Here is a 52,905-nt window from a genome sequence, read left to right as displayed (position 1 = left end):
AGTACCGCGGGAGCGGAGTGAAATAGTACCTGAAACCGTGTGCCTACAAGCCGTGGGAGCGTCGAGATCTTCGGATCTTCGTGACTGCGTGCCTTTTGAAGAATGAGCCTGCGAGTTAGCGGTGTGTAGCGAGGTTAACCCGTGTGGGGAAGCCGTAGCGAAAGCGAGTCCGAATAGGGCGATTGAGTTGCACGCTCTAGACCCGAAGCGGAGTGATCTAGCCATGGGCAGGTTGAAGCGGAGGTAAGACTTCGTGGAGGACCGAACCCACCAGGGTTGAAAACCTGGGGGATGACCTGTGGTTAGGGGTGAAAGGCCAATCAAACTCCGTGATAGCTGGTTCTCCCCGAAATGCATTTAGGTGCAGCGTCGTGTGTTTCTTGCCGGAGGTAGAGCACTGGATAGGCGATGGGCCCTACCGGGTTACTGACCTTAGCCAAACTCCGAATGCCGGTAAGTGAGAGCACGGCAGTGAGACTGTGGGGGATAAGCTCCATGGTCGAGAGGGAAACAGCCCAGAGCATCGACTAAGGCCCCTAAGCGTACGCTAAGTGGGAAAGGATGTGGAGTCGCAGAGACAACCAGGAGGTTGGCTTAGAAGCAGCCACCCTTGAAAGAGTGCGTAATAGCTCACTGGTCAAGTGATTCCGCGCCGACAATGTAGCGGGGCTCAAGCGTACCGCCGAAGTCGTGTCATTGCAGCAATAGGGCCAACGCCTGCTGTGATGGGTAGGGGAGCGTCGTGTGCCGGGTGAAGCAGCACCGGAAGGTAGTTGTGGACGGTTCACGAGTGAGAATGCAGGCATGAGTAGCGATACAAGAGTGAGAAACTCTTGCGCCGATTGACTAAGGGTTCCTGGGTCAAGCTGATCTGCCCAGGGTAAGTCGGGACCTAAGGCGAGGCCGACAGGCGTAGTCGATGGACAACCGGTTGATATTCCGGTACCCGCTTTGAAACGCCCAATATCGAGGCGAGCGATGCTAAGTCCGTGAAGCCGCCCTGATCTCTTCGGAGTTGAGGGGAGTGGTGGAGCCGACGGACCAGACTTGTAGTAGGTAAGCGATGGGGTGACGCAGGAAGGTAGTCCAGCCCGGGCGGTGGTTGTCCCGGGGTAAGGGTGTAGGCCGAGGGGTAGGCAAATCCGTCCCTCATGAAGGTTGAGACCTGATGCCGAGCCGATTGTGGCGAAGTGGATGATCCTATGCTGTCAAGAAAAGCCTCTAGCGAGTTTCATGGCGGCCCGTACCCTAAACCGACTCAGGTGGTCAGGTAGAGAATACCGAGGCGTTCGGGTGAACTATGGTTAAGGAACTCGGCAAAATGCCCCCGTAACTTCGGGAGAAGGGGGGCCACGCTTGGTGATGAGTCTTGCACTCTGAGCTGGGGGTGGCCGCAGAGACCAGCGAGAAGCGACTGTTTACTAAAAACACAGGTCCGTGCGAAGCCGTAAGGCGATGTATACGGACTGACGCCTGCCCGGTGCTGGAACGTTAAGGGGACCGGTTAGTGACCTTTCGGGGTTGCGAAGCTGAGAACTTAAGCGCCAGTAAACGGCGGTGGTAACTATAACCATCCTAAGGTAGCGAAATTCCTTGTCGGGTAAGTTCCGACCTGCACGAATGGCGTAACGACTTCTCGACTGTCTCAACCATAGGCCCGGTGAAATTGCACTACGAGTAAAGATGCTCGTTTCGCGCAGCAGGACGGAAAGACCCCGGGACCTTTACTACAGTTTGATATTGGTGTTCGGTTCGGCTTGTGTAGGATAGGTGGGAGACTTTGAAGCAGCCACGCCAGTGGTTGTGGAGTCGCCGTTGAAATACCACTCTGGTCGTGCTGGATGTCTAACCTCGGTCCGTGATCCGGATCAGGGACAGTGTCTGATGGGTAGTTTAACTGGGGCGGTTGCCTCCCAAAGGGTAACGGAGGCGCCCAAAGGTTCCCTCAGCCTGGTTGGCAATCAGGTGTTGAGTGTAAGTGCACAAGGGAGCTTGACTGTGAGACCGACGGGTCGAGCAGGGACGAAAGTCGGGACTAGTGATCCGGCGGTGGCTTGTGGAAGCGCCGTCGCTCAACGGATAAAAGGTACCCCGGGGATAACAGGCTGATCTTCCCCAAGAGTCCATATCGACGGGATGGTTTGGCACCTCGATGTCGGCTCGTCGCATCCTGGGGCTGGAGTCGGTCCCAAGGGTTGGGCTGTTCGCCCATTAAAGCGGTACGCGAGCTGGGTTTAGAACGTCGTGAGACAGTTCGGTCCCTATCCGCTGTGCGCGTAGGAATATTGAGAAGGGCTGTCCCTAGTACGAGAGGACCGGGACGGACGAACCTCTGGTGTGCCAGTTGTCCTGCCAAGGGCATGGCTGGTTGGCTACGTTCGGGAGGGATAACCGCTGAAAGCATCTAAGCGGGAAGCCTGCTTCAAGATGAGTATTCCCACCTCCTTGAGAGGGTAAGGCTCCCAGTAGACGACTGGGTTGATAGGCCAGATGTGGAAGCCCGGTAACGGGTGGAGCTGACTGGTACTAATAGGCCGAGGGCTTGTCCTCAGTTGCTCGCGTCCACTGTGTTAGTTCTGAAGCAACGAACTCGCCATGCCGGCTTGAGTTCAACTTCATAGTGTTTCGGTGGTCATAGCGTTAGGGAAACGCCCGGTTACATTCCGAACCCGGAAGCTAAGCCTTTCAGCGCCGATGGTACTGCAGGGGGGACCCTGTGGGAGAGTAGGACGCCGCCGAACAACCCGCCCTTTTAGCTCAGTCGGTAGAGCGTCTCCATGGTAAGGAGAAGGTCAACGGTTCGATTCCGTTAAAGGGCTCCACCAAAAGGCCCCCGCCATTCGGCGGGGGCCTTTTTTGTTTGCCCGTACGGGTTGCAGGGGGCATCTGAAGGGGCGCAACTGGAGGGGCGGGGTACGCCGCGGCCACCTAGGGTGGTTGGGAAGGCGGAAGACGGTTCCGCCGGCCTGGGAGGCGTGATGACCATACCCTCCGACGCGGCACCGCAGCGGACACAGCGCGACCCCGAGGACGTTCTCCGAGAACTCGGCGGCTCGTGGCACTGGGCGCTCGGCCTCGCGCTCGCGACACTGATTCCGGGCATCCTGATCCTCGTCTGGCCCGACGAAACGCTGCACGTCCTCGCCGTCATCATAGGTCTGCAGCTCCTGGTGGCCGGCGTCCTCGGCTTCGTCAGAGCCTTCTCGCACAGCAGCGCGGGAGGCAGCAGACTGGCGAGCGTCCTGATCGCCCTCCTGTCGTTCCTGGCGGGCGTCCTGGTCCTACGGCATCCGATGCAGACGATCGGCGCACTCTCCCTCATCGTCGGCGTGTTCTGGCTCCTGACCGGAGTGCTCACCGCCTACACGGCCATCGCCGACCGCTCACTCGCGCACCGGGGCCTTCTCTTCGGCCTCGGCGCGCTCGGCGCCGTCGCCGGAATCGTCGTGCTCTGCTTCCCGGTGGAAACCGCGGTCGCCCTCACGAGACTGCTGGGGCTGTGGCTCGTCCTGCTCGGCGTGCTCGAAGTCGTGATGGCCTTCGCACTGCGCTCCTCCACGCGCCGCGCCCTGTCCCTGGGTCCGCCTCCCCCGTGAGGAGAACACGCTCCGGCTAGTCGCCCGTGCGCTGCTCCGGGACGCGGAAGGCGAGGATGGCCATGTCGTCCGAGGCCGGCTCGGCCGCGAAGCGCTCCACCGCGCGCAGGATCCGGGCCGCGACCGCGCCGGCGGTCAGGCCGGTGCAGCCCGTGAGGACCTCGGTCAGACCGTCGTCGCCGAGCATGCGGCTGCCCTCACGGCGCTCCGTCACCCCGTCGGTGACGCACAGCAGGACGTCGCCCGGGTCGAGGGTGAGCGACTGCTCGTACAGGTCCAGCTCGTCCAGGACGCCCAGCAGCGGCTGCGGGTCCGCGGCGGGGACGACCTCGCCGTCCGGGCGCAGCCGCAGCGGCAGCGGGTGGCCGGCGCAGACGACCTTCATCAGGGCGCTGCCGTCCTCCTGGGGATGGAGCTCGCCGTACAGGAGGGTGAGGAAGCGGCTGCGGGCGCCCTCGTCGAGGATGGCCGCGTTGAGGCGCTCCAGCACCGCGGGGCCGCCCAGCCCCTCGCGGGCCAGGAGGCGCAGCGCGTGCCGGGCCAGGCCGGTGACGGCGGCGGCCTCCGGGCCCGTGCCGCACACGTCGCCGATCGCGAAGCCGTACGCGCCGTCGCGGATCGGGAAGACGTCGTAGAAGTCGCCGCCCACCTCGTTGCCCTCGCCCGCGGCCCGGTAGATCACCTCGACCTCCATGCCGGGGATCGCGGGGGAGCCGGGCGGCAGCAGGCTGCGCTGCAGGGAGCGGCTGATCGCGGTGCGCTCCGAGTACAGGCGCGCGTTGTCCAGGGCGAGCGCGGCCCGGCGGGAGAGGTCCTCGGCGAGTTCGAGGATCTCCTGGCGGAAGTGCTCCTCGGAGGGCCTGCCCAGGGTCAGCATGCCGATCACCCGGTTGCGGGCCAGCAGGGGGAGGACGACCGTCTCGCCGCCGACGGCGGCCGAGGCCTCGTGCCAGGTGCGGGCGCCGGCCTCGCGGACCGGCTCGGGCGGGCTCACCCGGGAGAGCAGGTCCCGGAGGCCGTCGATGCGCTCCTCGTCCTCGTGCAGCACGTACGACAGGTACGGGTCCGAGGACTGGTCGGCGATCGTGTACACGGCGCACCAGGTGGCCAGCGTCGGCACCGTCATCTGCGCCATGAGCGCCAGGGTCTGGTCCCGGTCGAGGGTGCCGGCCAGCAGGTCGGAGGCCTCCACGAGGAAGGAGAGGGAGCCGCGGCGCAGCCGCTCCAGCTCGCCGAGGCGGGCCGACTCGACGGCCAGGGCGATCCGGTCGGCGGCGAACTGCAGGCGCAGCGCCTCCGCGTTGGAGTAGCGGCCCAGGTTCTCGGCGGCCACGCCGAGGGAGCCGGTGAGCCGGCCCTCGACCTTGAGGGGGACGGTGACCGCCGAGCGCATACCGGTGGCGTCCAGCAGGGGAACGGCGCCGGGGACGGCGGTCAGGTCGTCGTGGACGGCGGGCATGCGGGCCGAGCCGTAGCGGTTGGTGCCGGCCTCGACGGGGACGCGGGCGAACCGCTGGCGGGTGGAGGGCAGCCCGGTGGTGGCGCGGACCTCCAGCTCCGTCTCGTCGTCCGTGGCCAGCAGCAGGAAGGCGGCGTCGGCGTCGAGCATGTCGCGGGCGCGTTCGACGGTGCGCTGGAGGAGGCTGTCGAGGTCGTCCGGGGCGGGGGAGCCGATGAACACCTCGAAAGGGTCCGCGGGCCGGGCCTCGGCCAGCGGGAAGCCGTCGGAGACGGGCAGGCGGACGGGCGTCTGGAGCAGGGCGCGCTCGTCGTCGTGGACGAGGAGGCAGACGGTGGACGGCTCGCCGTGCGCATCGCGGACCCGCAGGTGGGAGGCGTACACGGGGATGACCCGGCCGTCGGCTCCGCGGATCCCGTAGCTGCCCTCCCAGCGGGACAGGCGCAGGGCCTCGGCGATGCCGGTGCCCGTGCCGGGGGTCTGCGGCCAGGCGGCCAGCTCGGCGAGCGGCCGGCCGAGGGCCTTCCCGGCGGGGTGCCCGAAGACGTGCTCGGCGTCCTCGTTCCAGGCGGAGATGCAGTCCGCGGCGTCGATCTGGACCACGGCCACGCGGACGCGGCTGTCGGCGAGCGGCAGCAGGCGGTCGGGGACGACGGGCCCGGCGGAGCGGGTGCCGACCGGGCGGTCCGGCAGGTCGAGGCGGAACCACACGTGCTTGTGCGTGGCCGTGTACTCGACGCCCCAGCGGGTGGCGAGGGCGGCGCAGAGCATGAGACCGCGGCCGTTCTCGCGGTCGGGGTCGGCGTACGGGCGGTCGCCGGGGTAGCGCAGCGGGAGTTCGCGCTCGGGATAGCGGTCGGCGACCTCGACCCGTACGCCGTCCTCGGTGCGCAGGCAGAGGACTTCGGCCCGGGTGCCGGCGTGGACCACGGCGTTCGTGACGAGTTCGCTGGTGAGCACGACGGCGTCGTCGACGATGTCGGCGAAGCCCCAGCCCTGCAGGGTGTCGCGGACGAACACCCGGGCGGCGGCGACGGAGCGCCCTTGGGGGTCGAAGCTGGCAGCCGCCCGAGCCGTGATCACAAGTCTCCTTCGACGCGGTGGGACATCGGATGCCAGGTTACTTACCTTCGCGCCCGCCATGGTGCCGTCGTCGGGGATTCCACCCGCGGGGTGCGGGCGGTGTGCGATGGTGCCGGAGTGTTATGGCCAGGTTCGGCCGGAGTGAAACACTGGGCAGGATCGGGTAGCCGGGCGGGTGACGCGCCGGTTGCCGATGGAACAGGGTCGACCCTTTCGGGAGGGACACGGTGGAGTCTGGCGCAGCGGTGCGGCGTACGGGTGCGCGCGCGAAGGGCGGGCGTCCGCGCCGGGGCGGAACGACGGAAGTCGATACCGCCGCCCTGAACCGGCTGCTCACGGCCCTGGTGTCGATGCGGGACGGGAACTTCCGCAAGCGGCTGACGGTGTCGGGCGACGGGGTGATGGCGGAGATCGCCGCCGTCTACAACGAGGTCGCCGACCGCAACCTGCACCTGACGGGGGAGCTGTCCCGGGTGCGGCGGATGGTGGGCCGTGAGGGGAAGCTGAGCGAGCGGCTCGAAACGGGTGCCTGCGAGGGCTCCTGGGCGGCCGCGATCGACGCCTCGAACCAGCTGGTGGACGATCTCGCCCGGCCGGTGTCCGAGGTGGGCCGGGTGCTGTCCGCGGTAGCGGAGGGCGACCTGGACCAGCGGATGGACCTGCGGACGCTGTCGGCGGACGGGACGGGTCATCCGCTGCGCGGGGAGTTCCTGAAGGTCGGGCGCACCGTCAACAACCTGGTCGACCAGCTGTCCGCGTTCACGGACGAAGTGACGCGCGTGGCGCTGGAGGTGGGCACCGAGGGGAAGCTCGGCGGTCAGGCCCAAGTGCGCGGAATGTCGGGTTCGTGGAAGGATCTGACCGACTCCGTCAACACCATGGCGTACCGGCTCACCGCTCAGGTGCGTGATATCGCGCTGGTGACGACGGCGGTGGCGAAGGGCGATCTGTCGCGCAAGGTCACGGTCCACGTGGCCGGCGAGATGCTCCAGCTGAAGAACACCGTCAACACGATGGTGGACCAGCTGTCCTCGTTCTCCTCGGAGGTGACGAGGGTCGCCCGCGAGGTGGGTACGGAGGGCGAGCTCGGCGGCCAGGCGAAGGTGCCCGGGGTCGCGGGCGTGTGGAAGGACCTGACCGACTCCGTCAACACGATGGCGGGCAACCTGACGGCCCAGGTGCGGGGGATCGCGCAGGTCACGACGGCCGTCGCCAACGGCGACCTGTCGCAGAAGGTACGGGTCAGCGCGCGCGGCGAGGTGGCGCAGCTGGCCGAAACGATCAATCAGATGACCGAGACCCTGCGGACGTTCGCGGACGAGGTCACCCGGGTGGCCAGCGAGGTCGGCGCCAAGGGCCTGCTGGGCGGTCAGGCGCAGGTGCCGGGGGCGGCGGGGACGTGGAAGGACCTCACCGACTCGGTGAACACGGTCTTCCGCAACCTGACCACGCAGGTGCGCGACATCGCCCAGGTGACGACGGCCGTCGCGAACGGCGACCTGTCGCAGAAGGTCACGGTCGACGTGGCCGGCGAGATGCTGGAGCTGAAGAACACCGTCAACACGATGGTGGATCAGCTGCAGTCCTTCGGTTCGGAAGTGACCCGTGTGGCCCGCGAGGTCGGGGTCGAGGGCGAGCTGGGCGGTCAGGCGCAGGTGCCGGGGGCGGCGGGGACGTGGAAGGACCTCACCGACTCGGTGAACACCGCGTTCCGGAACCTGACGGGCCAGGTCCGCAACATCGCGCAGGTGACGACGGCGGTGGCCAACGGCGACCTGTCGCAGAAGGTCACCGTGGACGTCTCCGGCGAGATGCTCCAGCTGAAGAACACCGTCAACACGATGGTGGACCAGCTGTCCTCGTTCGCCGACCAGGTGACGCGGATGGCGCGGGACGTGGGCACGGAGGGCCGGCTCGGCGGCCAGGCGCGCGTGGAGGGGGTGTCCGGCACCTGGAAGGAGCTGACCGACTCGGTCAACTTCATGGCGGGGAACCTCACCTCCCAGGTGCGCCAGATCGCCCAGGTGACCACGGCGGTGGCGCGGGGCGACCTGTCGCAGAAGATCGACGTGGATGCGCGCGGCGAGATCCTGGAGCTGAAGAACACCATCAACACGATGGTCGACCAGCTGTCGGCCTTCGCGGAGCAGGTGACCCGGGTGGCACGGGACGTGGGCACGGAGGGCCGGCTCGGCGGGCAGGCGCAGGTGCCCGGGGTGGCCGGCGTGTGGCGCGACCTCACGGACTCGGTGAACGGCATGGCCGGGAACCTGACCTCGCAGGTTCGCAACATCGCGCAGGTCGCGACGGCGGTGGCGCGGGGCGACCTGTCGCAGAAGATCGACGTGGATGCGCGCGGCGAGATCCTGGAGCTGAAGAACACCCTCAACACCATGGTCGACCAGCTCTCGAACTTCGCGGAGCAGGTGACGCGGGTGGCGCGCGAGGTGGGTACCGAGGGCATCCTGGGCGGCCAGGCGGAGGTGAAGGGCGTCTCCGGCACCTGGAAGGACCTCACGCAGTCCGTCAACTTCATGGCGAACAACCTGACCTCGCAGGTGCGCAACATCGCCGAGGTGACGACCGCGGTCGCGATGGGCGACCTCTCCAAGAAGATCACCGTCGACGCCAAGGGCGAGATCCTCGAACTCGTCACGACCGTCAACACGATGGTCGACCAGCTGTCCTCGTTCGCGGAGCAGGTGACGCGGGTGGCGCGCGAGGTGGGTACCGAGGGCATCCTCGGCGGCCAGGCCCGGGTGCGCGGGGTGACCGGCATCTGGAAGGACCTGAGCGACAACGTCAACACGATGGCCGGGAACCTGACCGCGCAGGTCCGCGGGATCGCCCAGGTCTCGGCGGCCGTCGCCAACGGCGACCTGACCAAGAAGGTCACGGTGGAGGCGCGCGGCGAGGTCGCGCAGCTGGCGGACACGGTCAACACGATGGTGAAGACGCTGTCCTCGTTCGCGGACGAGGTGACCCGGGTGGCCCGCGAGGTGGGCACGGAGGGCCGGCTGGGCGGCCAGGCGCACGTGCCGGGCGTGTCCGGGACGTGGAAGGACCTCACGGACTCGGTGAACTTCATGGCGTCCAACCTGACCGGTCAGGTGCGGCAGATCGCCATGGTCACGACGGCCATCGCCAAGGGCGACATGACCAAGAAGATCGACATCGATGCGCGCGGCGAGATCCTGGAGCTGAAGACCACGATCAACACGATGGTCGACCAGCTGTCCTCGTTCGCCGACCAGGTCACGCGGGTGGCCCGCGAGGTGGGCACCGAGGGCATCCTGGGCGGCCAGGCCCGGGTGCGGGACGTCGACGGAACCTGGCGCGACCTCACCGAGTCGGTGAACGAGATGGCCGGGAACCTGACCCGGCAGGTCCGTGCGATCGCCGCCGTGGCCACGGCGGTGACCCGCGGCGACCTCAACCTCAAGATCGACGTGGACGCGGCGGGCGAGATCCAGGTCCTCCAGGACAACATCAACACGATGATCGCGAACCTGCGCGACACCACCCTGGCCAACGAGGAGCAGGACTGGCTGAAGAGCAACCTCGCCCGGATCTCGGCCCTGATGCAGGGCCGCCGCGACCTGGACGACGTGGCCTCGCTGATCATGAGCGAGCTGACCCCGGTGGTCTCGGCGCAGCACGGGGCGTTCTTCCTGGCCGTGCCGTCCGGCGGGACCACCGAGGTCGGGACCGAAGGGGGCCCCGACGGCTCGTACGAGCTGCGGATGCGCGGGAACTACGGGTACGCCGGCAGCCAGATGCCGACCATGTTCCGGCCCGGTGAGGGGCTGATCGGGACCGTCGCCGAGGAGAAGCGGACGATCCTGGTCGAGAACACCCCGCCCGGCTACCTGAAGATCTCCTCCGGGCTCGGGGAGGCGCCGCCGGCGCAGGTGATCGTGCTGCCGGTGCTGTTCGAGGGGAAGGTGCTCGGCGTCATCGAGCTGGCGTCCTTCCAGCCGTTCGCCCAGATCCAGAAGGACTTCCTCAGCCAGATCGCCGAGATGATCGGTACGAGCGTCAACACCATCAGCGTCAACTCCAAGACGGAGATGCTGCTCAAGCAGTCGCAGGAGATGACCGAGCAGCTGCGGGAGCGCTCCGACGAGCTGGAGAACCGGCAGAAGGCCCTCCAGGCGGCCAACGCGGAGCTGGAGGAGAAGGCCGAGCTGCTGGCCCAGCAGAACCGGGACATCGAGGTGAAGAACACCGAGATCGAGGAGGCCCGGCAGGTCCTGGAGGAGCGGGCCGAGCAGCTGGCGGTGTCGATGCGCTACAAGAGCGAGTTCCTGGCGAACATGTCGCACGAGCTGCGCACCCCGCTGAACTCGCTGCTGATCCTGGCCAAGCTGCTCGCCGACAACGCCGACGAGAACCTGTCGCCGAAGCAGGTGGAGTTCGCCGAGACCATCCACGGGGCGGGCTCGGACCTGCTCCAGCTGATCAACGACATCCTGGACCTGTCGAAGGTCGAGGCGGGGAAGATGGACGTCTCCCCGACCCGGATCGCGCTGGTGCAGCTGGTGGACTACGTGGAGGCCACGTTCCGGCCGCTGACCGCGGAGAAGGGCCTGGACTTCTCGGTGCGGGTGTCCCCGGAGCTGCCGGCCACCCTGCACACCGACGAGCAGCGGCTGCTCCAGGTGCTGCGCAACCTGCTGTCGAACGCGGTGAAGTTCACCGACACGGGTGCGGTGGAGCTGGTGATCCGCCCGGCCGGGTCCGACGTGCCGGCGGCGATCCGCGAGCAGCTGCTGGAGGCGGGTTCGCTGCGGGACGCGGACGCCGACCTGATCGCGTTCTCGGTGACGGACACCGGGATCGGGATCGCGGCGAGCAAGATGCTGGTGATCTTCGAGGCGTTCAAGCAGGCGGACGGGACCACCAGCCGGAAGTACGGCGGTACGGGCCTGGGGCTGTCCATCAGCCGGGAGATCGCCCGGCTGCTGGGCGGGGAGATCCACGCGGCCAGCGAGCCCGGCCGCGGGTCCACCTTCACGCTGTACCTGCCGCTGCACCCGAGCGAGCTGCCCCCGCAGGGGTACGCCCCGCCGCAGCCGGGCGGCGGCCGGGTCGACGGCTACCACCGGCCGGCCGACGGGGTCCGTGCGGCGCTGCCGCCGGCGTCGGCGGCCATGACGCAGCCGCCGGTGCAGCAGGGCCAGGTGCAGCAGATGCAGCCGCAGGCGCTGCCGGTGGGGTCCGGGCATGCGGGCGCCGGACCGGCCGGTCCGGCGCAGGGCGGCGGGGCCGCGCTGTTCCGGCGGCGCCGCAAGGCGCCGATCGCCCCGGAGCCGCGTACCGCGGTGCCGGGGCAGCCCAACGCGGTCGGGCCGGAGGACGGCTGGGGCGGCCCGGAGGAGGAGCTTGCGGCGGTGCCGCGCACGTACGACTTCCACGGGGAGCGGGTGCTCATCGTGGACGACGACGTGCGCAACGTCTTCGCGCTGACCAGCGTGCTGGAACAGCACGGGCTGGCGGTGCTGTACGCGGAGAACGGCCGGGAGGGCATCGAGGTGCTGGAGCAGCACGACGACGTGGCGGTCGTGCTGATGGACATCATGATGCCGGAGATGGACGGGTACGCGACGACCGCGGCGATCCGGCGGATGCCGCAGTTCGCGGGGCTGCCGATCATCGCGCTGACGGCGAAGGCGATGAAGGGCGACCGGGAGAAGGCGATCGATTCCGGGGCGTCCGATTACGTCACCAAACCGGTCGACCCCGACTATTTGCTCTCGGTGATGGAGCAGTGGATGCGCGCCGAGTGACCGGTGACCGACCGGTCCGGTACCCATTGCTGACTGACGGTGGCGAAACGGGTGTGGGAGGGCACGGGACGGGGAACCTTCAGCTCCCCCGCACCGTTTCCGCTTCGTGCACAGTGACATCTTGGTGACAGGGTGTGGCGATCTCGGGACTGGGGCTACGATGACCGGCACAAGGACGGGCGGCGCAAGGATGCCGTCCTCTGGGGCGGGGCCCGGCGCACAGGCCGGTGCCAGGAGCCGGGGAGGCCCCATGCCGGGGCGAGGAGGACAGGGCATGGTGCAGAAGGCCAAGATCCTCCTGGTCGACGACCGGCCGGAGAATCTGCTGGCGTTGGAGGCCATCCTCTCCGCGCTCGATCAGACACTCGTCCGGGCGTCGTCGGGGGAGGAAGCGCTCAAGGCGCTGCTGACGGACGATTTCGCGGTCATCCTGCTGGACGTGCAGATGCCCGGGATGGACGGCTTCGAGACGGCCGCGCACATCAAGCGGCGGGAGCGGACCCGGGACATCCCGATCATCTTCCTCACCGCGATCAACCACGGTCCGCACCACACCTTCCGCGGCTATGCGGCGGGCGCGGTGGACTACATCTCCAAGCCCTTCGACCCGTGGGTGCTGCGGGCCAAGGTCTCGGTGTTCGTGGAGCTGTACACGAAGAACTGCAAGCTGCGCGAGCAGGCCGCGCTGCTGCGCCTCCAGCTGGAGGGCGGCGGTGTGGGCGGCGACGCCACCAAGGAGACGGCCGGCCTGCTGGCCGAGCTCTCGGCGAGGCTGGCGGCGGTCGAGGAGCAGGCCGAGGCGCTGACCAAGCAGCTCGGCGAGGAGGCCGCCGATCCGGCGGTCGTGGCGACCGCGGCCCATCTGGAGCGCAAGCTCACCGGGCTGCGGCGGGCGCTGGACGCGCTGGAGCCGGGGGCCGGCGGGGCGGCGCCGATGCTGCCCGCGCAGAACTGACGGACCGACTCCTGGCCCCGGCAGAGGCGTCTGGCGGGGCGTCAGGTCTGTTGGTGCGTCAATCAGCCGACGGTGCGGCCGACACGAACGGGTGAAGGGGTGGGCACGCGTGTCCACCGGCGCGCGCACCGGTAACCTCGGCCCCATGGCCTCACGTACGTCCGGCAAGGGTTCCCAGAGCAAAGCGGGCACCGCGAAGGGCCGGACCGGCCGTACGGCGGCTCCGGCGAAGAAGGCGACTCCCGCACGGGTGCCCGCCGCCAAGAAGACGGCGGCCAAGCGGCCCCCCGCCCGGAAGGCGCCGGCCAAGCCCGCGCCCTCCCCGACCGGGGGCGTGGTGCGGCTGGTGCGCGCCCTGTGGCTGGGGTGCGCCCACGCCGTCGGTGCGGTGTTCCGCGGGATCGGCCAGGGCGCCAGGAACCTCGACCCGGCGCACCGCAAGGACGGCGTGGCCCTGCTGCTGCTCGCCCTGGCGCTGATCGTGGCCGCCGGCACCTGGTCCAACCTGAGCGGTCCCGTCGGGGACCTGGTCACCATGCTGGTCACCGGGGCCTTCGGGCGTCTCGACCTGCTCGTGCCGATCATCCTCGGCATCATGGCGGTACGTTTCATCCGCCACCCCGACCAGCCCGACGCCAACGGCCGCATCGGCATCGGCCTTTCCGCGCTCGCCGTCGGCGTGCTCGGCCTCGTGCACATCGCCTGCGGGGCGCCGGGCCGGGACGAGGGCACCACGGCCATGCAGAACGCGGGCGGGCTGATCGGCTGGGCCGCGTCCAAGCCGCTGATCTTCACCATGGGGGCGCCACTGGCGGTCCCGATGCTGGTGCTGCTCACGGTCTTCGGGCTGCTCGTGGTCACGGCGACCCCGGTCAACGCGATCCCGCAGCGGTTGCGCCGGCTCGGCATCCGGCTCGGGATCATCGAACCGAACGCGTACGACGAGGAGCTCGCGGAGGAGGCCGAAGGCGGCCCGGACCGCGCCGCCGGCCGCCGCGGCCGGCACGACCCCGAGCAGTGGCGGGCCCGCAGCGGCCGGGCCTCCGGGGCCGACCCGGTGGACGAGGCCGAGCAGGAGGCGCTCGCCCGCCGGCGCCGGCCGCGCAGGACCCCGGTCCGGCCCGCCGAGGAGCGGGAGATGGACGCCGTCGACGTGGCCGCCGCGGCCGCCGCGTCCTTCGAGGGCGTCGTGCTGGGCGGGATGCCGCCCTCGCCGGTGGTCGCCGACCTCACCCGGGGCATCTCCGGCACCCACGAGGGCGCGGAGACCACCACCCCCGTACCGCCCGCCCGCTCCGGAGGTCCGGCCGGCGGCCGGCCGGACGCCGACCCGCCGGCCCCCGGCCGGACCCCCGCGGCCTCCGCCGCCGAGCCGGACGGGGCCCCGCGCGACACCACCGCCGCGGCCTCCGGGACCCTGTCGGTGCCCGACCTGACCAAGGCGCCCCCGGAGCCCCAGCCGCTGCCGCCGCGCGCGGAGCAGCTCCAGCTGCGCGGGGACATCACGTACGGCCTGCCCTCGCTCGACCTGCTGGAGCGCGGCGGCCCCGGCAAGACGCGCAGCGCCGCCAACGACACCGTCGTCGACGCGCTGCGCAACGTCTTCTCCGAGTTCAAGGTCGACGCGGACGTCACCGGCTTCACCCGCGGCCCGACGGTCACCCGGTACGAGGTCACCCTCGGCGCGGCGGTCAAGGTCGAGCGGATCATCGCGCTGACCAAGAACATCGCGTACGCCGTGGCCAGCCCGGACGTCCGGATCATCAGCCCGATCCCGGGCAAGTCGGCGGTCGGCATCGAGATCCCGAACACCGACCGCGAGATGGTGAACCTGGGCGACGTCCTGCGGCTGGCGGAGTCCGCCGAGGACGACCACCCGATGCTGGTGGCGCTCGGCAAGGACGTCGAGGGCGGCTACGTCATGGCCAACCTGGCGAAGATGCCGCACGTGCTGGTCGCCGGCGCCACCGGCTCCGGCAAGTCCTCCTGCATCAACTGCCTGATCACCTCGATCATGGTCCGGGCCACCCCCGAGGACGTCCGGATGGTCCTCGTGGACCCCAAGCGGGTGGAGCTGACGGCGTACGAGGGCATCCCGCACCTGATCACGCCGATCATCACCAACCCCAAGCGGGCCGCCGAGGCCCTGCAGTGGGTCGTCCGCGAGATGGACCTGCGCTACGACGACCTGGCGGCCTTCGGCTACCGGCACATCGACGACTTCAACCGGGCCATCCGCGACGGCAAGATCAAACTGCCGCCGGGCAGCGAGCGGGAGCTCAACCCGTACCCGTACCTGCTGGTGATCGTGGACGAGCTCGCCGACCTGATGATGGTCGCCCCGCGGGACGTGGAGGACTCCATCGTCCGGATCACCCAGCTCGCCCGCGCCGCCGGCATCCACCTGGTGCTCGCCACCCAGCGGCCCTCGGTGGACGTGGTCACCGGTCTGATCAAGGCGAACGTTCCCTCGCGGCTCGCGTTCGCCACGTCCTCGCTCGCCGACAGCCGGGTCATCCTCGACCAGCCGGGCGCGGAGAAGCTCATCGGCAAGGGCGACGGCCTGTTCCTGCCCATGGGCGCCAACAAGCCCGTCCGCCTCCAGGGCGCCTTCGTCACGGAGGAGGAGGTGGCCAAGGTCGTGCAGCACTGCAAGGACCAGATGGCGCCCGTCTTCCGGGACGACGTCACGACCGGGCAGAAGCAGACGAGGGAGATCGACGAGGAGATCGGCGACGACCTGGACCTGCTGTGCCAGGCGGCGGAGCTGGTGGTCTCCACCCAGTTCGGCTCGACCTCGATGCTCCAGCGCAAGCTGCGGGTGGGCTTCGCCAAGGCCGGCCGGCTCATGGACCTCATGGAGTCGCGGGGCATCGTCGGCCCGAGCGAGGGTTCGAAGGCCCGTGACGTGCTGGTCAAGGCCGATGAGCTGGACGGAGTCCTCGCCGTCATCCGTGGGGAGGCCCAACCGTGATGATTCTGCGGGCAACCGTTTCCCCTGGGCCCACGTCTAGTTGAGCGAGTTGGCGGTGCCGTTCCCGAAGCCGCGTCACGGGGGCCGGGCCGCCGCCGCACCGCCGGATCCGCAACACCATTCGGATGGCGTACGGACTCCACCCCTCCGGTTGCTCCTCTCTTTCACCGCCCCCCTAGACTGGACGTCCAGCAGGTGGCTACACGCTCGAAAGGCGCCCTCGTGTCCATCGGCAACTCCAACTCCCCCGAAGATGAGCGGGCTTCGACCGGCGACGGATCCGAGGACCGCATCATCGACCGTACTTCCGAGGAGCCGTCCATCGGGACGGTGCTGAAGAAGGCCCGGATCGCCGCCGGGCTCACCGTCGACGAGGTCAGTTCCACCACCCGCGTGCGCATCCCGATCGTGCACGCGATCGAAGCTGACGATTTCACGCGCTGCGGCGGCGACGTCTACGCCCGCGGCCACATCCGCACGCTCGCGCGCGCCGTCCGCCTCGATCCGGCACCGCTGGTCGAGGCGTTCGACGCGGCCCACGGCGGCCGCCCGGCCCCCACGCCGGCTGCGCCGATGTTCGAAGCCGAGCGCATCCGTCCCGAGCGGCAGCGGCCCAACTGGACCGCGGCCATGGTCGCCGCCATCGTCGCCGTGATCGGCTTCGTCGCGTTCACCGCCTTCGGCGGCGGCAACGGCAAGGGCACCCATCCGGTGGCGGAGGGCTCCGCCGCCCCGAAGGCCGCGCCCAAGCAGTCCGCCGGCAAGCCGGCCGCACAGCCCCGGCAGGATCCGGTCCGCCCGGTCGCGCCCAAGCCGGAGCCCTCGGACAGCGCCGTCGCGGCCGCGCCCAAGGACCTCGTCACGGTCGCGATCACGGCCAACGACGGCGAGAGCTGGATCTCGGCCAAGGACCACAGCGGCAGGCTGCTCTTCGACGGAACGCTGGCCGCGGGCGAATCCAAGACCTTCACCGACAAGGAGTCCATCGATCTCGTCCTCGGCGACGCCGGGGTGGTCACGCTGTTCGTGAACGGCAAGGAGATCAAGGACGAATTCCGGTCGGGTCAGGTGGAACGTCTCACATACACCAAGGACGATCCCCGTCCCGGGGCGGCCCAGGCGGGCTGAGCAGCGCAGAATGCAAAATTCCGGATCCCCGGGGTGTCGTACGGCACCCCGGGGATCTTGGTTTACCGGGACTTGGGGCGGGGGTCGGCGTTTGGACAAAGTAGTCTTGAGTCCATGCCCGAACGCCGTACCGTCGCCCTTGTCACTCTTGGCTGCGCCCGTAACGAGGTGGACTCGGAGGAGCTCGCAGGCCGCTTGGCGGCGGATGGCTGGGAGCTCGTCGAGGACGCCGCCGATGCGGACGTCGCCGTCGTCAACACCTGTGGCTTCGTCGAAGCCGCGAAGAAGGACTCCGTAGACGCCCTGCTGGAGGCCAACGATCTGAAGGATCACGGCCGCACCCAGGCCGTCGTCGCCGTCGGCTGCATGGCCGAGCGCTACGGCAAGGAGCTCGCCGAGGCGCTCCCCGAAGCCGACGGCGTGCTCGGCTTCGACGACTACGCCGACATCTCCGACCGCCTCCAGACCATCCTCAGCGGAGGCGTCCACGCCTCCCACACCCCCCGCGACCGCCGCAAGCTGCTCCCGATCAGCCCGGCCGACCGCCAGCAGGCGGCCGACGTGGCCCTGCCCGGCCACGCCCAGGCGCCGGCCGCCGAGCCCGCCGAGGCCCCCGCCGACCTCCCCGAGGGCCTGGCCCCGGCCTCCGGGCCGCGCGCGCCGCTGCGCCGCCGCCTGGACAAGAGCCCGGTCGCCTCGGTCAAGCTGGCCTCCGGCTGCGACCGCCGCTGCTCCTTCTGCGCCATCCCGTCGTTCCGCGGCTCCTTCATCTCCCGCCGGCCCTCCGACGTGCTGGGCGAGACGCGCTGGCTCGCGGAGCAGGGCGTCAAGGAGGTCATGCTGGTCTCCGAGAACAACACCTCGTACGGCAAGGACCTCGGCGACATCCGCCTGCTGGAGACGCTGCTGCCCGAGCTGGCGGCCGTGGACGGCATCGAGCGCATCCGCGTCAGCTACCTCCAGCCCGCCGAGATGCGGCCGGGCCTGATCGACGTACTGACCTCGACCCCCAAGGTCGCCCCGTACTTCGACCTGTCCTTCCAGCACTCGGCCCCCGACGTGCTGCGCGCCATGCGCCGCTTCGGCGACACCGACCGGTTCCTGGAGCTGCTGGACACCATCCGCACCAAGGCCCCGCAGGCCGGCGTCCGGTCCAACTTCATCGTCGGCTTCCCCGGTGAGACCGAGGCCGACTTCGCGGAGCTGGAGCGCTTCCTCACCCACGCGCGGCTCGACGCCATCGGCGTCTTCGGCTACTCCGACGAGGAGGGCACCGAGGCCGTCACGTACGCGGACAAGCTCGACGAGGACACCATCGCCGAGCGGCTCGCCCACATGCAGATGCTCGCCGAGGAGCTCACCTCCCAGCGCGCGGAGGAGCGGATCGGGGAGACCCTCGAGGTGCTCGTCGAATCCGTCGAGGAGGTCGACGAGGACGGTGACGGCGCCTACGGCCGCGCCGCGCACCAGGCCCCCGAGACCGACGGCCAGGTCGTCTTCACGGACAGCACCGGTCTGGTGCCCGGCCGCATGGTGACGGCGAAGGTGGTCGGCACGCTGGGTGTCGACCTGGTGGCCGAGCCCCTGGGCCTTGAGGAGGCGGCGGGATGACAGGAGTCCCGGCATCTGCGGCGGGCGGGACCGGCCGCCGGCCCGTTCCCGGCGCGAAGCTGGGCGCTGCGGCGGTCGATCAGGCCAGCCTGTGGAACATCGCCAACATCCTGACGATGATCCGGCTCGTCCTGGTGCCGGGATTCGTCCTCCTGCTCCTCGCCGACGGCGGGTACGACCCGGTATGGCGCGCGCTGGCCTGGGCCGCGTTCGCGGTCGCCATGATCACGGACATCTTCGACGGGCACCTGGCCCGGACGTACAACCTGGTCACGGACTTCGGGAAGATCGCCGACCCCATCGCCGACAAGGCGATCATGGGGTCGGCACTGGTCTGTCTGTCCTGGCTGGGGGACCTTCCGTGGCTGGTGACCGGGGTGATCCTCGGACGTGAGCTGGGGATCACGCTGATGCGGTTCTGGGTGATCCGCTACGGGGTGATCCCGGCCAGCCGGGGCGGGAAGCTGAAGACCCTGTTCCAGGGCACCGCGGTCGGCATGTACGTGCTGGCCCTGACCGGGCCGCTGGCGACCCTGCGGTTCTGGGTGATGGCGGCCGCCGTGCTGCTGACCGTGGTCACCGGTTTGGATTACGTACGCCAGGCCGTGGTGCTGCGGCGCCGGGGTCTGGCCGCGGAGCGGGCCGCGAGGTGACAGAAGCGGTGGGGGGATCCGCAGGGGACCGGAGCGCGGTGCGCACCGGAGCGGATGCCGCCGTGCAGGGCGGCGGGGCCGGGGCGGCCGCGGCGGAGGCACTGCGCCTGCTCGCGGAGAGTGACCAGACGGTTGCGGTGGCGGAGTCGCTGACCGGGGGGATGGTGGCCGTCGAGCTGACGGCCGTACCCGGTGCATCCCGGTCGTTCCGCGGATCGGTCACGGCGTACGCCACCGAGCTGAAGCACCGCGTGCTGGGCGTGGACGCCGAGCTGCTCGCGGCCGAAGGCGCGGTGAACGCGCAGGTCGCGGGCCAGATGGCGGCGGGGGTACGGCGCGTGCTGGGCGCTTCGTGGGGAATCGCGACCACCGGGGTGGCCGGCCCCGACCCGCAGGACGGGCAGCCGGTGGGCACGGTTTTCGTCGCCGTGGCCGGTCCGGCGGACGAGAAAACCGCGGCACTGAGGTTGAACGGCTCCCGGGAGGAAATCCGTAGGGAGAGTACACGGACAGTGCTCGAACTCCTCTTGAGCGAACTCCGCGAGAATGTGCGGGGGCAGGATACGGAACAGAACGGGGGGATTTGATGTTTGCAGCCCTGAGTGAACACGACATCGCTCCCCGCACGGCCGCGGCGCGAGGCGGTACGGTGGGGCGTGAAGGATGCGGCTACACGGTCAGAGGAGGGAGCCACCGATGATTCTGCTCCGTCGCCTGCTGGGTGACGTGCTGCGTCGGCAGCGCCAGCGCCAGGGCCGTACTCTGCGCGAAGTCTCCTCGTCCGCCCGAGTTTCTCTCGGCTATCTTTCCGAGGTGGAGCGGGGGCAGAAGGAGGCGTCTTCCGAGCTGCTCTCCGCGATCTGCGACGCGTTGGACGTACGGATGTCCGAGCTGATGCGCGAGGTCAGCGACGAACTGTCGCTGGCGGAGCTGGCACAGTCGGCCGCGGCGAGCGAACCGGTGACGGTACCGGTCCGCCCGATGCTCGGTTCGGTGTCCGTGACCTCGGTCGCGGGCGGTCCGGAGCGGGTGACCATCAAGGCACCTGCGGAAGCGGTGAACGTCGTAGCCGCCTGAGCACGAGTGCGCGAGCCGTGACGGCATGAGCGTGGCCGGAGCCCCGGTCGGTGCGTGAGCACCGGCCGGGGCTCCCGGCCGTTCTGGGTGCGGGGGCGGCGGGCTTGCGGGAGGATGGTCGCAGTCCGTAGCGCGGCCACACCCCGGGAGGCAGCCGTGCGGCGATTACTTGTGCCCCTCGCGCTGGCGGCGGCCGTGCTGTGGTGCTGGGCGGTGCTGCGACTGGCCCTGGCGCCCGACGAGTCAGGCCCCCTGGAGGGGGCGGCGGCCGTGGGCGGCTGGGGACTCGGGCTGCTGCCCGTGCACTGCGCGCCGGAGCCGTCCCGGACCTCCCGGGCCGCCCGAGGCGCCCGGCTCACTACCAGGGCATCGACACCCCGCCGTTCGGACGCAGGATCTGACCCGTCATGAACGAGGAGGCGTCCGAGGCCAGGTAGAGCACGGCCCGGGCGATGTCCTCGGGTTCGCCGACCCGGCCGAGGGGGGACATCCGGACCATCACCGCCTCGGTCCGCTCCTGGACCTCCGGGCCGTGACGGGCGGTCATGGGGGTGCGGACCCAGCCCGGGGCGACGGCGTTGACCCGGATGCCGTGCGGGCCGGCCTCGGTGGCGAGGGTCCTGGTGAGTTGGACGACCGCGGCCTTGGCGGCGCTGTAGCAGAGCAGACCGGGTTGGGCGGCGTCGACGGCGCCGGACGCCATGGTGACGATCGAGCCGGGACGGCTGGCGGAGATCATGGAGCGGGCGGCCTCCTGGCAGGTGCGCCACACCCCCTTGAAGTTGACGTCCAGGACGCGGTCCAGGTCCTCGTCCGCCGTGTCCAGGACGCTGCTGGTGTGCATGATCCCGGCGATCGCGGCGGCGATGTCGAGTGGGCCCGCGGCGGCCACGGCCGCCCTGAGGGCGCCCCGGTCGGTGACGTCGAGGGGGTGTGCCACGGCCCGTCCGCCGGCCTCCGCGATCAGCTCGGCCGTCCGGGTCAGGCCCGCCGCGTCGCGGTCGGCGCAGTGTACGGCCGCGCCCGCGGACGCCAGCAGCAGGGCGGTGGCCCGGCCGATGCCGCCCGCGGCGCCGGTGACGAGGGCGGTGCGTCCGGTGAGGTCGTACGGGGCCGGGGGCGCGCTGGTGGGTGAGGGCATGCCGGGACCGTACGACCGGATCTGACGGGGCGTCAACTGTCGGGTGGTGATTGCGGGGCGGGCCCGGACTGGCAGCGGGGGCACCAGTAGGCCGGCCGCCCGTCCTGGAGGGCCTCGCGGACCGGGGTGCCGCAGCGCAGGCACGGGCGGTGGGTGCGGCCGTAGACGAAGAGCTCCTGTCCGGGGCGGCGGCTGCCGGTGGTGTTGCGGCCCCCGTGCTCGCCGGTGTTGGCGGAGAGCAGCCGCCGGGCGGCCTCGGCGAGCCGGACGGCGGTGGTCCCGGGGTCGGGGAGGGAGCCGACCGGGGTCCACGGGGTGACCTGGGCGAGGAAGCAGAGCTCGGCCTTGTAGACGTTGCCGACGCCGGCCAGGTTGCGCTGGTCGAGCAGGGCCTCGCCGAGGGGGCGCTCGGGGACCGCGAGCAGGTTGGCGGCGGCCCGGGCGGCGTCCCAGTCGGGGCCGAGGAGATCGGGGCCCAGGTGGCCGACGGCCCGGCCCTCGTCGGCGGTGCGGAGGAGTTCGACGACCGGGAGGCGGTAGCCGACGGCGGTGTGGTCCGCGGTGCCGAGGACGGCACGGATCTCGTGGGCGGGTCCGCCGTGCCAGGGCCGGCCGGCGGCGAAGACGCGCCAGGCGCCGTCCATGCGCAGGTGGGTGTGGAGGGTGAGGCCCCCCTCGAACCGGGCGAGGAGGTGCTTGCCGCGCGGCACGACCTCCAGGGTGGTGCGCCCGGTGAGGTCGGTCGTGGCCAGGCGCGGGACGCGCAGGTCCCAGCGGGTGAGCTCGCGGCCGGCCAGGGCGGTGTGCAAGCGGGCGGCCGCCCGCCAGACGCTGTCTCCTTCGGGCATGGCCCCATTGTGGCCCGCGCGGCGGCGTGGCACCGGGCGGGCGGGGGGAACGGGGCGAGCCCCTGCGACGGGGTGCCGTCGCAGGGGCTCGGTGTGTCGGTGTGGCTGCCGTCGGGTCCGGTGCGGGCCGGTGGTGGGACGGTGGTGGGCCGCCCGGCTCCTCTCGGCCTCTCGACCCGTGGGCCGCTTACTTCCAGACGAGGCCCTTGCCCTTGCTCAGGGAGTTGTACGGGTCGCCCCAGTACTCGGCCCCGGAGACCTTGGTGTCGGCCGAGGGCGCCAGCGCGACCGCACAGCCGGTCTGGGTCTGGCCGTTGGTGAAGCCCTTCGGCAGGGACTCGGCCGGGCACTTGTCGAACTTGCCTATGACGGCCAGCTTGCCCGCCTCGGAGCCGTCGCCGAGCAGGCCCTTGATGTGGCCGACGGAGGCGAAGGAGAGGTCGGTGGTGCCGACGTTCTTCACCGAGTAGCGGATGTAGTAGGGAACCTTGCCCTTGACCTGGTCGCCGAGCTTGAAGACCTCCAGGTCGGCCGGGTTGCCCTGCTCGATCGCGGTGACGGTGAGGGCGATCGTGCCGCCCTTGGTGCTGCCGTAGTCGAACGGGACGGTCGCCGTCTCGCCGAGCTTGAACTGCTGGCCGGACTTGGCCTGGCCGGCCGCACCCGCGGCGGGCGCGCTGGAGCCGTAGCCGGACGGGGAGCTCGGGGCCGCGCTGCTGGGCTGCTCGGCCGGGGCGGCCGGCGCGGACGAGGCCGGGGCGGACGGCGCGGCGGGGATCTCCTCGTTGCCGTTCTTGCAGCCCGTCAGGCTCAGCGTGCCCGCAACCGCCAGACCGATGACGCCCGTCGTGGTCCGTCGCATGGTGCTCATTCTTCTCTTCCCCCATGTAGGTGCTGTTTCGGTGCGGCATCGTCAGGAGTGATGCCTGCCTGGATCTTGATAGTCCAGAAACGATCAGTCATGCCAGCCGGACCGGGCTCCGTGACATGCCCAATACATAAGCGCGACGTAAGCGCAATGGTCGGTACGGCTCCGCAGCTTTATGCCGGCCTCACTCGTGGCGCTTCGGCGCACCTCAGTGCCGCAGTCGCAGGCCCCGCGGAGTGGCGTGGAAGCCCGCCGCCTCAAGAACCGGGCCCAGTGGGGACGTCAGTGCCGGGGCCGCATTGATCCGCTCCACCGTCAGTGCCGGCAGCGTGCCCGCACGGGAGGCCTCCGCCAGCGCGGCCGTCGCCGCCGCCAGCCGCGGATCCTCCGCCGGCGGCCACGCCAGCAGCGTCCTGCCCCCGCGCTCCAGGTACAGCGTCAGCTCGCCGTCGACCAGAACCACCAGGGAGCCCGCCTTCCGGCCCGGCTTGTGCGAGGCCCCCGCCGGCGGCTCCGGCCAGGGCAGCGCCGCCCCGTACGCGTTCGCCGGGTCCGCGGCCGCCAGCACGACCGCCGCCAGCGGCGGGGGGTTCCGCTCCGCCGACCGCAGCCGGTCCACCGCACCGTCCATCGCGAACTGGGCCGCGCCCAGCCCCTCCACCACGTAGCCGCGGCGGGCCTGGCCGCTGTCCTCGAACGCCGACAGGACCCGGTACACGGCGCTGAAGCCGCCCGCCACGCCCTCGGCGGCCACCGCGCCCCGGGTGACCACCCCGTGCCGGTCCAGCAGCGTGCGGGCCAGCGCGTGCGCCCGGTGCGTCGGGTCCGCGGCCCGGCCGGGCAGCAGTGACCAGCGCCCCGACACCGTCGGCGGCCCCGGCCGGGACACCTGCCCGCCGAGCGTGCCGTACCGCCCGCGCGGCACCGTGCGCCGGGCGCGGTGCGCGGTGGCCCCCGCGGTACGGCCGGAACCCAACAGGGAACGCAGCGGGGCCAGGGAGTCGTTCGTCAGCCGGCCGGACCAGGCCAGGTCCCAGACGGCCTCGGACAGTTCGAGGTCGGTGGCCTCCGGATGCCCTGCGCGGACCGACTGGGCCAGCTGCCGGAAGAACAGGCCGTACCCGCCCGACAGCGCGTCGAGGACCGCCTGGTGCAGGGGCGTCAGCTCCAGCGGGTGCGGCTCGGGCAGCAGCAGCGGCGCCGCGTCCGCCAGGTACAGCGAGACCCAGCCGTCCTTGCCCGGCAGCGCCCCGGCCCCCGCCCACACCACCTCACCGGTCGTGGTCAGCTCGTCCAGCAGGGTCGGCGCGTACCCCGCCACCCGGGACGGCAGGACCAGCCGCTCCAGCGCCGAGGCCGGCACCGGCGCGCCCTGCAACTGCTCGACCGCCCGGGCCAGGCCGTCGATGCCGCGCAGCCCCCCGCCCAGGTGCTGCCACTGCGGCAGGAAGGTGGCCAGCGAGGCGGGCGGTACGGGCTCCAGCTCCTGGCGCAGCGCGGCCAGCGAACGCCGGCGCAGCCTGCGCAGCACGGCCGCGTCGCACCACTCCTGGCCGATGCCCGCCGGGTGGAACTCGCCCTGCACGACCCGGCCGGCCGCCGCCAGCCGCTGCAGCGCACCCTCGGTGACCGCCGCGCCCAGCCCGAAGCGGGTCGCGGCGGCCGCCGTGGTGAACGGGCCGTGCGTGCGCGCGTACCGGGCCAGGAGGTCGCCGAGCGGGTCCTTGACCGGCTCGGTGAACGCCTCCGGCACCCCGACCGGCAGCGCCGTGCCCAGCGCGTCGCGCAGTCGCCCCGCGTCCTCGACCGCCGCCCAGTGCTCCGCCCCGCCGATCCGCACCCGGATGGCCCGCCGGGCGTCCGCGAGCTCCTGCGGCCAGGCCGGGTCGGCGCCCCGCTCGACCAGCTCGGCGCCGGTCAGCGGCCCCAGCAGCCGCAGCAGGTCCGCGACCGACTCCGCGTCCTTGGCCCGCCGGTCCTCGGTGCGCCACTGCAGCTCCCGCTCCAGCTCCGCCAGCACCTCGGCGTCCAGCAGCTCGCGCAGCTCCGCCTGGCCGAGCAGCTCCGCCAGCAGCCGGGAGTCCAGCGACAGCGCGGCCGCCCTGCGCTCCGCGAGTGGCGAGTCCCCCTCGTACAGGAACTGGGCGACGTACCCGAACAGCAGCGACCGGGCGAACGGCGACGGCTCGGGGGTGGTCACCTCCACCAGGCGGACCCGCCGGGACTCGATGTCCCCCATCAACTCCGTCAGGCCCGGCACGTCGAAGACGTCCTGCAGGCATTCCCGTACGGCCTCCAGCACGATCGGGAACGACCCGAACTCCGAGGCCACCTGGAGCAGCTGGGAGGCGCGCTGGCGCTGCTGCCACAACGGCGTGCGCCGGCCCGGGTTGCGGCGCGGCAGCAGCAGGGCGCGCGCCGCGCACTCCCGGAAGCGGGAGGCGAACAGGGCGGAACCGCCCACCTCGTCCGTGACGATCCCGCCGACCTCGCCGTGGTCGAAGACCACGTCCGCCGCGCCCAGCGGGGCCTGCCCCTCGTCGAACTCGAAGGAGCGGACGGCGGCCGGATCGTGGTCCAGCAGGTCCATCGACAGCAGGTCCGCGTCCGGCAGCCGCAGCACGATGCCGTCGTCGGCATGCATGACCTGCGCGTCCATGCCGTACCGCTCGGCGAGCCGCGCCCCGAGGGCCAGCGCCCACGGGGCGTGCACCTGCGCCCCGAACGGGGAGTGCACCACGACCCGCCAGTCGCCCAGCTCGTCGCGGAACCGCTCGACCACGACCGTCCGGTCGTCCGGCACGTGCCCGCAGGCCTCCCGCTGCTCCGCCAGGTACGCCAGCACGTTCTCCGCGGCCCAGCCGTCCAGCCCCGCCGCCAGCAGCCGCAGCCGCGCGTCCTGCGCGGACAGCGCGCCCAGCTCCCGCAGGAACGCGCCCACCGCACGGCCCAGTTCGAGGGGGCGGCCCAGCTGGTCGCCCTTCCAGAACGGCAGCCGGCCCGGCACCCCGGGCGCGGGGGACACCAGCACCCGGTCGCGGGTGATGTCCTCGATCCGCCACGAGGTGGTGCCCAGGGTGAACACGTCGCCCACCCGGGACTCGTACACCATCTCCTCGTCGAGCTCGCCGACCCGGCCGCCGCCCTTCTTCGGGTCGGCCCCCGCCAGGAACACGCCGAACAGCCCGCGGTCGGGAATGGTGCCGCCCGACGTGACCGCCAGGCGCTGCGCCCCCGGCCGGCCCGTGACGGTGCCTGCGACCCGGTCCCACACGACCCGCGGCCGGAGCTCGGCGAACGCGTCCGACGGGTAGCGGCCCGCCAGCATGTCCAGCACCCCGGTGAACGCCGACTCCGGCAGCGCCGCGAACGGCGCGGCCCGCCGCACCAGGGCCAGCAGCTCGTCCAACTGCCAGGTGTCCATCGCGGTCATCGCCACCAGCTGCTGCGCCAGCACGTCCAGCGGGTTCGACGGGATGCGCAGCGACTCGATGCCCCCGGTGCGCATCCGCTCGGTGACCACCGCCGCCTGCACCAGGTCGCCGCGGTACTTGGGGAAGACGACCCCCCTGGAGACCGCGCCCACCTGGTGCCCGGCCCGGCCCACCCGCTGCAGCCCCGAGGCCACCGAAGGCGGGGACTCCACCTGCACCACCAGGTCGACGGCGCCCATGTCGATGCCCAGCTCCAGGCTGGACGTGGCGACCACGGCGGGCAGCCGGCCCGCCTTCAGGTCCTCCTCCACCAGCGCCCGCTGCTCCTTGGACACCGAGCCGTGATGGGCGCGGGCCAGCAGCGGCGGGGCCCCCTGCGCGGCACCCGACTGGGCCATGATCTGGGCCGGCGGCGGCCCCTCGGACAGCTGCTCGCCCGTCGCGCGCTCGTACGCGATCTCGTTGAGCCGGTTGCACAGCCGCTCCGCGAGACGGCGGGAGTTGGCGAACACGATCGTCGAGCGGTGCGCCTGGACCAGGTCGGCGATCCGCTCCTCCACGTGCGGCCAGATCGACGGCCTGTCGCCGCCCTCCCGGTCCTCCGTGGCGGGGGAGCCGCCCAACTCGCCCATGTCCTCGACCGGTACGACCACCGACAGGTCGAACTCCTTGGCCGAGGGCGGCTGCACGATCTCCACCCGGCCGCGCGGCGCCAGGTAGCGGGCCACCTCCTCCACCGGCCGGACCGTCGCCGACAGCCCGATCCGGCGCGCCGGGCGCGGCAGCAGCTCGTCCAGCCGCTCCAGGGACAGTGCCAGGTGCGCCCCGCGCTTGGTCCCCGCCACCGCGTGCACCTCGTCCAGGATCACCGTCTCGACGCCGGCGAGCGCCTCCCGCGTCGCCGACGTCAGCATCAGGAACAGCGACTCGGGCGTGGTGATCAGGATGTCCGGCGGCCGGTTCGCCAGCCCGCGCCGTTCGGCGGCCGGGGTGTCGCCCGAGCGGATCCCGACCCGGACGTCCGGCTCGGGCAGGCCCAGGCGGACCGACTCCTGCCGGATCCCGGTCAGCGGGCTGCGCAGGTTCCGCTCCACGTCGACCGCGAGGGCCTTCAGCGGGGACACGTACAGCACCCGGCAGCGCTTCTTCGGCTCGGCCGGCACGGGCTCGGCCGCCAGCCGGTCCAGGGCGGCGAGGAACGCGGCCAGCGTCTTGCCGGAGCCGGTGGGCGCCACGACCAGCACGTCCGAGCCCTCCCCGATGGCCCGCCAGGCCCCCTCCTGGGCGGCGGTGGGCCCGGGGAAGGCCCCCGAGAACCAGGAGCGGGTCGCGGGGGAGAACGCGTCGAGCGCAGAGCCGGCCATGCCCCCATCCTGCACCCCGGCACCGACAACGGGCCCCGACCAGGGCCGATGCCCCCGCGGGGCCCCGTCGAGCGGCGGGGAGGCGACGCACGGGCCCGGCCGGGCGGGGCGCAGAATGGGGGAATGGCGGACGGCGGCGGGGACAGGGAGTGGGCACGGCACTGGCAGTACGAGGAACTGCCCGGCCTGGACCTGCTGCGAGCCCACTACATCCGCCACGCCTTTCCGCGCCACGCCCACGACGGGTACGTGATCGCCGCCGTCACCGGCGGCATCGAGGAGGTCGGCCTGCCCGGGGGCACCGTCCACGCGGGACCCGGCAGCGTCGTCCTGATCAACCCCGAGGTGCCGCACACCGCCCGCGCCGGGGCCCCCGAGGGCTGGGCGTACGCCACGCTCTACCCGTCCCGGGAGCTGATCGCCGACGTGGCCGCCGAGATCGCCGGGCTGCGCGGCACCCCCGGCTTCACCGTCGACTCGGTCGCCGACCCGCAGACCTCGCACACCATCACCGAGATCCACCGGGCCGCCGAGGAGGGCAACGCCCTCGCCGCCGACACCCTGCTGCGCACCGCCGTGGCGCGGATCCTGACCCGGCACGCCGGGCCGCTGCCCGCCCGGACGGCCCGGACCGCCGGAGCCTCGGACGCGGCGCGGGCCCGCGCGGTGCTCCAGGAGCGGATGGCGGAGCCGCCGTCGCTGGAGCAGCTGGCCACGGAACTCGGAACCAGCCCGTTCGCCCTGCTGAGGGCCTTCCGGGAGCGGTACGGGATGCCGCCGCACACCTGGCTGACCGACGCGAGGGTCAGGCGGGCGCGCCGGCTGCTGGACGCGGGCACGGCCCCGGCCGAGGCGGCCGCCGCCGTCGGCTTCACCGACCAGCCGCACCTCAACCGGCACTTCACCCGCATCGTGGGGGTGACGCCGGGGGCCTACCGGCGGGAGCGGCGGGCCGGGTAGCGCGCGGGGCCGCCGCCTGCAAGAACGTACAAGACCGGGCTGGGCCGTCCTGCGTACGGTCGCGGCGTGGGAGAACATCAGACAGTCATACGAGAGACGCGGGAGGCCCCCGAGGAGGTCGCCGGGCGGCCCCGCGCCGCCGTCGTGCGGGACGCCCTCGGAGTGGGGGTGGCCGTCGGCCTGTCCGGCTTCGCGTTCGGGGTGACCGCGGCCGGGTCCGGGCTCAGCGCCCTGCAGGCGGGCGCACTGAGCCTGCTGGTGTTCACCGGCGCCTCGCAGTTCGCGCTGGTCGGGGCACTGGCAGCGGGCGGGAACCCGTTCACGGCCGCCGCCGGGGCCTTCTTCCTCGGCACCCGGAACGCCTTCTACGGGCTGCGCCTGTCGCAGCTGCTCGCGCTGCCCCGGGCCGCGAAGCCGTTCGCCGCCCACTGGGTGATCGACGAGACCACCGCCGTGTCGCTGGCCCAGCCCGACCGCAGGTCGGCGCGGCTCGGGTTCACCGTGACCGGGCTGGCCCTCTTCGTCCTGTGGAACCTCACCACCGTGCTGGGCGCGCTCGGCGCCGAGGCCATCGGGGACACGGCCGCCTGGGGGCTGGACGCCGCCGGACCCGCCGTCTTCCTCGCGCTGCTCGCGCCGATGCTGAAGAGCACCACCGAGCGGGCCGTCGCCGCGCTCGCGCTCGTCCTCGGGCTGGGCCTGCTGCCCTTCCTGCCCGCCGGACTGCCGGTGCTCGTCGCCGCGCTCGCCGCTCCCGCGGTCCTCTGGCTGAAGGGACGACGCCCGTGAACGTGTGGATCGCCATCGCGCTGACCGCCGTCGGCTGCTACGCCGTCAAACTGGCCGGGCTCCTGGTGCCCGCCGGAGCGTTGGAGCGGCCGCTCGTGCGCCGGCTCGCCGAGCTGCTGCCGGTCGCCCTGCTGGCCGCGCTCACCGCCCAGCAGACCTTCGCCACCGGGCAGGAGGTGGTCCTCGACGCGCGGGCGGCCGGGCTCGTCGCCGCGGGGCTGGCGCTGGTGCTGCGGGCGCCCTTCCTCGTGGTGGTCGGCGCCGCCGTCGCGGTCACCGCGGCGGTGCGGGCCCTGGGCGGATAGCGCCTCCCGGGAGCCGCCAGCAGGAGCCGCCCCCGGGTGCACCGCGGCGGGCGGGATACTGGGTGCATGCGTCTGACGATTTTCTGGGAGCGGATGGCCGAGCACTTCGGCGCGGGCTACGCGGACTCCTTCGCACGGGACCACGTCATGTCGGAGCTCGGCGGGCGCACCGTCCACCAGGCACTGGAGGCCGGCTGGGAGGCCAAGGACGTGTGGCGCGCCGTGTGCGCGGCGATGGACGTCCCGGCCTCGCTGCGCTGAGTACGGGCCCACCCGTTTCCCCGTACGGGCGCCGGGTGGGCCAGACTGGGCCGCGTGGCAGCCACCGATGAGACGACCCAGCACACCGAGCCGGCCGACCGCGCCGCGCAGGCCGAACGGGCCGAACGGAGCGAACGGGCCGGGACGCCCGACGCGGCCGAACCCGCCGACCGGGTGGGGCCCGCGGGCGCGAGGGGACCTGCCGACCGGATGCCGCGCTGGCTGCCCCGCGCCGTCCTCCTCGTCCTGGGCCTGGTCGCCTGCTACCAGCTCGGCAGCTGGGCCTTCCACCAGCTGATCGGGCTGCTCGTCAACATCCTGATCGCGTTCTTCCTGGCCCTCGCGATCGAACCGGCCGTGTCAAGGATGGCGGCCCGCGGCATGCGCCGCGGGCTCGCCACCTTCCTGGTGTTCCTCGGGGTGCTCGTCGCCGCGGTCGGCTTCGTCGTCCTGCTCGGCTCGATGCTCGCCGGGCAGATCGTCGACATGGTGGAGGGCTTCCCGCGCTATCTCGACTCCGTGATCAACACGATCAACGCGACCTTCCACACCGAGCTGTCCCGCCTGGAGATCCAGGACAGCCTGCTGCGCTCGGACTGGCTGCAGAAGTACGTACAGGACAGCGCGAGCGGCGTGCTCGACGTGTCCGCCACCGTGCTCGGCGGGCTCTTCCGCCTGCTGACCGTCGGGCTCTTCTCGTTCTACTTCGCCGCGGACGGGCCGCGGCTGCGGCGCGCACTGTGCTCGGTGCTGCCCCCGGCGAAGCAGTCGGAGGTGCTGCGCGCCTGGGAGATCGCCGTCGCCAAGACCGGCGGCTACCTCTACTCGCGCGGGCTGATGGCCCTGGCCTCCGGGATCGCCCACTACGTGGTCTTCGCGGTGCTGGGCGTGCCGTACGCGCCGGCGCTCGCGGTGTGGGTGGGGCTGGTCTCCCAGTTCATCCCCACCATCGGCACCTACCTGGCCGGCGCGCTGCCCACGCTGATCGCCTTCACCGTCAACCCCTGGTACGCGCTGTACGTCCTTGGGTTCGTCGTGGTCTACCAGCAGTTCGAGAACTACGTGCTGCAGCCCAAACTGACCTCGCGGAGCGTGGACATCCACCCGGCGGTGGCCTTCGGGTCGGTCATCGCGGGGACCGCCCTGCTGGGCGCGGTCGGGGCGCTCATCGCGATCCCGGCCGTCGCCACCCTGCAGGCCTTCCTCGGCGCGTACGTCAAGCGGTACGCGCTGACGGAGGAGGCAGACGCCGCTACTCCTCCTTCCCGCCGTCCGGGCCGAGTACGGCTGCCAGGGCGTCGCTGACGGCCGCTTCCACGGTGGGCTTCTCCAGGCCGAGACCGCTCAGCACGCCCTCGCCGTGCTCCAGCTCCAGGAGCGCGAGCAGGATGTGCTCGGTCCCGACGTAGTCGTGGCCGAGGCGCAGGGCCTCCCGGAACGTCAGCTCCAGGGCCTTCTTGGCGGAGGCGTCGAAGGGCACCAGGTCGGGCACGGTGCCGTCGGTCGCGGGGGGCAGGGTGGCGGTGGCCGCGGCGCGTACGGCGTCCGGGGCGACGCCCTGGGAGCGCAGGGCGAGGACCGCGAGTCCCTCGTCCTCGGCCAGCAGGCCGAGGACGAGGTGCTCGGTGCGGATCTCGGTGTTCCCCGCGGCGCGGGCCTCGCGCTGCGCCGACACGACGACGTTGCGGGCGCGCGGGGTGAAGCGGCCGAAGCCCTGGTTGGACTGGAAGTCGCTGCCCTCGCCCTCCTTGTCGGCCTTGGGCACGAAGCGCTTCTGGGCGGCCTGGCGGGTGACGCCCATGCTGCGGCCGATGTCGGTCCAGGAGGCGCCGGAGCGGCGGGCCTGGTCGACGAAGTGGCCGATGAGGTGGTCCGCGACGTCGCCGAGGTGCTCGGCGACGACGACGGCGCCGCTGAGCTGGTCGAGGGCGTCGGGGTGGGACTTCTTGATGGCCTCGATGAGGTCGTCGAGGCGTACCGGGTTGGTCATGCGAACGGGTTCCTCTGAAGGGTTCGTCATGAGTGCAACCGTAGGTTGACAGTCGAGGGGGTGTCAACCGTGGGTTGTCACTTCTGTCCGCCTGGCCGATATGGAGGTGCGACGTGGCCGGTTCGGTAGCCGGTGCCGGTCCCGCCGCGCCGGGGTCGGCCTCGCCTTCTCCGGGGGCGGACTCCGGCTGCCGGGTGTGTGACCGGGCACAGCGGGCGGCCCGTGCGGGCCGGTCGCGGAGCTCTGCTCGGCCGGTCGGTATGCCCGGTCGCGAGATGAAATGCCCGGTCGTAGCGCTGCCCGCTGCGGCGGCAGGGTCCGGCTTGACAGGGAAATCGAACATCCATTCTGATGGGTTATCCACAGCCGAACCGGCGCGGCAGCGCATTGTCAGTGGCAGGCGTTAGCGTCAATGGCGTGAAGCGATCGACTCAAGCAACCCGGGTGGAACCCATGGCAGGCACCGACCGCGAGAAGGCTCTCGACGCCGCGCTCGCACAGATTGAACGGCAATTCGGCAAGGGTGCGGTCATGCGCCTCGGCGACCGGCCGAACGAGCCCATCGAGGTCATCCCGACCGGGTCGACCGCACTGGACATCGCCCTCGGCGTCGGCGGCCTGCCGCGCGGCCGCGTCGTCGAGATCTACGGTCCGGAGTCCTCCGGCAAGACGACCCTGACCCTGCACGCCGTGGCCAACGCGCAGAAGGCCGGCGGCACCGTCGCCTTCGTGGACGCCGAGCACGCGCTCGACCCGGAGTACGCGCGGGCCCTCGGCGTCGACACCGACAACCTGATCCTGTCCCAGCCGGACACCGGCGAGCAGGCCCTGGAGATCGTGGACATGCTGGTCCGCTCCGGCGCCCTCGACCTCATCGTCATCGACTCCGTCGCCGCCCTGGTGCCGCGCGCGGAGATCGAGGGCGAGATGGGCGACTCGCACGTCGGCCTCCAGGCCCGTCTGATGAGCCAGGCCCTCCGCAAGATCACCAGCGCGCTCAACCAGTCGAAGACCACCGCGATCTTCATCAACCAGCTCCGCGAGAAGATCGGCGTCATGTTCGGCTCCCCGGAGACCACCACCGGTGGCCGGGCGCTGAAGTTCTACGCCTCGGTGCGCATCGACATCCGCCGCATCGAGACCCTGAAGGACGGCACGGAGGCGGTCGGTAACCGCACCCGCTGCAAGGTCGTCAAGAACAAGGTCGCGCCGCCCTTCAAGCAGGCCGAGTTCGACATCCTCTACGGCCAGGGCATCAGCCGCGAGGGCGGCCTGATCGACATGGGCGTGGAGCACGGCTTCATCCGCAAGGCCGGCGCCTGGTACACGTACGAGGGCGACCAGCTCGGCCAGGGCAAGGAGAACGCCCGCAACTTCCTGAAGGACAACCCGGACCTCGCCAACGAGATCGAGCGGAAGATCAAGGAGAAGCTCGGCGTCGGTGTCCGCAAGGGCGCCCAGCCCGCCGTCGAGACCCCCGCGGGGGAGACGGCCGCCGCTGACGGCGACGCCAAGAACGTTCCCGCCCCGGCGGCGAAGGCGAGGGCGGCCAAGACCGCCGCCGCCAAGAGCTGACCGATGCGGGAACACGAAGGGGACGGCGGCTCCGGCACGACGAGGGCCGAGCGGGAGCTGCCGCCCCAGAGTCCCGAGGAACAGGCGCGGGCGATCTGCCTGCGCCTGCTCACCGGGATGCCGCGGACCCGGCGCCAGCTCGCGGACGCCCTGGCCAAACGGGGCATCCCCGAGGAGGTGTCGCAGGAGGTCCTCTCCCGGTTCGAGGAGGTGGGCCTGATCGACGACGCCGCCTTCGCCGGCGCCTGGGTCGAGTCCCGCCACCGCGGCCGGGGCCTCGCCCGCCGGGCCCTCGCCCAGGAGCTGCGGACCAAGGGGGTACAGGCCTCCCACGTCCAGGAAGCCCTCGAGCAACTGGATTCCGAACAGGAGGAGCAGACCGCCCGCGAACTCGTCGAGCGGAAGCTGCGCGCCACCCGGGGCCTGGACCGGGACAAGCGCATCCGACGGCTCGCCGGAATGCTCGCCCGCAAGGGATATCCGGAGGGCATGGCCCTGCGCGTGGTGCGGCGCGCCCTGGAGGCCGAGGGCGAGGACGTCGACGACGCGCTGGAGTACCCGGGCGGCTGACCCACCCCGCGCGGGCGCGGGGTGGGGACAGCCCCCGGGCCCGCACGCCGGACCGCTCCAATGCCAACGCCAGGCCCCGGCGGCAGAGTTGAGCGCATGATGCTGCGCTACGCCCTTCAGACCGTCAGGGACCGCAAAGCCGGCTTCCTCGGCGCCTTCACCGCACTGCTGTGTGCAGCGGCCCTCATCACGGCCTGCGGAACGCTCCTGGAAACCGGACTCCGCGGAAGGATCGCCACCGAACGCTACGCGGCCACCCCGGTCCTCGTCTCCGCCGACCAGAACGTGCACCGGACCACGGTCAAGGAGAAGAAGGGCAAGACCAAGGCCAAGCACAAGGCCAAGCCCGTGACCGAGCGGGCCTGGCTGCCGGCCGCCACGCTCGGGGCGGTGCGCTCCGTACCCGGCGTCGAGCGGGCCGTCCCCGAACTCACCTTCCAGGCCGTCCCCCTCGTCGGGCAGCCGGCCTCCCACGGCGGCGGTGGCGCGGCCCGGCCGCCCGCCCCGTACGGGCACGCCTGGAGCTCCGCCGCGCTCACCCCCTTCACGCTCGCCGAAGGCCGCGCCCCGCAGGGCCGCGGCGAGGTCGTCGTCGACCGCGAACTGGCCGCCCGCGCCGGACTACGGCCCGGCAGCCGGCTCACCGTCCAGGCCACCGGAGTACCCGAGGAGTACACGGTCAGCGGCATCGCCCGACCGGACCAGGGCCGGCTCACCCGGCAGAGCGCCCTGTTCTTCTCCGACGCAGAGGCCCAGCGGCTCGCGGCCCGCGACGGGCAGGTCACCGCGATCGGCGTCCTCCCCACACCCGGAGTCGACCCGGGCGAACTCGCCCAGCGGATCCGCCGGGCACTGGCCGACACCGGTACCGGCATCGGCGGCGCCGGGGCCCAGGTCAGCGTGGGGGACGAACGCGGCCCCGTCGAGTTCCTCGACGCGGCCGGTGCCCGCATCACACTGGTCTCCATGGGCGGGGCCATGGGCGGCACCGCCCTGCTCGTGGCCGTCCTCGTCGTCGTCGGGACCTTCGCCCTGTCCGTCCAGCAGCGCCACCGCGAACTGGCCCTGCTGCGCGCCATCGCGGCCACCCCCCACCAGCTGCGCCGCATGATCGGCCGGGAAGCGCTGCTCGTCGGACTGGCCGCCGGGGTCGTCGGAGCGATCACCGGACTGCCCCTCGCCGCCTGGCTGCACGGTCGGTTCGTCGACGGCGGGATCGTCCCCGCCGCCCTGGAGCGCACCGCCGGGATCTTCCCGATGTTCGCCGCCGTCGGGGCGAGCCTGCTCGGCGCATGGGCTGCCGCCCGGATCACCGCCCGGCGCATCGCCCGCATCCGCCCCGCCGAGGCGCTCGCCGAAGCGGCCGTCGAGCGGGCCCGGCCCGCGTGGATCCGGATCGCGACCGGGCTGCTCGTGCTGGCCGGCGGTGTCGTACTGGTCGTCGTACTGGGCTCGCTGCGCACCGAGCCGGCGTCCACCCCGGTGACCTTCCTCGCCGTGATCGTCCTCGCCGGGGCCGTCGCGCTGCTCGGCCCGCTGCTCGTCCGGGGCGCCGCCGCACTGCTCGCCGGCCCGCTGCGGCTGGTCGGCGCCGGCGGCCACCTCGCCACGGCCAACCTGCGGGGCAACGCGACCCGGATGGCCTCCGCCGTCACCCCGCTCACCCTGCTCATCGGCATGACGTGCACCGTCCTGTTCATCGCGCCGACGCTCGGCCACGCCGTCCGGGAACAGGCCCGCGACGGGGTCCGCGCCGGGTGGGTGCTGGCCGGGCGGGGCCCCGGCATCCCCGCCGAGGCCGCCGATGCGGTCCGCCGGACCCCCGGGGTCACGGCCGCCACCGAGATCGTCCGCACTTCGGTGCGGGTTGGGCTGACCAGGTACGGAGCGCAGGGCGTCACCCCCGCCGGGCTCGCCCGGACCTGGGACCCCGCCGTGACCGCCGGCAGCCTCGACGGCTTCGGTGAGCGCAGCGCCGCGGTTAGTGAACTCGCCGCCGAACAGCTCGGGTTGAAGCCCGGCAGCGAACTGGAGGTGGCCCTCGGCGACGGCACCCCGGCCAGGCTGACCGTGGCGGCCGTGTACGCGCGGGGCCTCGGCTTCGGAGACCTGACCCTGCCGCACGGGCTGGTCGCGGCACACGTCGACAACCCGCTGGCGGCTGCGGTGCTGGTGGCCGCCGAGCCGGGGACCGGGAAGGAACGACTGGCCGCGGCCGTGGCCCGGTTCCCGGGCGTGGGGGTGCTGTCGGCGCGCGACGCCGACCGGGCGCGCGCGGAGCGGCAGCAGGAGGGGGCCGAGCTCAACCTGCTGGCGATGGGGCTGGTGCTGGCGTTCACCGCGATCGCGGTCGTCAACACCCTCGCCATGTCGACGGCGGAGCGGTTCCGGGAGTTCGCCGTGCTGCGGCTGGCCGGCGCGAAGCGGCGGCAGGTGCTGCGGATGCTGCGGGTGGAGGCGCTGGCCGTGCTGCTGATGGGGGCCGTGCTGGGGTCGGGGATCGCGTTGGCCGTGCTGACCGCTTTCAGCGTGGGGATGACGGGGGTGGCGGCGCCGGTGGTGCTGCCGGTGGTGTACGTGGGGGTGGTGGGGGTCGCGGGGTTGTCGGCGGTGGCGGCCACCGCCGTGCCGGGGCGGGGTGTCCTGCGGATTCGCCCGGTCGACGTAGCCACGTCGAGGTAACCGGGCCCGGGCCGAGCCGGCCCCGCTCCCCGGCCCGGCCCGCCCGCAGAGGCCGCGCCGCAGAGTCGCTGCCACTGCCGCTGCTGTCGGTCGGCGGTGGGTGCCGCTGCGCGGAGCCTGCCCCTCCCCACCCTTCCACCGTTCCCCGGGACTCCGCCCCGGACCCCGTGCCTCAAACGCCGGCGGGGCTGGGATGGGCGGGCCGGGGTGTGGGTGGGCTCCGTCCCGGACTCGTGCCTCAGACGTCGGCGGCTGGGATGGGCGGGGCTGGGGTGTGGGTGGGCTCCGTCCCGGACTCCGTGCCTCAGACGTCGCCGGGGCTGCGGGCGGTTGGGGTGGGCCTGGTTGGAGGTGGGTGGGTTCTGGCGCAGAGGGCGGGCCCAAGACGCCGCGTGGTTGGAGGGTGGTGGGGTGCAGGGTGGGCGGTGGCCCCACCCGGCGAGGTCGGGGCCTCGGGCTAGGGCGTGGGGGGTGGTGGTGTGGTGGGGAGGCCCGCGGTTTTCCAGGACTGGAAGCCGCCCGTCAGGTCCGTGGCCCGGTGGAGGCCCAGCGCGTGCAGGGAGGCCACCGCGAGGGAGGAGGCGTAGCCCTCGTTGCAGAACACGATCACGCGTAGGTCGTGCGAGGTGGCCTCGGGGAGGCGGTGGGAGCCCTGTGGGTCGAGCCGCCACTCCAGTTCGTTGCGTTCGATCACGAGCGCGCCGGGGACCAGCCCGTCGCGTTCGCGCAGCGCCTGGTAGCGGATGTCCACCAGCAGCGCGCCGGCCAGGTGCGCCGCGTACGCCTCCTCGGGGGTGATGCGGGTGTATGTCGCGCGGACGCGGTCCAGGAGGGTGTCGATGCCGATCGGGGGGCGGGTCACTGCCAGTCCTCCGGGCGCTCCACGTGCTCCAGGGTCAGGACGCTCCCCGTGCGGCCGTAGCGGCGGATCAGCGGCAGCGGCGGGTGGTAGGCGTGGACCGAGATCGCGTGCTCGTCGGGGGAGTCGTTGAGGACCTCGTGCACGTGGTGTTCTCCGAAGGCCCGGCCGGTGCCCGGCCCCAGGCTTCGGCTGCGGTCCACGTCCGGCGCGAGTTCCAGGCTGCGCCAGCCCTCGGAGGGGATGCGGGCGGCCAGCGAGCGCTCGGTGAGGCGGCCGCGTGCGGTGGCGAAGGCGCCGCGCGACTCGGCGTGGTCGTGCCAGCCGGTGCCGGTGCCCGGCGGCCAGCCGATGACCCAGGCCTCGCTGCCGGCCGGCCCGTCCAGCCGGATCCAGGTGCGGCCCGCGGGGTCGAGGGGCAGGGAGTCGATGACGGCCGGGTCGGCGGCCGTGCGGAGGGCGAAGGCGAGGAGTTCGGCGGCTGTTACGGCAGGGCTGGGGGCGTGCGTGGACACGGCTGCGGAGGCAGACATGGGGGTGTGGACCGTCCTGGGTTCGCGGCATGGGCGCGCCGAGGGGCGCGGTGGAAGGAGGCGAATCAGCAGGAAGGGCGACACACGCAGCCGGCATAGCGGACCAGGTCCATGTGGACCCTCCGCCACAGGCGTACGTCGCTGCCGGTCATAGCGGGGAGTCAAGCACGGCAGCGCGCCGTGGTCAATCGATCACGTGCTCAATCGGTCACGGGGGCGGTGGCAGGGGTGGGGGCGGGGGCGGGCGTCGAGGGGGCCGTACGGGTCGGGGCGCCCCTGCGGACGGCGTCCGCGGCCTCGTACAGTTCCGCCGGCCGCACCCCCGCGAAGGTGGCCGCCAGGTGCCCGTCGGGCCGGACCAGCAGGACGGTGTGCGCCGCGGCCCCCGGGTAGTCGTCCGCGACGAGGAGTTCCGCGCGCACCGGCAGCGCGGCCACGGCCGCCGCCAGCCGCGGCATCAGGCCGGCGCCGAGCCAGTGCCGCCGGTCCCAGACCCCGGTCCCGGGGGCGACCAGCACCACCAGCATCCGGCCGCGGCCGAGCAGGTCGCGCAGCGGCACGGTCGACCCGTCGGGCGCGGACACCGCGACGTTGGCGACGGCTCCGCCCGGCTCGGTCGCGGTCGGCACCTCCCGTACGGCGACGGGCGGGGCGTACGAGGGCCGCGCGCCCAGCGGTCCCCGGCCGAGGTGGCTGTCGGTGAGCAGGGCTTCGGCGCGGGCCGAGCCGGGCAGCAGGGTCCGCAGCCCGCCGCCGCCGCGCAGGGCCGACATGGCCTGGTCGGCGGCGCGCAGCCGGGCCGCGACCGCGGTGCGCCGCTCGTCCGCGTAGCTGTCGAGCAGGGCCTCGGAGGCTCCCTGGTGCCAGGCGATGCCCAGCTTCCAGGCCAGGTTCTCGGCGTCCCGGAGCCCTTCCTCGACGCCCTGGGTACCGAGCGCGCCCAGCAGGTGGGCGGCGTCCCCGGCGAGGAAGGCGCGCCGGTCGCGCCAGGTACGGGCGAGCCGGTGGTGCAGGGTGTGGACGCCGGTGTCGAGGAGGTCGTACGGGGGTGTGGTGCTCCCGCACCAGCCGACGAGGGTGTCCCGGACGAGGTTGACCAGCGCGTCGGGGGTGACGAGTTCGCCGCGGGCCGGCAGCAGCCAGTCCAGCCGCCACACCCCGTCGGCGAGCGGCCGGGCGGTGATCTCCTGCGGCGGGTCGCGGTGCAGCAGGGCCTCGCCGGGCCAGGGGAGTTCGATGCGCAGCGCGGCCACGGCGTGCCGCTCGACGGCGGTGCGCCCGGGGAAGCGGATGCCGAGGAGCTTGCGCACGGTGGAGCGGGCCCCGTCGCAGCCGACCAGGAAACTCCCGCGCCACCAGGTGGTTTCCGCACCCCGGGTGTGGGCCGTGACCCCGCGGTCGTCCTGCTCCAGGGCGTCGAGCTTGCTCTCGGCGACGAGCTGGACCAGCGGGTGGGCCGCGGCGGCTGCGCGCATCCCGCGGGTGAGTGCGTGCTGCGGCACGTGCAGCGGGGCCGGCTCCGGGTCGTCCTCGAAGGTGATGCGCCCGGTGTCGCGGCTGCGCCGCATGGTGCGCCAGGCCGCGTAGTACGCGCCCTCGTCGCGCAGGGTGGCACAGCCCAGCCGCTCGGCCATGGCGGCGGTGTCGGAGTGCAGGACGACGGTGCGGGCCGGGCGGGGGAGATCCTTGCCGGGACCCTCGTCGAGCACGATCGAGGGCACTCCGTTGCCGGCCAGGGCGAGGGACAGCGACAGTCCGACGGGCCCCGCGCCGACGACGATCACCGGGTCCACGAGGCGGCTCCCGATGTCCGGTATGTGATCACAGAACGTATGCAACCCACTGGAGGTGCCGGCGTCAAGTGACCCCGGACCGGGGTATGCGTGTGGTGCGGCGGATGAGATCCGCCGCACCACGTGTGCCACGCCAGTGTACTGACCGGGTGTCAGGGAGCCTTGCCCACGCCGGCCGCGCCGCCCGCGTCGACCTCGGCGACGTCGCCCTCGACCACGGCGCCGGTGCCCTTCTTCGACTTCCGCAGCCGCTTCTCCATGAAGGAGGCCAGGGCGGTCAGGGCGAAGTTCACCGCGATGTAGATCAGGGCGATCACGACCATGGTCGCGATGGTGTTGCTGTAGTTGGCCGAGATCTGCCGGTTCATCGACATCAGGTCGGCGAACCCGAGGACGGCGCCGCCGAGCGCGGTGTCCTTGAGGATCACCACGAGCTGGCTGACCAGCGCGGGCAGCATCGCCGTGACCGCCTGCGGGACCAGGACGTAGACCATGGTCTGGCCCTTGCGCATGCCGATCGCCTTGGCCGCGTCCGTCTGGCCGCGCGGCAGCGTCAGGATGCCGGCCCGGACGATCTCGGCGATGACCGAGGCGTTGTACAGCACCAGGCCGGTGACCACCGCGTACAGCGGTCGCAGGTCCGAGCTGACGGTGCCGAGCATGACGTACAGCGCGGAGCTGAAGATCATCAGCATCAGGACCGGGATGGCGCGGAAGAACTCCACGACCGTGCCGACCGGGACGCGCACCCACGCGTGGTCCGAGAGCCGGGCGATGCCGAGGAGCGCGCCGAGCGGCAGCGCGATCACCATGGCGATCAGGCCGGCCTTGAGGGTCTCACCGAGCCCGGGCAGCAGGAACGTCGTCCAGATCTGGCTGTCCGTGACGAACGGGGACCACTTGTCGGCGTCGAGCTGGTTCTTCTCGGCCATGAGGGACAGCGCCCACCACAGGACCAGCGCGAGGACCACCAGGAAGCCGCCGGTGTAGATCCAGTTGCGGACCTTGGCCCTGGGGCCGGGGGTGTCGTACAGAACGGAGCTCATCGCTTCACCGCCACTCGCTTGGCCACCCAGCCCAGCAGCAGGCCGGTGGGCAGGGTCAGCAGGACGAAGCCGAGGGCGAAGACCCCGAAGACCGCGAAGAGCGCGTCCGCCTCGTTCTCCAGCATTTCCTTCATCAGCAGGGCCGCTTCGGCCACACCGATGGTCGCCGCCACCGTCGTGTTCTTGGTGAGGGCGATGAGTACGTTGGTGAGCGGCGCGATGACCGCCCGGAAGGCCTGGGGGAGCACGATCAGGGTGAGCACCTGGAAGAAGCTCAGGCCCAGCGCGCGTGCGGCCTCGGCCTGGCCGACGGGCACGGTGTTGATGCCCGAGCGCAGCGCCTCACAGACGAACGTGCCGGTGTAGGCGATCAGACCCAGGACCGCGAGGCGGAAGCCGATCTCCTTGGAGGTTCCGCCGCCGAGCGTGATGCCCAAGGTCTGCTCCAGGCCCAGCGAGCAGCCGAGAACCAGCAGGGTCAGCGGTGTGTTGCGCACGATGTTGACGTACGCGGTGCCGAAGGACCGCATGATCGGTACCGGGCTGACCCGCATGCCGGCCAGGATCGTGCCCCAGATCAGGGAGCCGATCGCTGAGTAGAGGGTGAGCTGCACCGTCACCCAGAAGGCTCCGAGCACGTCGTACTGCCCGGAAGTAAGAAAGTCGAACACGTTGCCCTGCGCTCTCCCCAGGATGGCCGGTGAGGTGCGCCGCCGCCCGTGACAGGCGGGCGGCGGCGCACCTCACCGATGAATCAGCTGCCTTCGGTGATCTGCGGGGCCGGCTCGGCCTTGTAGCCGGCGGGGCCGAGGTTCGTGTCGACCGCCTTCTGCCAGGAGCCGTCCTCGACCATCTTCTTGAGCGCGGCGTTGACCTTGGTCTGGAGGTCCTTGTCGCCCTTCTTCAGACCGATGCCGTAGGGCTCGTCGCTGAGCTTCAGACCGACCAGCTTGAACTTGCCCTTGTTCTTCTCCTGCGCGGCGTAGCCGGCCAGGATCGAGCCGTCCGTGGTCAGGGCGTCGACGGACCCGTTCTCCAGGCCGGTGAGGCACTCGGAGTAACCCGGGTTCTCGCGCAGGTCGGCCTCGGGGGCCAGCTTCGTCTTGACGTTCTGCGCCGACGTCGAACCGGCGACCGAGCAGAGCTTCTTCTTGTTGAGGTCCTCGGCCTTGGTGATCGAGGTGTCGTCGGCGCGGACCAGCAGGTCCTGGTGGGCCAGGAAGTACGGGCCGGCGAAGTCGACCTTCGCCTTGCGCTTGTCGTTGATCGTGTAGGTCGCCACCACGAGCTTGACGTCGCCGTTCGAGATCAGGTTCTCGCGCTCGGCGCTGACGGCCTGCTTGAACTCGATCTGGTCGGGCTGGTAGCCGAGCTCCTTGGCCACGTAGGTCGCCACGTCGACGTCGAAGCCCGTGAACTTGCCGTCCGGGGTCTTCAGGCCCAGGCCCGGCTGGTCGAACTTGATGCCGATGACGATCTTGTCCTTGCCGCCCCCGGTGGAGCTGCCGCCGCCGGCCTTGTCACCGCCGCCGCCACACGCGGTCGCGGTCAGGGAGAGGACGACGGCCACGGCTGCGGCCGCGCCGGCCTTGAAAACCTTCATGGTGAACTTCCCTCGGATGAGACGTTTTTGGACGACGAGCGCGACACGAGCGCCGGGCCGCCAGGGGATCACTACCAGACGGAACCGTCAGTGGTGCAGGATCTTCGAAAGGAAGTCCTTGGCGCGGTCACTGCGCGGGTTGCTGAAGAACTGCTCGGGCTCGGCCTCTTCGACGATCTTGCCGTCTGCCATGAAGACGACCCGGTTGGCCGCGGACCGCGCGAAGCCCATCTCGTGCGTGACGACGACCATCGTCATGCCCTCGGCGGCGAGCTGCTGCATGACCTCCAGCACCTCGTTGATCATCTCCGGGTCGAGGGCCGAGGTCGGCTCGTCGAAGAGGATCACCTTCGGATCCATGGCCAGCGCGCGGGCGATCGCCACGCGCTGCTGCTGGCCTCCGGAGAGCTGCGCCGGGTACTTGTCGGCCTGTGTTCCGACGCCCACCCGGTCCAGCAGCGCCCGCGCCTTCTTCTCGGCGCTCGCCTGGTCCGTCTTGCGGACCTTCATCTGGCCCAGCATCACGTTCTGCAGGACCGTCTTGTGCGCGAAGAGATTGAAGGACTGGAAGACCATGCCGACGTCGGCGCGCAGCCGTGCCAGTTCCCGCCCCTCCGAGGGCAGTTCCTTGCCGTCGATCGTGATCGTTCCGGAGTCGATCGTCTCCAGGCGGTTGATGGTCCTGCACAGCGTGGACTTGCCCGATCCCGAGGGACCGATCACCACGACGACCTCGCCGCGGGCAATGCTCAGATCGATGTCCTGAAGCACGTGCAGCGCGCCGAAGTGCTTGTTGACGTTGCTCAGTACGACCAGGTCGTCGGCGGCTCCGGCCGCGTCCTTCGCGTCCTTGGCCACTGATACTCCGCTCATCGGCTTCTTGCTCCGTCCTCCTCGGTTGGCAGGACAGTAGTGAGGCCGTGTGCACACCGTCATCACATCTGAGGGAGAATTGAGGATAACGAAACGGCCTCGGATCGATACGCTCCGTACGTGCCGTGGCAACTCGCGCCTGAAGGCTCGTACCGGGTACATAACGGAAACCGCGCCGGACCGGAACCCCCTTGACGTGGGGCCCCGTATCGGCGTGGATGCTCTCTGGCCCCTTGACCACGGGCCGCGCTCGGCACAACAGGAAACAGGAACGCAGGAAGGGGGACGCAATGAGACTGCTGCTCGTCGAGGACGATGACCACGTCGCCGCCGCCCTGTCCGCGATCCTCGCCCGACACGGCTTCCAGGTGACCCACGCCCGCAACGGCGAGGAGGCCCTGCAGGCCCTGCTGCCCGCCGGGGCCCAGCCCCAGGCCTCTCCCTACGGGGTGATCCTCCTCGACCTTGGCCTTCCCGACCAGGACGGCTACGAGGTCTGCGGCAAGATCCGCAAGCGCACCGCGATCCCCGTGATCATGGTGACGGCCCGCTCGGACGTGCGTTCCCGCATCCACGGTCTCAACATGGGCGCTGACGACTACGTGGTCAAGCCGTACGACACGGGCGAGCTCCTCGCCCGGATCCACGCCGTCGCCCGGCGCAGCGGCGCCGCCGAGGACACGGCTGCCGCCGTCTCGGGCACACCCGCCGTCGTCCGGGTCGGGCCCGTCAGCATCGAGCTGCCCACCCGGCGGGTCAGCGTCGACGGCTCCGACGTGCCGCTCACCCGCAAGGAGTTCGACCTGCTGGCCCTGCTCGCGCAGCGCCCCGGAGTCGTCTTCCGCCGCGAGCAGATCATCAGCGAGGTGTGGCGCACCAGCTGGGAGGGGACCGGGCGGACCTTGGAGGTGCACGTGGCCTCGCTGCGCTCCAAGCTGCGCATGCCCGCCCTGATCGAGACCGTCCGCGGGGTGGGCTACCGGCTCGTCCCGCCGGCCGCCCCCTAGCGGAGGCCCGCCGTGCGCGCCCGCCTGCTCCCGCTGCTCGTCGTCCTCATGGCGGGCGTGCTGCTCGCCCTCGGCCTCCCGCTCGCCGTCAGCCTGGCCGCCGGCCAGCAGCAGAAGGTGGTCGTGGACCGGATCGACGACAGCGCCCGCTTCGCCGCCCTGGCCCAGTTCTTCATCGACGCGGAGAGCTCCGGCAGCAGCGGCGCCGCCGAGCGCCGGGACACGCTCCAGCTCGAACTGGCCCGCTACCAGGAGCTGTACGGCATCCGGGTGGGCATCTTCCACCGCGATCTCAACGCCCTGGTCAGGGCCCCCGGCTGGTGGCAACTGCCCGAGCAGGGCGAGGGCCGTCGGGCCTTCGACGAGGCCCTCGCCGGCCGCCGCAGTCACGACCCGGCCCAGGTGTGGCCCTGGCAGACCCACGGAAAGCTGCTGGTCGCCTCCCCGGTCGTGCTGGACGGCGACGTCGTCGCCGTCGTGGTCACCGAATCGCCGACCGACCAGATGCGGGCCCGGATCCTGCGCGGCTGGCTGCTGATCCTCGCCGGTCTGGCCGCCGCGATGCTCCTCGCGTTCGGGGCCGCCCTGCAGCTGACCCGCTGGGTCCTCAAGCCCGTCCGGACGCTCGACGCGGCCGCCCACGGCATCGCCACCGGCCGGATGAACTCCCGGGTCGCGGCCGCGAGCGGGCCGCCGGAACTCAGACGCCTCGCCCGCTCGTTCAACGAGATGGCCGACAACGTGGAAGAGGTACTGGAGCAGCAGCGGGCGTTCGTCGCCGACGCCTCCCACCAGCTGCGCAACCCGCTCGCCGCGCTGCTCCTGCGGATCGAGCTGCTCGCCCTGGAGCTGCCCGAGGGGAACGAGGAGATCGCCTCCGTGCGCGCCGAGGGCAAGCGCCTGGCCCAGGTCCTGGACGACCTGCTGGACCTGGCGCTGGCCGAGCACGCCTCCGCGGAGCTCAGCCTCACCGACATCGGTGCCCTGGCCGCCGAGCGGGTCGCCTCCTGGCGGCCGTACGCCGAGGAGAAGGGCGTACGGCTCACCGAGACGGGCCGGACCGCGGTCACCGGCTGGGCCGACCCCATCGCGCTGTCCAGCGCCCTCGACGCCGTCATCGACAACGCCCTGAAGTTCACGCCGGCCGGGGAGGAGGTGACGGTGTCCGTCTCCCGGGCCGGCCCGTCCGTGCAGGTCGTCGTCGCCGACCGGGGCCCCGGCCTGACCGAGGACGAGCTGCTCCGGGTCGGCGACCGGTTCTGGCGCAGCGGCCGCCACCAGAACGTCAAGGGCTCCGGGCTCGGCCTGTCCATCTCGCGGGCCCTGCTCGCCGCGGGCGGCGGGTCACTGTCGTACGCGAAGAACGAACCCCACGGGCTGCGGGTGACCGTCGCCGTGCCGCGCAGCGCCCCACACAACGGGGCTGAGGGCAACGGCTGAGGGCAACGGCTGAGGGCGCAGGGCTACGGCCGTCCCGGACCGTCCCCGTCGGCGTCAGCGGGCCCAGGCGAGGGTGGTGCGGGCCGGGGCGGAGGCGGCGTACAGCTCGTCGACGGCCCGCACCTCGAACACCGCCGCCCGCTCCCGGCCCGCCCGCACGACGGCCGGCAGGTACAGGGCGGTGCCGCAGGTGCCGCCGAGGAAGCGGCGGGTGCCGTCCGGGAGCAGGCGGTGCAGCTCGTAGTGGCGGACCGGGCCGGGCGCGCGCCGCCAGGACAGCCGCACCGCGGCCGCGCCGTTCTGCTGGGTCGCGGCGTCCACGGTCGGCGCGTGCGGTGCGGCCGGCCGCGGCCGGGCGGTGTCGTCGCGTACCGACAGGGCGCCGACCCGCCAGGCCACCGCTCCGTTCGCCTGGGCCGTGATCCGTACGGCGAGCCCGTACGCGGTCCGGCCCGCCAGGGACGACAGCCCGACCCGCGCGGTACGCCAGCCCGCTCCCGAGGCCGCCGTGCCCGCCGCGAACCAGGTGTAGGGGACCGGCCCGCCCGCGGCGGCCGGCTCGCGCACCGCCACCCCGACCTCGACCGCCGCCGGCGCGGAACCCGGTTCGGCGGCGTGCACCAGCTCCAGGACGCCGGCCCGCGGAAGCGCCAGCCGGGTGGCGTGCAGCCCGACCGCCGCGGGCGCGGTGAGCCGGCCCGCCACGAGGAGGCTGGAGCCGCCCCGCCAGGCCCGGGCGAAGTCCAGGGTGACCGAGGGGCGCTGGCCGGCGGTGTCCACCACCCAGCGGCGGCCCGGCAGCCGGTCCTGGAGGCCGAGATGGCTCCACGGGGTGTCGGACACGGCCTCGCCCCGCTCGTACCAGCGCTCGCCGTGCCCGGTGTTGAACGCGCAGGCGAAGGGGAGCGCGGCCACCGTGGACCGGTCCGCGACGACGGTGGCCGGCGCCCGCCAGCCGCCGCCCCCGCCCCCGCCACCGGGTGCGGATGCGGATGCGGGGGCGGGACGGGCCGGATCCAGGGACTCGCCCGTCCAGAACCGGTCATCGGCGCGGTGGAAGGCGCCGGGGGAGCGGTCGGCGAGCTGGTTGCGGGTCCACTCGGGCCGGTAGAGGCCGTAGCTGACGACGTGGTCGCGCCCGCGCGGGACGATCGCCTCCCAGTCGACCGCGGAATCCCAGCCGCGGGACTCCGTGTCCACCGCCGCCCACAGCTCGTGGCGGCTGCGGCCGAGGCGCTCGGCCAGCGCCCCGGAGTCGGCCAGGCTCCGCGCGCTCCACCGGAAGTCCACGAACACGGTGTCGGCGACACGGCCCGCCCGGTCCTCGAAGAACTCCTGGTTGAGCGGGTTGAGGGCGCCCTGCCAGCCGACCCGGCCGGTGCTGTTCATCGCGTCGTACCAGGTGATCCGGAGGCCGTGCGGCGCACCGGCCGCCCGCAGGGCGCGCAGGAACTCCCGCATCCGGGTGGCGAGGGTGGCGTCCCCGCCGTCGGTCTCGGCGTTCACGAACCAGCCGTCGAACCCGTACGCGACCGCCACCCGGACCAGCTGCTCGGCGATCGGGAACCGGCCCAGGGCGTCGCGCTGCACCAGGTCGCGGGTCCACTGCAGGTCACCGCCGTACGCGACGGGCGGCAGGAAGACGTTGCCCAGCACCGGGACGCCGTTGCGGTGGGCGGCGTCGACGACGGGCGCGTTCGGTGCGAGCACGATGCCCTCGCCGGCGGAGCCGCCCCAGAACACCAGCTCGTCGAGGTACGCCCAGTGGGTGAGGGCGTAGGTGTCGGCGGTCGGTACCCCTTGCGAGGGGTTCTGGGAGGTGGGGCCGAAGGAGACGAGGGAGGCGATCCGGGCCTGGCCGGCACGGACGCCCGGGTGCGGGGGCACCGGCGTGAAGCGGGCGGCGAGGGGCACGGTCGCGGTGTTGTGGGCGAGGTCCGGGTCCGACTCGGGGGTCCACTGCTTGAGGGAGCGCCACACGATGCCCGGGCCCGGGGTGCCGTGCGGGAGCGAGTCGGGGAACCAGTAGGAGGCGTACGGGGCCGGGTCCGCCGGACCGGCCCCCGGCGCGGGCGCGGGCGTGGGCGCGGGCGGCGCGGCGGCGGTCTCCGGCGCGGCGGCGTGCGCGGGCAGGGGGACGCCCAGCAGCGCGGCGGCTCCCGCCCCGGCGGCGAGGAACCGGCGGCGGGGCGGCGAAGGCACGGAGCCGGGGGAGTCGGAAGACGAAGGAGAGGAAGGTGCGGAGCGAGAGGTACGAGGGTGTGCGCCGGTGCCGGTCTCGGACATGCGGGGCTCCTCGGGGACAGGGGCAGGGACGGGGGCGGGGACAGGGGCAGGGACGAGGGAAGGGGGTGCCTCAGACGTGGATCGGGGACACGCGGTGCGGGTCAGCGGACCCTCGGGGGTGCGGGTCAGCGGACCTCGGGGACGCGCAGTACCTCCGTGATGCCGCGCGCGGCCAGATGGGCCGGGTCCTCGGCCAGCTCCGCGAGCACCACCGCGGGCCGGACCCCGTCGGCCGCCAGCGCCGCCCACGCTTCGAAGAAGGCGCCGCCGGGCCCGCACACCGACCGACCCGGCGCGGCTTCGGCCCCGCCGACGTCCACGGCCAGGGCGGTGGTGCGCACGGCAGGGCGGTGCTCCCGGTCCCGCCACTGCGCGGCGATCCGGGCGACGGCGGCGCCGGCCGGCTTGGTCCCGCGGTCGTTGGTGAGCAGGCCGAGCCCGTACTCCAGCTCGGGGAAGTCCGCGAGCTCGCGGGACACGTCGTGCGAGCACCACCAGGTCACGCCCCACAGGCCCGGGCAGTCGAGGGCGGCGGCGAGCGTGGCCTCGGTGAAGGCGGCCGCGTGCTCCGGCGGGATCAACGGTGCGGGCGCCCCGACCTCCTGGAGCCACACCGGCCGGTGCGGGTCGGCGGCCCAGGCCTTGGACAGCTCGATCAGGTAGGCGGCGTGCTGTTCGGTGGCGGCCCCGGTCCGGCCGTGCCGCTGCGCCGTGCCGTTGAACACCCAGGAGTGCACGGCCGTGGCCGAGCCCATCCGGGCCGCCTGCCCCGGTGTGAACGGGTGCCCGTCCCGGTACCAGGCCGCGTCGTACTCGGCGTGCACGTGGAACCGGCCCGGCGCGCCCCGCTCGCAGGCGGCGAGCATCCGTTCCAGCCAGTGCCCCGCCTGCTCCCGCGTGATCCGGTCCGGGTCGGGGTGCGGGCCGTCGGAGAACTGGTTGATCTCGTTGCCGACGGTCATGCCGAGGAAGTTCGGCCGGTCGGCGAGGGCGGCGGCCAGCGTGCGCAGGTATTCCTCCTGCCCGGCGACCACGTCCGGGTCGTCGAAGATGTTCCGCCGGTGCCAGGTGCCGGTCCAGGCGGGCAGGAAGTCGAAGCTCGACAGGTGGCCCTGCAACCCGTCGACCGCGACGTCGAGGCCGCGTCCGGCGGCCGCGTCCGCGAGCGCGACCAGCTGCTCGACGGCCCGCGGCCGGATCAGGGCCCGGTTCGGCTGGAAGAGCGGCCACAGCGGGAAGACCCGTACGTGGTCCAGGCCGAGCGCGGCGACCGAATCGAGGTCGGCCGCGACCTCGTCGAGGTCGAAGTCGAGCCAGTGGTGGAACCAGCCGCGCGACGGCGTGTAGTTGGCACCGAAGCGGAGGGTTCGGGCGGGTGGGGGAACGGGCGTGCCGTCAGGCATGAAGGATCCCGAAAGTCGCGGGGAATTCTCCGGACGCCCACAACGTGCCGCGCCCGGGAGCCGAAAGTCAACAGGGCCTCCACGGCCAAAGGGCCTCCTGCAATGCCAACGGAAAATGGCGCGCTCATGCGCTTCAGACCCGTTGACAGAGGGGCGGAGGGCCTCTCAGGCCGGGTCGGCTAATACGGTTTAGCTGCTTGCGGTCAAAACTCCCGCCGGCCGTGGCCCCCGCGCCCGGCGCGCTCCCCGGCGTGCACCAAAATGGTCCGGGTCCTCGCGACCACCCCCGCCGGGGAGTTCGAGGACGCGCTGGCGGTCGGCGCGGGCGGGCGGGCCGCCGTACGGTTCCGGATCGGCAGCACCGGCTTCCGCAGCCCGCTCACCGACCCCGCCCACGCCGTGTCCCCGTACGGCACCTGGCAGTTGGCCCGCCCCGCCGTCCGGCCCGTGCGCGGACCGCCGGACCGGTCGGCCGAGGTGGAGTTCCGGCCGGCCCCGCCGCCGGGCACCGCTCCCGGCAGCTACTGGACGGCCGTCAAGGCCACCTGCCGGGGCAGGATCGCGTACGGTCCCGCCATTGCCGTCCGCGTACCCGGGGGATAGTCAGGCCATGGCCCGCAGACCCACCATCAAGGACATCGCCCGCCGGGCCGGGGTGTCCGAGAGCGCCGTCTCCTTCGCGCTCAACGACCGGCCGGGCGTCTCGGAGGGCACCCGCGCCCGGGTCCGCCGCGTCGCCGAAGAGCTCGGCTGGCAGCCCAACAGCGCCGCCCGCGCCCTGTCCGGCGAACGCTGCGGTGCCGTCGGGCTGGTCCTCGCCCGGCCCGCGCACACCCTCGGCGTCGAGTCCTTCTTCCTCCAACTGGTCTCCGGCATCCAGGAGGTGCTCTCCGCCGGCCGGACCGCCCTGCTCTTCCAGGTGGTCGACGACCTGGACGCCGAGTGCGCCCTGTACCGCCGCTGGTGGGCCGAACGGCGCGTCGACGGCGTCCTCGTCGTCGACCCGCGCACCGAGGACCCGCGCCCGGAACTCCTCGCCCGCCTCGGCCTGCCCGCCGTCACCGTCGGCGGTACGGGCGCCCCCGGCCCCGTCTCCTCCGTCTGGGCCGACGACGCCAGGGCGATGGCCCGGGTCCTGGACCACCTCCACGCGCTGGGCCACCGCCGGATCACCCACATCGCCGGGCTGCCCACCCTGGCCCACACCTCCCGCCGCATCGCCTCCCTGCGCACCGAGGCCGCGGCGCGGGGCCTCGGCCTCCGGGAGGTGCGCTCGGTGGTGACCGACTACTCCGACGCCGAAGGGGCGGCCGCCACCCGGCGGGTCCTCGCCGAGCCCGAGCCGCCCACCGCCCTGGTCTACGACAACGACGTGATGGCGGTGGCCGGCAGCGCGGTCGCCGCCGAACTCGGCATCGCCGTCCCCGGCCGGCTGTCGATCGTCGCCTGGGACGACTCCGCCCTGTGCCGGGTCACCCATCCCCGGCTCACCGCCCTCGTCCGGGACACCGCGGGATTCGGCCGGCTCGCCGCCGAGGAACTGCTCACCGTCCTCGCCGGCGGCCCGCCCCGGGCCCGCGAGGGCGAGCAGCCCAGACTGGAGCCCCGCGAGAGTACGGCGCCGCCCCCGGCCGCATACTGAACCCGACCCCGTCCTGGAGCGCCACGTGACCCCACCCAGCCCTCCTTCCCCGCCCCCGGCGTCCCTGGCGACCCCGGCGCGGCCGGCGCGGCCGCCGCCGCACCGACCGTGGCGATCGACATCGGCGGCACGAAGATCGCCGGCGCGCTGGTGCTCCCCGACGGCACGATGACCGCCACCACCCGCCGCCCCACCCCGCGGGGCACCGACGCCGACGGGGTGTTCGCCGCCGTCGCGGAGGTCGTCGCGGAGCTGGCCCGCTCGCCCCTGTGGCCGGCCGCGGTCCGCTGCGGCATCGGCAGCGCGGGCCCGGTCGACGCCACGCGCGGCACGGTCAGCCCGGTGAACATCGGGGCCTGGTGCGACTTCCCCGTCCAGGCCCGCGTCGCCGCCGAGTTGGCCCGGCACGGCACCCCGCTGCCCACCGTGCTTGTCGGCGACGGCGTGGCCATGACCGCGGCCGAACACTGGCTCGGCGCGGCCCGCGGCCACGCCGACGCCCTGTGCATGGTGGTCTCCACGGGCGTCGGCGGCGGCCTGATCCTGAACAACCGGCTCCACCCGGGCCCCACCGGCAACGCCGGGCACATCGGGCACATCAGCGTCGCGTTCGACGGCCCGCGCTGCGTCTGCGGAAGCCGCGGCTGCGTGGAGTCCGTCGCCTCGGGCACCGCCATCGCCCGCTGGGCCGCGGAGCAGGGCTGGACCCCCGCCGGGGGCGCCGCCGGCGACGCCAGCGCGGCGGGCGTCGCCGCGGCCGCCGCAGCCGGGGACCCCGTCGCGCTGGCCGCGTTCGACCGGGCCGGCCGCGCCCTGGCCGCCGCCATCGCGGCCAGCGCCACCCTCGTGGAGACCGGCATCGCGGTGATCGGCGGCGGGGTCGCCGCCTCCGGCGACACCCTCTTCGAGCCGATCCGCACCCATCTCGCGGACTACGCCACGCTCTCGTACGTCGCCGGCCTGGAGGTGGTCCCGGCAGTCCTGGGCACCCGTGCGGGACTCATCGGCGCGGCCGCCGCGGCGACGATGCTGCTGTCGCCCTGAGAGGGTCTGACCCCGCCCCCGCCCCCGCCCCCGCCCGCGTGCCGGGGCTCGGGCCCGGGGTCAGGGCTTGACCGAGCGGTAGTACCGGCCGGCGCCCTCGTGCAGGTCCAGCGGATCCGTGTAGATCGCCGTCCGCAGGTCCACCAGCTGCGCCGCGTGCACCTCGTGGCCGATCCGGTCACGGCTGTTGATCAACGTCCGCGTGAACTGCTCGGTGAGCCCCGGATCGGTCTCCTCCGTGGTCACGAGCAGGTTCGGCACGGC

The 52,905-nt window shown here is 72.4% G+C and carries 39 protein-coding genes, 1 tRNA gene and 2 rRNA genes (2 of these 42 cut by a window edge); 25 read left to right on the top strand and 17 right to left on the bottom strand.

Annotated features, from left to right (window positions below; translation table 11 throughout):
- The 4 genes from ACSHWO_RS09765 to ACSHWO_RS09750 form a co-directional block, all read left to right on the top strand.
- Positions 1-2,550, top strand: a 23S ribosomal RNA gene (locus ACSHWO_RS09765); it begins 566 nt to the left of the window's first position.
- Between the two features lie 74 nt (positions 2,551-2,624).
- Positions 2,625-2,741 (top strand): 5S ribosomal RNA (rrf, locus tag ACSHWO_RS09760).
- Positions 2,742-2,746: 5 nt separating this feature from the next.
- Positions 2,747-2,822, top strand: a tRNA-Thr gene (locus tag ACSHWO_RS09755).
- Positions 2,823-2,978: 156 nt separating this feature from the next.
- Entirely contained in the window at positions 2,979-3,596 is a 618-nt protein-coding gene (locus ACSHWO_RS09750) for an HdeD family acid-resistance protein (RefSeq protein ID WP_438311206.1), read from the top strand.
- A gap of 16 nt (positions 3,597-3,612) precedes the next feature.
- On the opposite strand, the gene ACSHWO_RS09745 is transcribed toward ACSHWO_RS09750, so the two are convergent.
- The gene (locus ACSHWO_RS09745; RefSeq protein WP_438311203.1) at positions 3,613-6,198 is read right to left on the bottom strand and encodes a SpoIIE family protein phosphatase; all 2,586 of its coding nucleotides are present in this window, start codon (positions 6,196-6,198) and stop codon (positions 3,613-3,615) included.
- A 167-nt stretch (positions 6,199-6,365) separates the two neighbouring features.
- Between ACSHWO_RS09745 and ACSHWO_RS09740 the strand changes: the two genes are divergently transcribed.
- The 8 genes from ACSHWO_RS09740 to ACSHWO_RS09705 all read left to right on the top strand — a co-directional run bounded on the left by ACSHWO_RS09740 (position 6,366) and on the right by ACSHWO_RS09705 (position 20,325).
- The gene (locus ACSHWO_RS09740) at positions 6,366-11,927 is read left to right on the top strand and encodes a HAMP domain-containing protein (RefSeq protein ID WP_438311201.1); all 5,562 of its coding nucleotides are present in this window, start codon (positions 6,366-6,368) and stop codon (positions 11,925-11,927) included.
- 274 nt (positions 11,928-12,201) lie between these two features.
- The gene (locus ACSHWO_RS09735; RefSeq protein ID WP_438311199.1) at positions 12,202-12,882 is read left to right on the top strand and encodes a response regulator; all 681 of its coding nucleotides are present in this window, start codon (positions 12,202-12,204) and stop codon (positions 12,880-12,882) included.
- A 145-nt stretch (positions 12,883-13,027) separates the two neighbouring features.
- On the top strand, positions 13,028-15,856 hold the full coding sequence (locus ACSHWO_RS09730) for a DNA translocase FtsK (RefSeq protein WP_438311197.1): 2,829 nt from the start codon (positions 13,028-13,030) through the stop codon (positions 15,854-15,856).
- A 222-nt stretch (positions 15,857-16,078) separates the two neighbouring features.
- Positions 16,079-16,984 (top strand): RodZ domain-containing protein, encoded by a 906-nt coding sequence (locus tag ACSHWO_RS09725; protein ID WP_438311195.1) that lies wholly within the window; start codon positions 16,079-16,081, stop codon positions 16,982-16,984.
- A 114-nt stretch (positions 16,985-17,098) separates the two neighbouring features.
- Positions 17,099-18,595 carry a 30S ribosomal protein S12 methylthiotransferase RimO gene (gene rimO / locus ACSHWO_RS09720; protein ID WP_361101138.1) on the top strand — a complete coding sequence of 499 codons (1,497 nt, stop codon included), beginning with the start codon at positions 17,099-17,101 and terminating at the stop codon, positions 18,593-18,595.
- Positions 18,592-19,248, top strand: a complete 657-nt coding sequence (gene pgsA, locus ACSHWO_RS09715; RefSeq protein ID WP_361101141.1) for a CDP-diacylglycerol--glycerol-3-phosphate 3-phosphatidyltransferase — start codon at positions 18,592-18,594, stop codon at positions 19,246-19,248. The genes rimO and pgsA overlap by 4 nt, the downstream gene beginning before the upstream one ends.
- 38 nt (positions 19,249-19,286) lie before the next feature.
- Entirely contained in the window at positions 19,287-19,835 is a 549-nt protein-coding gene (locus tag ACSHWO_RS09710) for a CinA family protein (protein WP_438311192.1), read from the top strand.
- A 109-nt stretch (positions 19,836-19,944) separates the two neighbouring features.
- Positions 19,945-20,325 carry a helix-turn-helix domain-containing protein gene (locus ACSHWO_RS09705; RefSeq protein ID WP_361101144.1) on the top strand — a complete coding sequence of 127 codons (381 nt, stop codon included), beginning with the start codon at positions 19,945-19,947 and terminating at the stop codon, positions 20,323-20,325.
- Positions 20,326-20,683: 358 nt separating this feature from the next.
- On the opposite strand, the gene ACSHWO_RS09700 is transcribed toward ACSHWO_RS09705, so the two are convergent.
- From ACSHWO_RS09700 to ACSHWO_RS09685, 4 genes are all read right to left on the bottom strand, one after another.
- Positions 20,684-21,466, bottom strand: coding sequence for an SDR family NAD(P)-dependent oxidoreductase (locus tag ACSHWO_RS09700; RefSeq protein WP_438311190.1), 783 nt, complete (start codon positions 21,464-21,466; stop codon positions 20,684-20,686).
- Positions 21,467-21,498: 32 nt separating this feature from the next.
- Positions 21,499-22,314, bottom strand: coding sequence for an Fpg/Nei family DNA glycosylase (locus tag ACSHWO_RS09695; protein ID WP_438311188.1), 816 nt, complete (start codon positions 22,312-22,314; stop codon positions 21,499-21,501).
- Positions 22,315-22,501: 187 nt separating this feature from the next.
- Entirely contained in the window at positions 22,502-23,185 is a 684-nt protein-coding gene (locus ACSHWO_RS09690) for a hypothetical protein (protein WP_361101156.1), read from the bottom strand.
- A 205-nt stretch (positions 23,186-23,390) separates the two neighbouring features.
- Positions 23,391-27,980, bottom strand: a complete 4,590-nt coding sequence (locus ACSHWO_RS09685) for an ATP-dependent helicase (RefSeq protein ID WP_438311186.1) — start codon at positions 27,978-27,980, stop codon at positions 23,391-23,393.
- Between the two features lie 123 nt (positions 27,981-28,103).
- On the opposite strand from ACSHWO_RS09685, the gene ACSHWO_RS09680 reads away from it, so the two are divergent.
- The 5 genes from ACSHWO_RS09680 to ACSHWO_RS09660 all read left to right on the top strand — a co-directional run bounded on the left by ACSHWO_RS09680 (position 28,104) and on the right by ACSHWO_RS09660 (position 31,600).
- Positions 28,104-28,940, top strand: coding sequence for an AraC family transcriptional regulator (locus ACSHWO_RS09680; protein ID WP_361101162.1), 837 nt, complete (start codon positions 28,104-28,106; stop codon positions 28,938-28,940).
- An 87-nt stretch (positions 28,941-29,027) separates the two neighbouring features.
- Positions 29,028-29,729 carry an AzlC family ABC transporter permease gene (locus ACSHWO_RS09675; protein WP_361101189.1) on the top strand — a complete coding sequence of 234 codons (702 nt, stop codon included), beginning with the start codon at positions 29,028-29,030 and terminating at the stop codon, positions 29,727-29,729.
- A complete protein-coding gene (locus ACSHWO_RS09670; protein ID WP_361101165.1) occupies positions 29,726-30,034 on the top strand; it encodes an AzlD domain-containing protein in 309 nt (102 codons plus the stop codon). The genes ACSHWO_RS09675 and ACSHWO_RS09670 overlap by 4 nt, the downstream gene beginning before the upstream one ends.
- Positions 30,035-30,100: 66 nt before the next feature.
- Positions 30,101-30,295: a DUF3046 domain-containing protein gene (locus ACSHWO_RS09665; RefSeq protein ID WP_179176983.1), complete on the top strand. Its 195-nt coding sequence runs from the start codon at positions 30,101-30,103 to the stop codon at positions 30,293-30,295.
- 210 nt (positions 30,296-30,505) lie between these two features.
- On the top strand, positions 30,506-31,600 hold the full coding sequence (locus ACSHWO_RS09660; RefSeq protein ID WP_361101192.1) for an AI-2E family transporter: 1,095 nt from the start codon (positions 30,506-30,508) through the stop codon (positions 31,598-31,600).
- Here ACSHWO_RS09660 and ACSHWO_RS09655 read toward each other — a convergent pair.
- Positions 31,548-32,315, bottom strand: a complete 768-nt coding sequence (locus ACSHWO_RS09655; protein ID WP_438311183.1) for a Clp protease N-terminal domain-containing protein — start codon at positions 32,313-32,315, stop codon at positions 31,548-31,550. The genes ACSHWO_RS09660 and ACSHWO_RS09655 overlap by 53 nt on opposite strands.
- Positions 32,316-32,738: 423 nt before the next feature.
- On the opposite strand from ACSHWO_RS09655, the gene recA reads away from it, so the two are divergent.
- The 3 genes from recA (at position 32,739) to ACSHWO_RS09640 (ending at position 37,112) form a co-directional block, all read left to right on the top strand.
- Positions 32,739-33,860, top strand: a complete 1,122-nt coding sequence (gene recA / locus ACSHWO_RS09650; RefSeq protein WP_361101172.1) for a recombinase RecA — start codon at positions 32,739-32,741, stop codon at positions 33,858-33,860.
- Positions 33,861-33,863: 3 nt separating this feature from the next.
- Entirely contained in the window at positions 33,864-34,430 is a 567-nt protein-coding gene (recX, locus tag ACSHWO_RS09645) for a recombination regulator RecX (protein ID WP_361101175.1), read from the top strand.
- Between the two features lie 96 nt (positions 34,431-34,526).
- Positions 34,527-37,112 carry an FtsX-like permease family protein gene (locus tag ACSHWO_RS09640; RefSeq protein ID WP_438311179.1) on the top strand — a complete coding sequence of 862 codons (2,586 nt, stop codon included), beginning with the start codon at positions 34,527-34,529 and terminating at the stop codon, positions 37,110-37,112.
- Between the two features lie 457 nt (positions 37,113-37,569).
- Here the strand turns inward: ACSHWO_RS09640 and ACSHWO_RS09635 are convergent, their stop codons facing one another.
- From ACSHWO_RS09635 to ACSHWO_RS09600, 8 genes are all read right to left on the bottom strand, one after another.
- Positions 37,570-37,980 carry a rhodanese-like domain-containing protein gene (locus tag ACSHWO_RS09635; protein WP_438319030.1) on the bottom strand — a complete coding sequence of 137 codons (411 nt, stop codon included), beginning with the start codon at positions 37,978-37,980 and terminating at the stop codon, positions 37,570-37,572.
- A complete protein-coding gene (locus tag ACSHWO_RS09630) occupies positions 37,971-38,504 on the bottom strand; it encodes a cysteine dioxygenase (protein WP_361101180.1) in 534 nt (177 codons plus the stop codon). Before ACSHWO_RS09630 ends, ACSHWO_RS09635 begins: the two co-directional genes overlap by 10 nt.
- A 65-nt stretch (positions 38,505-38,569) precedes the next feature.
- Positions 38,570-38,656 (bottom strand): putative leader peptide, encoded by an 87-nt coding sequence (locus ACSHWO_RS09625; protein ID WP_361101195.1) that lies wholly within the window; start codon positions 38,654-38,656, stop codon positions 38,570-38,572.
- Positions 38,657-38,704: 48 nt separating this feature from the next.
- Positions 38,705-40,297, bottom strand: coding sequence for an FAD-dependent monooxygenase (locus ACSHWO_RS09620; RefSeq protein WP_385848750.1), 1,593 nt, complete (start codon positions 40,295-40,297; stop codon positions 38,705-38,707).
- A 152-nt stretch (positions 40,298-40,449) separates the two neighbouring features.
- Entirely contained in the window at positions 40,450-41,343 is an 894-nt protein-coding gene (locus ACSHWO_RS09615) for an amino acid ABC transporter permease (RefSeq protein WP_385848751.1), read from the bottom strand.
- A complete protein-coding gene (locus ACSHWO_RS09610; protein ID WP_385848752.1) occupies positions 41,340-42,014 on the bottom strand; it encodes an amino acid ABC transporter permease in 675 nt (224 codons plus the stop codon). The genes ACSHWO_RS09615 and ACSHWO_RS09610 overlap by 4 nt, the downstream gene beginning before the upstream one ends.
- A gap of 83 nt (positions 42,015-42,097) precedes the next feature.
- Positions 42,098-42,946: a glutamate ABC transporter substrate-binding protein gene (locus ACSHWO_RS09605; RefSeq protein ID WP_385848753.1), complete on the bottom strand. Its 849-nt coding sequence runs from the start codon at positions 42,944-42,946 to the stop codon at positions 42,098-42,100.
- A gap of 87 nt (positions 42,947-43,033) precedes the next feature.
- Complete coding sequence (locus ACSHWO_RS09600; protein ID WP_361102010.1) at positions 43,034-43,819, bottom strand: amino acid ABC transporter ATP-binding protein; 786 nt, start codon at positions 43,817-43,819, stop codon at positions 43,034-43,036.
- A 290-nt stretch (positions 43,820-44,109) separates the two neighbouring features.
- On the opposite strand from ACSHWO_RS09600, the gene ACSHWO_RS09595 reads away from it, so the two are divergent.
- Together ACSHWO_RS09595 and ACSHWO_RS09590 are read left to right on the top strand one after the other, a co-directional pair.
- Positions 44,110-44,826, top strand: a complete 717-nt coding sequence (locus tag ACSHWO_RS09595) for a response regulator transcription factor (protein WP_361102012.1) — start codon at positions 44,110-44,112, stop codon at positions 44,824-44,826.
- 12 nt (positions 44,827-44,838) lie between these two features.
- On the top strand, positions 44,839-46,266 hold the full coding sequence (locus ACSHWO_RS09590) for a sensor histidine kinase (protein ID WP_361102017.1): 1,428 nt from the start codon (positions 44,839-44,841) through the stop codon (positions 46,264-46,266).
- Positions 46,267-46,320: 54 nt separating this feature from the next.
- Here ACSHWO_RS09590 and ACSHWO_RS09585 read toward each other — a convergent pair whose 3' ends face one another.
- A complete protein-coding gene (locus ACSHWO_RS09585) occupies positions 46,321-48,468 on the bottom strand; it encodes an endo-beta-N-acetylglucosaminidase (RefSeq protein WP_438311171.1) in 2,148 nt (715 codons plus the stop codon).
- Positions 48,469-48,677: 209 nt separating this feature from the next.
- Positions 48,678-49,955 carry a glycoside hydrolase 5 family protein gene (locus tag ACSHWO_RS09580; RefSeq protein ID WP_438311168.1) on the bottom strand — a complete coding sequence of 426 codons (1,278 nt, stop codon included), beginning with the start codon at positions 49,953-49,955 and terminating at the stop codon, positions 48,678-48,680.
- A 261-nt stretch (positions 49,956-50,216) separates the two neighbouring features.
- On the opposite strand from ACSHWO_RS09580, the gene ACSHWO_RS09575 reads away from it, so the two are divergent.
- The 3 genes from ACSHWO_RS09575 (at position 50,217) to ACSHWO_RS09565 (ending at position 52,641) form a co-directional block, all read left to right on the top strand.
- Complete coding sequence (locus tag ACSHWO_RS09575) at positions 50,217-50,558, top strand: hypothetical protein (protein ID WP_438311165.1); 342 nt, start codon at positions 50,217-50,219, stop codon at positions 50,556-50,558.
- A 7-nt stretch (positions 50,559-50,565) separates the two neighbouring features.
- Positions 50,566-51,597, top strand: a complete 1,032-nt coding sequence (locus ACSHWO_RS09570; protein WP_438311163.1) for a LacI family DNA-binding transcriptional regulator — start codon at positions 50,566-50,568, stop codon at positions 51,595-51,597.
- A 108-nt stretch (positions 51,598-51,705) separates the two neighbouring features.
- Entirely contained in the window at positions 51,706-52,641 is a 936-nt protein-coding gene (locus tag ACSHWO_RS09565) for an ROK family protein (RefSeq protein ID WP_438311161.1), read from the top strand.
- Positions 52,642-52,701: 60 nt separating this feature from the next.
- Here the strand turns inward: ACSHWO_RS09565 and ACSHWO_RS09560 are convergent, their stop codons facing one another.
- Positions 52,702-52,905, bottom strand: partial view of a TAXI family TRAP transporter solute-binding subunit gene (locus ACSHWO_RS09560; RefSeq protein ID WP_438311159.1) — the final stretch only. The gene runs 792 nt beyond the window's last position; only the last 204 of its 996 coding nucleotides appear in the window; the start codon falls outside the window, past its right edge; its stop codon occupies positions 52,702-52,704.

It is taken from the genome of Streptomyces pallidus (ex Mingjun et al. 2026) (genome assembly GCF_051550185.1).
Classification (GTDB): domain Bacteria; phylum Actinomycetota; class Actinomycetes; order Streptomycetales; family Streptomycetaceae; genus Streptomyces.
This window is presented reverse-complemented; position numbering and strand designations above follow the sequence as displayed.

What these genes read in the sequence shown, in the direction of transcription:
- ACSHWO_RS09730 (WP_438311197.1), top strand. Translation starts at nt 13,028, where the DNA reads ATGGCCTCACGTACGTCCGGCAAGGGTTCCCAGAGCAAAGCGGGCACC.
- ACSHWO_RS09655 (WP_438311183.1), bottom strand. Translation starts at nt 32,315, where the DNA reads ATGACGAACCCTTCAGAGGAACCCGTTCGCATGACCAACCCGGTACGC.
- ACSHWO_RS09640 (WP_438311179.1), top strand. Translation starts at nt 34,527, where the DNA reads ATGATGCTGCGCTACGCCCTTCAGACCGTCAGGGACCGCAAAGCCGGC.
- rimO (WP_361101138.1), top strand. Translation starts at nt 17,099, where the DNA reads ATGCCCGAACGCCGTACCGTCGCCCTTGTCACTCTTGGCTGCGCCCGT.
- pgsA (WP_361101141.1), top strand. Translation starts at nt 18,592, where the DNA reads ATGACAGGAGTCCCGGCATCTGCGGCGGGCGGGACCGGCCGCCGGCCC.
- ACSHWO_RS09690 (WP_361101156.1), bottom strand. Translation starts at nt 23,185, where the DNA reads ATGAGCACCATGCGACGGACCACGACGGGCGTCATCGGTCTGGCGGTT.
- ACSHWO_RS09700 (WP_438311190.1), bottom strand. Translation starts at nt 21,466, where the DNA reads ATGCCCTCACCCACCAGCGCGCCCCCGGCCCCGTACGACCTCACCGGA.
- ACSHWO_RS09695 (WP_438311188.1), bottom strand. Translation starts at nt 22,314, where the DNA reads ATGCCCGAAGGAGACAGCGTCTGGCGGGCGGCCGCCCGCTTGCACACC.
- ACSHWO_RS09735 (WP_438311199.1), top strand. Translation starts at nt 12,202, where the DNA reads ATGGTGCAGAAGGCCAAGATCCTCCTGGTCGACGACCGGCCGGAGAAT.
- ACSHWO_RS09745 (WP_438311203.1), bottom strand. Translation starts at nt 6,198, where the DNA reads ATGGCGGGCGCGAAGGTAAGTAACCTGGCATCCGATGTCCCACCGCGT.
- ACSHWO_RS09685 (WP_438311186.1), bottom strand. Translation starts at nt 27,980, where the DNA reads ATGGCCGGCTCTGCGCTCGACGCGTTCTCCCCCGCGACCCGCTCCTGG.
- recA (WP_361101172.1), top strand. Translation starts at nt 32,739, where the DNA reads ATGGCAGGCACCGACCGCGAGAAGGCTCTCGACGCCGCGCTCGCACAG.
- ACSHWO_RS09660 (WP_361101192.1), top strand. Translation starts at nt 30,506, where the DNA reads ATGCCGCGCTGGCTGCCCCGCGCCGTCCTCCTCGTCCTGGGCCTGGTC.
- ACSHWO_RS09575 (WP_438311165.1), top strand. Translation starts at nt 50,217, where the DNA reads ATGGTCCGGGTCCTCGCGACCACCCCCGCCGGGGAGTTCGAGGACGCG.
- ACSHWO_RS09570 (WP_438311163.1), top strand. Translation starts at nt 50,566, where the DNA reads ATGGCCCGCAGACCCACCATCAAGGACATCGCCCGCCGGGCCGGGGTG.
- ACSHWO_RS09580 (WP_438311168.1), bottom strand. Translation starts at nt 49,955, where the DNA reads ATGCCTGACGGCACGCCCGTTCCCCCACCCGCCCGAACCCTCCGCTTC.
- recX (WP_361101175.1), top strand. Translation starts at nt 33,864, where the DNA reads ATGCGGGAACACGAAGGGGACGGCGGCTCCGGCACGACGAGGGCCGAG.
- ACSHWO_RS09750 (WP_438311206.1), top strand. Translation starts at nt 2,979, where the DNA reads ATGACCATACCCTCCGACGCGGCACCGCAGCGGACACAGCGCGACCCC.
- ACSHWO_RS09625 (WP_361101195.1), bottom strand. Translation starts at nt 38,656, where the DNA reads ATGACCGGCAGCGACGTACGCCTGTGGCGGAGGGTCCACATGGACCTG.
- ACSHWO_RS09630 (WP_361101180.1), bottom strand. Translation starts at nt 38,504, where the DNA reads ATGTCTGCCTCCGCAGCCGTGTCCACGCACGCCCCCAGCCCTGCCGTA.
- ACSHWO_RS09615 (WP_385848751.1), bottom strand. Translation starts at nt 41,343, where the DNA reads ATGAGCTCCGTTCTGTACGACACCCCCGGCCCCAGGGCCAAGGTCCGC.
- ACSHWO_RS09680 (WP_361101162.1), top strand. Translation starts at nt 28,104, where the DNA reads ATGGCGGACGGCGGCGGGGACAGGGAGTGGGCACGGCACTGGCAGTAC.
- ACSHWO_RS09665 (WP_179176983.1), top strand. Translation starts at nt 30,101, where the DNA reads ATGCGTCTGACGATTTTCTGGGAGCGGATGGCCGAGCACTTCGGCGCG.
- ACSHWO_RS09600 (WP_361102010.1), bottom strand. Translation starts at nt 43,819, where the DNA reads ATGAGCGGAGTATCAGTGGCCAAGGACGCGAAGGACGCGGCCGGAGCC.
- ACSHWO_RS09705 (WP_361101144.1), top strand. Translation starts at nt 19,945, where the DNA reads ATGATTCTGCTCCGTCGCCTGCTGGGTGACGTGCTGCGTCGGCAGCGC.
- ACSHWO_RS09605 (WP_385848753.1), bottom strand. Translation starts at nt 42,946, where the DNA reads ATGAAGGTTTTCAAGGCCGGCGCGGCCGCAGCCGTGGCCGTCGTCCTC.
- ACSHWO_RS09595 (WP_361102012.1), top strand. Translation starts at nt 44,110, where the DNA reads ATGAGACTGCTGCTCGTCGAGGACGATGACCACGTCGCCGCCGCCCTG.